Raw genomic sequence first — 56,689 nt, forward strand, 5'->3', positions numbered from 1 at the left:
ACAGCCACCCTGGTCGGCTCGCTCGGCGCAACGGGCTGGGCCACTTACGGCACCGGCACCACCGGCGGCAACAGCGCCACTACGGCCAAGACCTACACCGTCAGCACCCGCGCCCAGCTGATCCAGGCCCTCTATGGCAACAGCGCCACCATCAACGCTGACGGCAGCATCGCCAGCGGCACCCTCGATAGCAGCGCAAAAATCATCTACGTTTCCGGCGAGATCAGCCTGAATACCAACAAGGCCGGCACTGAGCTGACCGCTGACGACTACCTGACCTACGCCAACGCAGCCAGCTCGACTTGCGCAAGCTATGGCTATACAACCACAGCAGCACTTTGGGCAGCATATTACGCAGCCTATACGCCCAGCGTGTGGGGCAATTCGACCACGGTCAGCGGCACCCCGGAAAGCGCCCGCGTGTGCGCAGCCAATATCCAGAAGAAGGTCGTGCGCCTGTCGATCCCGTCCCATACTTCAATCATCGGCCTAGGCTCGAACGCCAAAATCGTACACGGCCAGCTTTTACTGGATGGCGGCTCCAGCACCTCGGTGGTATCCAACATTGTGATCCGCAACATCAGTTTCGAAGACGCCTTCGACTTCTTCCCGCAATGGGATCCGACCGATTCGACCACCGGGCGCTGGAATTCGGCCTATGACAACATTTCGGTCAACTACGCGACCAACGTCTGGATCGACCACAACACATTCTCGGACGGCAGCCGTATCGATCACGACTACCCGTCGGTATGGACCGACTCAGGCTGGACCGGCAGCGACTTCAAGGTTCAGCACCACGACGGCCTGCTGGATATCACCAAAGCGGCCAACTACGTGACTGCCTCATATAACCACTTCCATGATCACGACAAGTCGATGTTGATCGGCAGCACCGAAACGGCTAGCACCACAGCCGAAAACCCTTCGGTACTGAAAGTAACTTTGCATCACAACTATTTCCAGAACCTTAAGCAACGTCAGCCTCTGGTGCGTTACGGCGTAGTTCATCTGTTCAACAATTACTTCACGGGTGACATGAGCAGTTCGGCAAACTACCCATGGTCAGTGGCATGGTCACAAGCGCAAGGAGCAAAGCTTTACGTCGAGAACAACGTCGTTCAGCTGAGTAATGGCACCCCCACCGGCGCAAATGTGTACAAGGGATCGTCCGGTAGCAAGACTGCGGCCTGCGTGACAACGACCAGCACCAGCACCGAATACTGTTCAGCCTATGCTTGGCACGTTGGCAACATCCTCAATGAAAATGCACTCGATGCCGGCGGTGCCGTCACTGGTGTCACCACAACCAACGTTACAGTCAGCAGCACTCCTTGGTATGCCATCAACGCCACTACTGGCGCCCCCACAGCCAAGCCTTCCGACTTCTACACCTACACTCTGGAAGCCACCAGCAACCTGGCCACAACCATCCCGGCAGGCGCAGGCGCCGGCAAGCTCTAAGTCACCTGTTAAACGCTGAATGACACAGCCTCGCGGCCTTGCGAGGCTGTGTCATTTTCCGCAAAAGCAGGCAAAGCACAGCGCTTATCCCCCTATACTTCCGCCTTTCCGGCAAACACACGGCACGCATGACTGCTTCATTTGCTCTGTTGCGGGTTCACGTCCCGCCACAAGGTCTGACGGATGCCCCGCTCGACTGGCTCGGCCTGAATGGCTCGGGCCAGGCTCAGGCGCGTGGCACCACTTTGCTCGCGGACCTGCCCCCGTCAGACCGCCTGGAATTGATCCTGCCCGCCAGCCGGGTGGCGGCGCATCGTATCGAGTTGCCCGCGCTCACCGGCAAGCATGAAGCGGCGCTGATTCGCCAGGCCCTTGAAGATCGCGCCCTCGGCGATCTGGCCGCCAGCGTGATCGTCAGCGGCGCACGTCAGGACAAACTGATGTGCGTGTGGGTCTGTGAGCGTGCCTGGCTGGAGCGTCAGCTGGCGAATTTTGCCAGCCTGCGCCAGGCCGATCTGCTGACCCCTGAACAAGCCCTGCTCGCGCCCGGCCAGCACGCCGAAACCCCATCGGGCTGGATTTTCCAGCGCGCGCCCGGCGAGTACGGCCTACTGCCTTCACAGAACGTGTTGTTGTCCCTGTGCCCCGATTCCCAGGCCATCGACACCTTGCTGACGGCCCCGCCCATCAATCGCGTAAATCTGCTCGTCGGCCTGCCAGGCTTGCGCCGCGCTCAGGCCAGTTTTTCGCTGGCTCAGCTCAAGCCGGCGCTGTGGCTGCTGATCGCGGCAGCGCTGATCTACCTGCTGGCCCAGACTCTGGAATGGCGCCAGCTCGCTGCCCGCGAGGCCAACCTGCGCCAGTCCATCCGCCAGAACTTCGCTGCCGCCAATCCCGGGGTGCCGATCATCGATCCGATCCTGCAGTGGCGCCAGAGCCGTGGCCAGCCCGGCCAGCAAGGAGGGGATGCTCTCGATCAGCTGGCCCGGTTTGCGGCCCTGAGCGGACTGAGCCTGAAGCCTGCCCGCATTGAATCAGAAGAGGGTCGCCTCAAACTCACCCTCACCACGACTGACGCGAACCAGCTCAAGCCAGTCCTGCAAGGCAAGGGCATCAGTTTCGAGAGCCAGACCACCGACAAGGGTCTGGAACAACTGATCATCAAGATCGACAAGGGGCAGCCATGAAAGACCAGCTGATCCTCTGGCGCAATGGAGCCGAGCGCTACTGGCGCGCGCGCAACCGGCGCGAACAACTGATCCTGATTATCGGCGGCATCGTGCTGGTGATCGCTCTGTACCTGCTGAGTCTTTTCAGCGTGCAGGGCCGCATCGAGTCCCTGCGCCGCCGGCTGCCCGAGCTGGCCCTGAACAGCTTCGAGATCGCCGCCGGCAAGAACACTGCGCCGGTGGCTCCCACCAAGCGCGGTGAAGATCTGCGCAGTGAAGTGTTCCGCATCCTCGCCGAGCAGGGTGTGCAGGCTGAGCTGCGCGGCCTGAGCGCAGAACGCGTGGAAATGACGATGAACGCACGCGCAGGCCAGGCCATCATCAACAGCCTGAATGCCATTCGCCTCACCGCCGGTGCCCGTATCACCAGCCTGCAGATCCGCACCCTGGAATCCGGAGAGCAAGCTGAAGCCACGGTGATCCTGGAGCGTCGCCGATGAAAAAGCCCCTAACCTGGATTCTCCTGGCACTGGCGCTGAGCCTGCTCTTGCTGGTGGCCCGCTTCCCGGCCGGCCTCGCCGCGCGTTTTTTACCGACGGACATCGCCTTGGCCGGGCTGGAGGGGAGCCTCTGGCAGGGCCGCGCCACCGCGCTCGGTTACAAGGGCATCGTGGCCCAGCAAAAGCTGGCCTGGCAATTCCAGCCCGCCGCCCTGTTCAAGGGGCAACTGGCTTGGGCGCTACAAAGCGAGCATGCCGGACGCCCCGGCAAGCTGCGCGCCGTGCTCGGTTTTCGTGGCCCCGTGATCGAAGGCCTGGAGCTGAGCCTGCCACTGGAGCCGCTGACTCAGTTCAATCCGACACTCGCCGGCGTGCGCCTGCGCGGCGATCTGTTCGTACAGAGCGAGCGCCTCACGCGCGGCGAACCGATCAACGTGAGCGGCCGCATCGAACGCGTCAGCTCAGCCATGGCAGGTGAAGTCACGTCGCTCGGCAGCTACCAGTTCCGTGTCACGGCGAATGCTGCTGGTGCCGGCGCCATCGAACTGAGCCATTTGAGCGGCACCCTGCACGCGCAGGGTGGTGGCAGTTTTGATCTGGCCAAGAACAAGGCCAAGCTGAACCTGCGCTTCAAGCCGGAAGCCGACCTGCCCGGCCTCTCGCCCGTGCTGGCCACCCTGCCGCGCGACGGCGACAGCTATCTGCTGAGCTATCCGCGCTGAACCATGGCAGCCTTCAGCTACAAGGCTCTCGCAGCCGATCAGAAAACTGTCCAACGTGGCCGCATCGAGGCCGACTCGGCTCGTCATGCACGCAGCCTTCTGCGCGAGCAGGGGCTGGCCGTGCTCGATCTGCAAGAGGCCCGTGAAGCCAGCCGCAGCTTGCGCCTGGGCGGGGCCAGCCTGGCGACCCTGACCCGTCAGCTGGCCGGCCTGCTCGATGCCGGGCTGGCGATCGACGAAGCCCTTGCCGTGCTCGCCGAGCAATCCGAAAACAAGCGTGAACAGACCTTGCTGGGCTTGATCCGCCACGATATCGCCTCGGGTGTTTCGCTCTCCGCTGCGCTGGCCCGGCATGAAAAAGTTTTCCCGCCGTTCTACCGTGCCCTGGTGCGTGCCGGTGAGGAGTCGGGCAAGCTGCCCGGCGTGCTGGCGCGCCTGGCGGACTATCTGGAGCGCCGCGAGGAGCTCAAGTCGCGCCTCGCACTGGCCTTCATCTACCCAGCCATCGTGATCTTCGTGGCCACCGCAGTGATCGTCGGCATGCTGACCTGGGTCGTGCCTCAGATGGTGCAGGTCTTCCAGGGTGCCAAGCAGGTGCTGCCGCTGCCCACCCGCCTGCTGTTGGGCATCAGTCACTTTCTGGGCAGCTGGGGCGGCTGGATCCTGTTGCTGCTGATCGTGGCCGTGGTGGCCTTCCTGCGCGCCATGAAAAAAGACGATTTCCGCCAGCGCGTGCATGCCTGGCGACTGACCCTGCCCTGGTTCGGCAAGCTGGAGCGCAGTGCCGAAACCGTGCGCTTTGCCAGCACCCTGGCGATCCTCGCCGGCAGCGGCGTGCCAGTGCTCAGCGCGATGGCTGCGGCCAGCGGCGTGATGAGCAACCTGCCGCTCAAGCGTGCCGCCGAGCAAGCCGCCCGCCAGGTACGCGAAGGCATGTCGCTGGCACGCGCGCTCGAAGCTGCGAAATCTTTCCCGCCTATCCTGGTGCATCTGGTGGCCAGCGGCGAAGCTACCGGGCGTCTGGACACCATGCTCGAACGCGCCGCAGCCGAGCAATCCTCCGGCCTGTCACGCAAGGTCGAAACCTTTTCCCAGTTGCTGGGCCCTGCCGTGGTGCTGGTGATGGGCGCAGTCGTATTGTTCATCGTGCTGGCAATCCTCTTGCCGGTGTTCGAAATGAATCAGCTGATCAAGTAGGAGACAGGCAACATGCAAGCTCGCAAGCGCAACACCGGCTTCACCCTGATCGAGATCCTCGTGGTGGTTTCGATCCTCGCCATCCTCGGCGCCCTGATCGTGCCGAAGATCATGGATCGACCCAGCGAAGCCAAGGTCGTCGCCGCCAAGCAGGACATCAACTCCATCGTGGCCGCGATGAAGCTCTACAAGCTCGACAACGGCCGCTATCCCACCCAGGGCCAGGGCCTCCAGGCGCTGGTCAGCAAGCCCAGTGGCGATCAGGTACCCACCAACTGGAAAAGCGGCGGCTATCTGGAGCGCCTGCCCAAGGATCCTTGGGGCAATGACTACCTGTACCTGAACCCGGGCCTCAAGGGTGATATCGACGTGATGAGCTACGGTGCCGACGGTCAATCAGGCGGTGAAGGCTTCGACGCCGACATCAGCAACGCCACACCCTGATTCCACGCAGCACCATGCGCCGCCCGGCCACAGGCTTTACCCTGCTCGAGTTGCTGGCCGTAATGGCCCTCGTGCTCATCGTGTTGGGCATTGCTGTGGTGCGTCTGGATGATTCGGGCGAGCGCATCACTCGCGGCCAGGCTGAAGAGCTGAGTATTCGCCTTGAAGCGGCACGCGATGAAGCCGTCTACAGCGCCCGCCCAGTGGCTTTTTCGAGTGATGGCGCAGGCTATCAGTTCTGGCTCGGCGACAGCGGGCGCAAGCAGTGGATGGCCATGCCGGCCACCAGCGATCTGCGCCCGCAAGCCCTGCGCGGTGACGTGCACATCCTGAAGCAGCGGGTCAATGGACGCGAAAGTCCGCTCGGCGAGCGCCTGGTGTTTGCTGCAGACGGCCTCTCCGAACCCTTCAGCCTGACCCTCGAGGGCGGCCAGGCCCGGGTGCAGGTGATTGCCGATGCGCTCGGCCGCATCACAGTGGAAACGGTGCCCGACGATGCGCCCTGAGATCAGCTTGCGCCCCACCGGGGGCTTCACCCTGCTTGAGGTGGTGATTGCCCTGGCCATCATCAGCATTGCGCTGGCCGCCGCCATACGGGCCAGCAGCTTCGGAGCTGAACGTGCCTGGGATCTGCAGCAACGCACGCTGGCCGGCTGGGTTGCCAGCAATGTGACGAATGAAGTCTTCGCCACCCGCAGCTTCCCCGAAATGGGTGCCGAAGAGGGCAAGGCCAGCCAGGGCAGGCATGAATTCATCTGGCGCCGCGAGATCGGCCCCACCCCGAACCTGAGCTTCCGGCGCATGGAAGTGAAGGTTTTTTCGGTTTCGAAGCCCGAGGACGTGATGGCCCGCCAGATCAGCTACGTCGCCCGGGTAGGCAACTGAGCCATGCGCAACCGCGGTTTTACGCTTATCGAAGTCATGGTCGCGCTGGCCGTATTCGCCATCGTGAGCCTGCTCGCCTGGCGCGGGCTGGATCTGATGACCACCTCGAAAGCCCGCTTGGATGCTGAAATGCGCGGCTGGCGCGAGCTGGAAATGGTGTTCGAGCGCCTCAACATGGATCTCACCCAGATCGCGCCACGCAGCTGGACCGACACCGATGGGCGGGTTCGCTCGCCGGTGCAGGGCCAGATGTCGGACTCCGGCGAATCCTGTCAGCTCGATCTGCTGCGCTTCGGCGCCGATCAGGAACCAATCCATGCCCGCTATCGCCTCACCAAGGGTCGCCTGGAGCTGGAGTTCCCCGTCTTCGCCTATTCCGCGGCAGCCTCCCAGCCGGCGGCCAGCGAGCAGAAGCCTAATCTGCTGCTCGAAGGCGTGAGCGCCTGTTCGCTGGAGTTCATCGATCGCAGCAATGCCAGCCACAAGAAATGGCCGACCGAAGACCTCGCCGACATGACCCGTCCACGGGGCCTGCGCCTGCACCTCACCCTTGAAGGGCGCGGCGAGTTTGCCCGTACCTACTACCTGCCATGAACGCCGGCCGCCCTGCTCCACCCGCCCAGCGCGGTGTCGCGCTGATCGTCTCGCTGCTGGTGGTGGCCATCGTCGCCGCAATGGCCTTGCTGTTCACCGCACGCCAGCAACTGTGGATGCGCCAGATCGAGAATCGCAACAATTTCAGCATGGCGCAGGGTGTCGCCATTGCCGCCATCAACATGACGCGTCTGACGCTACGCGACGACGCACGCAACAATCAGGTCGACCACCTGCTCGAGCCATGGACCATCCCGATCCCGCCGGTGGCCGTGGAAGAAGGCCGGGTTGGCGGGCGGATTGCCGAGATGCAGGGCAAGCTCAATCTCAGCAATCTGCTACCCGCCGCCAATACGGCGGTGAAAGAAGACGACCCCAAGCTGCAGCGCGCCGCCAGCGCCCTCAGCGTGAGCACGCGTGATCTGGCCAGCTTGCTGACCCAGTTCGTCGCCCTGCGCAAACGCGAACCCAACAGCACCCCTGAACTCAGCGAATTGCTGCGCCTCGCAGCGCTCTCGGCCGACAAGGCCGAAACGCTCAAAACCCGTCTGGTGATCCTGCCGGAGAAAACGCCGGTAAATGTGAACTTCGCCAGTGCCGAGGCGCTCCAGGCCAGTATCGAAGGCCTGAGCTCGGGAGACGCCTCCAGCCTCGTCGCCCGCCGCACTGGCAACCCCTACCTGAGTATCGAAGACTTCACCAAGGCTCTGCCGGAGAGCCTGCGCAGCAAGCTCGACCGCCAGGCCGTGGACGTTCAGAGCCGCTATTTCATGATTTATATCGATGCCTGGTTCAACGAGATGCACATGGGCTTTGAAGCCCTCGTCCAGCGCAACGGCAAGGACACGCCCAGCATGCTGTGGATGCGACGCAGCAGTCTGAGCCAGTCCTGAAGACTTTGTGACCGAACCCATATCCTTGCAGCCCGGAAAACGCTAAATTTTCGCCGTGAATATCAGACTCCCTTTCCGACTCCATCGGCCCGCCTTGCGCTGGCGCCCCGACGCCCGCTTCCTCCAGCGCGCGCTCATGGCCCTGACCTTCCTGCTCTTGTGCTGGGCGCTCTCCAGCCTGCTGGCGACCCTGCTCGGCTGGCGCAGCAATGAACCCGCCCTGAGTCTCGCCGCGCCTCCCACGGAAGACGGTGCCAGCGGCCGTCGCGCCCTGCTGCGCTGGTTCGAGCAAGCCCAGGAGGCCGCCCCGGTCAGCCCGCTGGCCAGTCTGCAACTGATCGCCGTCATCGCCGGGCACAACGGCGTGGCCCTGATCGGTGGCATCGAGGCCAGTCCGGTCGCCGTGCAAGCCGGCAAAGAAGCCAGGCCGGGCCTGCGCCTGGTCGAAGTACAGGCCGATCGCGCCATCTTCGAGCAAGCCGGCGTGCGCAACGAACTGGCCTTCCCGCCCGGCGCCACCGCCACGGTCGGCAATCTGCTCAGCCCGGCCCCGGCAGCGCCGCCTGCCGTAGTGCCGGTGAAGCCCGCAGCCAAACCCAGCCCGGCCACCAGCGTGTCGCGTGGGCGCCTCGCCTCGATCGCCCAGAGCGGCAATCTCGGCGCCTGGGACAAGGGACTTGCAGCCTTCCCCGATGGCGGCATCCGCATCACCGCCGCGGCCGAACAGCCCCTCGCTCAGATCCTTAATCTGCGCGATGGCGACATCATTCGTCAGATCAACGAGCGCGAGATCGGGCAGCTTGCCGACATCTCCCTCGTCTATCACTACTTCAGCCAGACCCAGGACGTCGATCTGCAGATCCTGCGGGACGGCAAGCCCGTGCATCTCCAGTACAAGATCCAGCCATGAAAATCAAAACCATCGCCGCCGCCACCCTGCTGTGTTTTGCCTTGTCGGCCCATGCGGCAGACGAGCGGGTGACGCTCAACTTCGTGAACTCCGATCTGGAAGCCACGCTCAAGGCCGTCACCGTCATCACCGGCAAGAGCTTCGTGATTGATCCCAAGCTCAAGGGCACGGTGAATATCGTTTCCAACCAGCCGGTGGATCGAAATCTGGTGCTGCCTATCGTGCAGAGCGCGCTGCGCCAGCAGGGCATCACCCTGATCGACAACGGCACGGTAGTGAAGGTGCTCGCCGAGGGGGATGCCAAGCAGCACGGCAGCCAGATCGTCGGCAAGGGCGCGATCCCGACGGGCGACCGCTTTGTGACCCAGGTCTATCCGCTACGTTACGAATCGGCCACCCAGCTCGCCCAGGTGCTGCGCCCGATGCTTGGCAACAACAGCGTAATCGCCGCCTACCAGGCCGGCAACGTGCTGGTGATCAACGACTACGCCGAAAATCTCTCGCGCATCAATCGTTTGCTGGAGCACCTGGATCAACCCTCGGGCACCAACGTATTCCAGATCCCGGTCAAGCACGCTTCGGTGCAGGACGTAGCCCAGAACCTCGCTCGCCTGATGCCGGAAGTGGTGCTGCAAGGCACCGCAGCACCGGTGCCAGTGCCCGATGGGGTCAAGCGCGTGATGCTGATTACCGACACGCGCAGCAGCCAACTCATCGTGCGTAGCGACAGCACAGCCCACACCGAGCAGGTCAAGCGCATCGTGGATATGCTTGACCAGCCTGGCGCCACCGGCAGTGCCATGAACGTGATCTACCTGCGCAATGCTGAAGCCACGCGCCTGGCCACCACCCTGCGCGGCATCCTGACCGGGCAGGACAGCGGCGGCACCAACTCCAGTCTCTCCGGCGGCGGCTCCTCGGGCAGCAGTGGCAGCAGCACAGGCAGCAGCGCCTCGACCACCGCCGCGTCTTCAGGCGTGCAAAGCGGCCAGAGCACCGGCAACACGGCCACCTCGGTCAAGATCGACGGTGTGAACGTGATGATCCAGGCCGACGCGGTCACCAACTCCCTGATCATTACCGCACCGGACAAGATCTACCGCGACATCCGCGCCATCATCGAGAAGCTCGATGTGCGCCGCGCCCAGGTTTACGTCGAAGCCATGATTGCCGAGGTGAATGTTTCCAAGACCGGCGAATTCGGCTTCCAGTGGATGGTCGCCGGCGGCAATAACAACCTGACCGGGGGGCTGATCTCCTCGATCTCGGGGGGTGCCAACAGCATTGCAACCATCGCCAATGGCCTCATTGCCGGCAGTGCCACCGTTCCGGAAGGCGTCAACATCGGCGTGTTCAACGGCGACCCAACCAACGGTACCGCCACCCTGGGCCTGCTGGCCACTGCGATCCAGAAGTCAGGCGACGGCAATGTGCTCTCCACGCCGAACCTGCAGACCCTGGACAACGAAGAAGCGCGCATCGTGGTCGGCCAAAACATCCCGATCATCACCGGCACCCAATCCTCCACCGGCTCCAACCAGAACCCCTTCACCACCGTGGAGCGGCGTGACATCGGTATCAAGCTCAAGATCAAACCGCAGATCTCCGAAGCCGGCGCAATTACCCTGAACGTGGCTCAGGAAGTCTCCAGCATCGATACATCGGTGAATACCAGCGGCACCGGCATTGCCACCAAGGTGCGCACCATCGAGACCAAGGTGCTCGTCGATGATGGCCAGATCGTCGTGCTCGGCGGTCTGATCGATGACCGTCAGTCCACCACGGACAACGGCATCCCGATCCTCATGGACATTCCCTACCTGGGCAATCTGTTCCGCTACCGCACCCGCGAGCGCCAGAAGGTCAACCTGATGGTCTTCCTGCGTCCGGTGATCCTGCGTGACAGCACGGCCAACAACAACCTTGCCAACGAACGCTACGCCTATCTGCGCGCGCGCCAGGCTGAGTACAGCCCGGAAAGCAGCTGGGTACTGCCGAATTTCCCGAACACCCAGTTGCCGGAGCGCGACAGCCTCGTCAAGGGCAAAGGGCTCGATCCGGACCGCACAGTGCCGGCCACAAACATTCCGGCCCCCGCCAGCGAAGCACTCCAGGCAGCCCCCAGCGCTCCCGCCGAGGCGCCGAAAGCACCATGAGCGAGCGCCTGATCAGTTTTGCCCATGCCCGCGAATACGGGCTGTTTGATGGCGACCCGAATGAGGATGGCCAGTTACCGGTGTGCTTCCGCGAAGGCGGCGACTTCGGCATGCTGGCCGAACTGCAGCGTGTCGCAGGACGCCCGCTAGCGCTCGAAGTGCTCCCGGTGGAACGCTTCCAGCAACGCCTGAGTGAAGCGTTCAATCAGGGCGGCACACGGGCCTCGCGCATGGTGGAAGACATCGCCGACTCGGTCGATCTCTCCAGCCTGCTCGAGGAAATGCCCGAAACGCAGGATCTACTGGAGGCCGAGGAGAATGCCCCGGTCATCCGACTGATCAATGCCTTGCTCACCGAGGCCCTGCGCGAAGGCGCCTCCGATATTCACTTCGAGCTCTTCGAGTCCCGCGCCACGGTACGTTTTCGTATCGACGGCGCATTACGCGACGTGATCGAACCGCAGCGCGGCCTGCATGCGGCCATCGTGTCGCGGATCAAGATCATGGGCGGGCTGGACATCGCCGAGAAGCGCCTGCCTCAGGATGGTCGCATCACCCTGCGCCTGGCCGGCCGGCCGGTGGATGTGCGAGTGTCGACACTACCCACCGCCCACGGTGAACGCGTAGTGCTGCGCCTGCTCGACAAATCCGCCAACCGGCTGGATCTGGACAGCTTGGGCATGCCGCCGCAAACGCTCACCCGCCTGCAGGGCCTGCTTGCCCAACCGCACGGCATCCTGCTGGTCACCGGCCCCACCGGCTCGGGCAAAACCACCACCCTGTACGCGGCACTGGCGCAGATGGATGCGCGCGAGCTGAACATCATGACGGTCGAAGATCCGATCGAGTACGAGCTCGACGGCATCGGTCAGACCCAGATCAACTCGCGCATCGAGATGAGCTTCGCGCGTGCGCTGCGGGCCATCCTGCGGCAGGATCCGGACGTGATCCTGATCGGCGAAATCCGCGACCTAGAAACCGCCCAGATCGCCGTGCAGGCCTCGCTCACCGGCCACCTGGTACTGGCCACCCTGCACACCAACGACGCGCCAAGCGCCATGACCCGTCTGGTAGACATGGGCGTCGAACCCTTCCTGCTGGCCTCATCCAGTATCGGGGTGCTCGCGCAACGCCTGGTCCGCCGTCTGTGTCCGGCTTGTCGGGTAGCCTACGAGCCTGATGCCGCCGAGCAAAAGCTTCTCGGCATCGGCCCCGAGCACCTTATCTACCGTGCCTGTGGCTGTGAGGCGTGTGCCCAGACTGGCTACAAGGGTCGCGGCGGCATCTATGAGCTGATGGTTTTCGACGAGAACACGCGCAGCCTGATTCACGATGGTGCCAATGAGCAAACCCTGCGCACCCACTCTGCCTCGCATGGCATGCAGAGCCTGCGTGAAGACGGCTTTGCGAGGGTCCGCGCGGGCTACACCGCGGTGGACGAGATCCTGCGCGTCACCCGCAGTGAGTCTGGCGACTGAAAAGCTGCACGCCCCGCCCCAAAGCCGGCTCATGCCGGCTTTTTTCTTGCCTGCTGCTCAGGGCTCGGAGGCGTGACACCGAACATCAAATCGCCATCCTCCAGACGAAAAAAAGCCACCCGAAGGTGGCTTTCGTTTACCGAATACGGCGCGAATCAGGAGCCGGACAGCTGGATGCCGGCAGCAGCGGCATCGTAGCGGTGACGATTCACGATACGCTTGTCGCGCGGGTGGGTACCCGGCACGGCGGAGATCAACGCCTTGGTGTAGGGGTGATCCGGGTTCGAGCAGATCTTCTCTGCCGGACCATGTTCCACCACTTGCCCCTTGTACATCACGGCCACGCGGTCGCAGAAGTAACGGATCACGCCGATATCGTGCGAGACCAGGATGAACGAGAGGTTCAGCGTGTCTTGCAGATCCAGCAGCAGATCCAGCACTTGCGAGCGCAGGGTCACGTCCAGCGCCGAGGTTGCTTCGTCGGCGATGATCAGACGCGGGCTCAGGGCCAATGCGCGGGCGATACCGATACGCTGACGCTGACCACCCGAGAAGGCGTGCGGGTAACGTTCCATCGCGCCGGCCGGCATGCCGACCATGGCCAGCAGCTCTTCGGTACGCTTGCGCAGCGCTTCACCCGTATGGGTGCCGGCCACCAACAGCGGCTCACCAACGATCTGACCGATCGTCATGCGGGGGTTCAGCGAAGCGAACGGGTCCTGGAACACCATGCGGATTTCACGGTGGACCTGGCGCAGCTCATGCGTACCAGCCTTGGCCAGATCGGCGATGCGACCATCAGCCATGCGGAACAGCACTTCACCGCCCGAGCAGGACAGCACGCGGATCACGCAGTTGCCCAGGGTGGTCTTGCCGGAGCCGGATTCGCCCACGATACCCAGGTTCTCGCCTTCGAACACGTCCAGCGAGACGTTGTCCAGAGCCTTGAACGGGGGGTTCGGCTTGCCCATGAAGTTCGAACGGGCCGGGTAAATCTTCGACACGTTGCGGATTTCCATCAGCTTCTTGTCCGTCACACGCGAACCGCGAGCGGCACGGGCCGACGTTTCCAGCTTGCGCACGGAGTCGATCAGGGCCAGCGTGTAGGGGTGCTTGGCTTCGTAGAAGATCTCTTCAGCGGAACCGAACTCCAGCATCTTGCCGTTCTGCATCACGCCGATTTCGTCAGCGATCTCAGCCACCACGCCCATATCGTGCGTGATGAACAGCACGGCCATGCCGTAGGAGGTCTGCAGTTCCTTGATCAGCGCCAGGATTTCAGCCTGGGTGGTCACATCCAGAGCGGTGGTCGGCTCATCAGCGATCAGGATCTTCGGGTTGCAGGCCAGCGACATGGCGATCATGGCGCGCTGACGCATACCGCCCGAGTACTCGAAGGTGTACTTGTCGATGGCAACCTGCGGGTTAGGAATCTCCACGCGGCGCAGCAGTTCGATGGCACGGGTGCGAGCTTCGGCCATGTCAACGTTCTGGTGCAGCAGGATGGTTTCGCAGATCTGGTTGCCGATGGTGTGGATCGGCGACAGCGAGGTCATCGGCTCCTGGAAGATCATGGAGATTTCATGACCCCGGATGGAGCGGATTTCCTTGCCGCGCTCGTGCAGCTGAGCGAGATCGACCCCCTTCGGATCCTTGCCGTAGTACATCATCGAACCACCCTGGATCTTGCCGGGAGGGTCAACAATCTGAAGGATGGAGCGCGCCGTCACCGACTTGCCCGAACCCGATTCGCCCACGATACACAGCGTCTTGCCGCGCATCATCTTGAAGCTGATGTCATCAACGGCCTTCACAGCCTTCTCGCCCGTACCGAAGTAGGTGCGGAGGTTGCGAACGTCGAGAATGATGTCGCTAGTTTGGTTTGCAGTATTCACGTTATCAACCAATCCTGGAATTAATGCGAGTACGGGTCAGCAGCATCACGCAGACCGTCACCGAAGAAGTTCATGGCCAGCACGGCGAGCACGGTTGCCACGCCAGGCAGGAACAGCCAGGGAGCAGCCGAGATCACGCTGATCTTCTGTGCGTCCTTGAGCAGCACGCCCCAGGAGATTGCCGGCGGTTGCAGACCGAGGCCCAAGAAGGACAGGGTCGTTTCAGCCAGAATCATCGACGGAATGGCCAGCGTCACTGCAGCAATCACGTGGGAAGCCATCGACGGCAGCATGTGACGGAAGATCACACGGCCTTCGGAACAGCCGTCCAGCTTGGCAGCGATCACGAACACTTCACCGCGCATGGCGAGGAACTTGCCGCGCACAACCCGTGCGAGGTGGGTCCAGCCGATCAGCGAGATAATGACCGTCACCGAGATGTAGACCAAGTGCGGAGGCCAGTTTTTAGGCATGGCAGCAGCCATGGCCAGCCAGATCGGAATGGTCGGTAGCGACAGGATGAATTCCACCACGCGCTGAATGAACCAGTCGATCTTGCCACCGTAGTAACCCGAGATACCACCGAGCACGATACCCAGCACGGTCGACAGGATCACACCGATCAGACCCATGGAGAGCGTGAAACGCGCACCGTAGATCACACGCGAGAACATGTCGCGGCCCAGGCGGTCTGAACCGAACAGGAAGACTTTCTCGCCTGCTTCAGCCGGGCCGAAGAGGTGGAGGTTGGTCGGCACCAGACCCAGCATCTTGTACTCGAAACCGGGCACGAAGAAGCGGAGGTAGGTCCGCTCATCCGTGTCGACATAAGTCGGCTTCAGGGTTTCCGGATCGCGGGTCAGCTTGAACTTGGTCACGTAAGGCTTGAAACCATCGAACTTGACCATCTGCGGCGGCTGATAAACCGTACGCGAGCTGGGATCTTCCGGGTCGAAGGGCGACAGGAACTCTGCGAACACCGCCACGACGTACAGGAAGGCCACGAACATCATGCTCCAGTAAGCCACTTTGTGCTTCTTGAAGCGAGCCCACATCAGCTCCCACTGCGAGGCGTATTCGATACCGCCACGCAGGTTGGCCATATTGACCGTTGCGGCCGCCGGTTCCGCCGCGGCGGCAGCGGCCACGGTCGTTGCTTGTTTGTTTTCTGCGCTCATTGTTCCAACCTAATACGCGGATCGAGGATGACGAGAAGGATGTCGGAAATCAGGGTGCCGACCACGGTCAGCGCACATACCACCAGCAGAATCGTGCCGGAGAGATAGATATCCTGAGACATCAGGGATTGGAACAGCATCGGGCCAACGGTTTGAAGGTTCAGCACGATGGAGGTGATCACAGCGCCCGACACCAGGCTCGGCAGGATCCAGCCGATCGAGGACACGAAGGGGTTCAGGGCGATGCGCACCGGGTACTTCAGCAACAGCTTGGTTTCGGACAGGCCCTTGGAACGGGCGGTCACGACGTAGGGCATGTACAGTTGGTCGATCAGGTTGGCGCGCAGAATACGGATCAAACCAGCGGCCGATGCTGCACCCATGATGATCATCGGGATGATCAGATGCTTGCCAAGGTCAGCCACACGAGCCAGGGACCACGGGGCGTTCTGGAATTCGCTGGAGAACAGGCCGGTTACGTCCATACCGTAATACTTCTGGGCAACGAACATCATCACCAGGGCCAGCAGGAAGTTGGGCACTGCCAGGCCGATGAAACCCACGAAGGTGAAAACATAGTCGCCAATCGAGTAACGCTTGACGGCGGAATAGATGCCGATCGGCAGGGACAGGGCCCAGGTGAACAGCATTGCGGAAAGGGACAGGATGAGGGTCAAGCCGATACGCTCGCCAACCAGATCCTTAACAGGGGATTGCCATTCGAAGGAATAGCCGAAATCACCCGTCACAACACCCGTGATCCAGTGGAAATACTGGACGATCATCGGTTGATCAAGACCAAAGCGATGACGCAATTCAGCCATCTGGTCCGGAGAAAGGGTTTCGCCAGAGGAGGCCACCATGGCGGCATAACTGTCGACGAAGTCGCCCGGAGGCGCCTGAATCAGGAGGAATACCGTCAGCGACACCATGAACATGAATGGAATCGCCGAGAGCATGCGTTTGAATATGTAGTTAAGCACGGCTTGACTCTCTAAGAAGACCTCGGGAAAGGGGGGCTCAGGGGCCGGAGCCCCCGAGCTTTTACAACAGGATTACTTGTTGAACGACCAGGTCGCCGGCAGGGTCGGAGCCGGGTTCGGCCAGGTCCAGCCGTCAGGCATGGCTACCGGAACGTTCGACAGCTTGGCGCTGCGAACACCCGCGTTGGGAGCCGGAGCCACGGTACCGATGACTTCGAACTCGTTGGCAGCTTCTTCAAGGATCTGCTTGAAGAGGCCATCTGCTTCAGCCATGGTCTTGGCGCCTTGCCACTTTTCGTACAGGTCCAGGCGCTTCTGCATGCTGGCGGAAGGCTTTTCACCCTGCTTGCCATCAGTCAGATAGTACTTGGTCCATTGCAGGCTCATACGCGACTCTTGCGGATGAATAGCCAGCCACGGGCGCGGGTTGAAGGTCGGATCCAGACCGCCCGAGAACACATCCATCGAGATGTCGTACTGGTTGGTGTTGGCACGATCGTAGAACAGCGAGCGCTCGGACGAGTTGATCACCAGCTCGATGCCCACCTTCGAGAAGTGCTTGCGCAACAGCTCGGCGGTTTCCATCAGGGAGGCGTTCGAGATCATGACGATCATGCCCATCGACACGCGGCCACCGTCAGGATACGTACGGAAACCGTCAGCGCCCTTCTTGAGGCCCAGCTTGTCGAGCAGCTCTTCCGACTTCTTCAGATCCAGATTCAGATACTGAGTAGCCAGCTTCTCGTTGTAGAACTTCGAAGCCTTCTGCGGACCGGACTGCCAGGGGTGAGCCTGACCCAGATACACGATGTCATTGATTTCCTTGCGGTCAATGGCGTGCGACAGGGCAATGCGGAAGTCCTTGTTGCGGATCAGCTTCTGCAGCTTGGCGTTGGTGGTCGAGTGGTTCAGCCACAGACCGCCCTGGTTGGCGTTGATACCCGCGCCGGAAACCAGCTTGTAGCCGCCCTTGGCTGCGTTCTCGGCCAGCACCGGACGGTTCTGGATCGAGGAGATGTGACGCATCTGGAAGTCCAGCTGGCCGTTGATGGCTGCCAGCAGGATGGTTTCCACTTCAGAGATCACTTGGAACTGAACGCGATCGATATAGGGCAGCTGATTGCCCTTGTCATCCACCTGCCAGAAGTAGGGGTTACGCTCCAGCACAACCTTGGTGGCCGAACCCGAGTACGGATCCTTGATGACCCACGGATCCATCACCGGGCGAGCCGGATTGCTCCAGCGCGACGGGATTTCCAGGTCGCCACAGTACTTGCGCAGCAGACCAGCCCAATCCTTCAGGTTTTCTGCCTTGGCCTGGTCGGCCACCTTGGCGTTGTACTTCGGGTGGAACTGGCTGCAGTACTTCTTCTGATACATCGTCGGGTACTGAGCAACCGGAGTTGCCAGCTTCTCGAGGAAGGGCAGATAGGACTTGGCAAACTTGAAGACGACGGTGAAATCGTCGGTCTTGGTCACTTGCACACCCACACCACCCGGCTGGAAGTCGGCCGGCAGTGCGTTCAGGAATTCCTTGTTGGCCAGCACATCGTTCATGGAGAACAGGATGTCGTCGGCGGTGAAGGGCGTACCGTCAGACCACTTGGTGCCCTTGCGCAGCTTGAAGGTATACACGGTAGCGTCAGCATTGACGTCCCAGCTCTCAGCCAGGTTCGGCACAACCTTGTTGAAACCGGTAGATTCCCAGCGCACCAGCGACTGGTTACCGATCAGCTTCACGATATTGTTGTGGTCGTTGTTGGCGCGCATGGCGGTACGCAGAACACCGCCATACTGGCCCGTACGCTCCAGAGGCTTAACAACCTCGGGCTTCTCGGGCAGGCGCTGATCGACAGGCGGCAACGCCTTGTTGTTCGCCAGCATCGGGGCCTGTTGGTAGGCCATTGCCAGCGAAGGTACGGCGACTACGGCGACCGCTGCAACGGCAACCGCGATACGAGAGGGAATAAACCTCATCACGTCCTCCTAGTTGAAATTACCGGTTAGAGAGAGTCTGTGCAGCACCCGGACACACTGCGCGCGCCTAGTATAAGCACAAACCCCAATTAATCCTACCATCAAGACTTTTTATCCACAGGGCAAAAAAAAACCACGACGCTGCTGCTGCCCCGCATCGCATATTCCCGATGCTGCATCGTCATGACCCGCCCTTTCTGGACCCCTGCGACGGATGAACCTTAGCCCCGCAGAACCGCCCTGAACTTGTGCAAAGTCAATTTTGCCACGATTTCTTCAGGGTTTACCCTAGACCACAGCAAATATGTCACAGTGCCGCGCAATGCCGCACTGCAGCAAGCTTTTCGGGCAAGCAACCCTCCGTCAGAGAGCGCGTTTCTCAAGCCCTTTAACCCCGCGCCGATAAGAGAGGGGAAGCCCCCCTGCTTGCGCCATCCCCCCCATGAACATCGCCATCGTTGAAGACACGCCGGTCAATCTAGTGGTGATGCAGAGCCTCATCAAAAGGCTGGGCGACCACGACTGTCTCGTGTTTTCTGACCCAGAGCTTGGCCTTGCCTGGTGTCTTGATAACGCCCCGGATCTGATCATCGTCGACTACATGATGCCGCGCCTGGATGGCCTTGAGTTCGTACGCCGCTGCCGGGCCACACCGGCCTTGCGCGATCGTCCGATCCTGATGGTGACTGCCGCTGCCGAGAAGGAAGTGCGCTATGCCGCACTCGAAGCCGGTGCCACCGACTTTCTCACCAAACCAATCGACCGCAACGAATTCAATCCGCGCGTGCGCAACATGCTGCAATTACGCGCCAGCATGGCCGCCACCAGCCTGCGCGCCGACGAACTATCGATCGCCGTGCGGCGTGCCACCGAGGAAATCCACCTGCGCGAGCGCGAAACCGTCATGCGCCTGGCGCGTGCGGCCGAATTCCGCGACCCGGAAACCGGCTCGCACATCCTGCGCATGGCGCACTACTCGGCGATCATCGGTTACCAACTGGGTATGTCTGAAGAGTTCGTTGACCAACTCCTGTCAGCGGCTCCGATGCACGATGTGGGCAAGCTGGGCACGCCGGACCACATCTTGCTGAAACCCGGAAAACTCAGCCCGAAGGAAATGGAAATCATGCGCCAGCATGCGCTGATCGGTTACGAGATCCTTAAGAACTCCAGCTCCCCCGTACTGCAGATGGCCGCCGAGATTGCCCTGAACCACCATGAGAAGTACGACGGCAGCGGCTATCCACAGGGTAAAGCAGGAGAGGAAATCCCGATCGTCGGGCGGATCGTGGCGGTGGCAGATGTCTTTGACGCCCTCACTTCGGAACGTCCCTATAAGCCGGCATGGGATCTGGAGCACGCCCGCGCCCATCTAGAAGCCGGCCGCGGCAACCATTTCGACCCTCGCTGTGTAGATCTCTTTCTGGCTAGCTGGAACGAAATCATCGAGATTCACAACATTTACCAGGACTGACCCGCATGCCTACCACGCCCCCCCCTCCCCCGATCAATCGCCACTGGGTACTTGAACAGATCGGCGACGACGAAGATCTGCTGCGCGAGATCGCCGCCGTATTCATGCTTGATTCACCGGACCTGCGCCAAAGGCTGGCAGACTGCCTCAGCAGCGGCGACGCCGCAGCGCTCCACGCAACGGCTCACTGCGCCAAGAGCGCAGTCGGCAACTTCGGATCGCCGCTCGCCGTAGCCGCTGCGGTGGCGCTTGAAGAGGCGGCTAAAACCGGCGACACTGCGGCCTTGCCCGCACTGACAACCCAGCTTTGTTCGGCCTTGCTGAGCGTGGAAGAGGCCTTGCAGCGGGAGGTTCTGAACCCATAGTTTCCCCCGATGAAACCAGCCCTTGCCCAGCCGCTGCTGCTCGTTCTGCTCGCCCTCGCTTCCCCCGCGCGCGCCGATGTGTACGGCTTCATCGATGAGCGCGGTGTACACAACTACTCGGACATCCCCTCAGACCCGCGCGCGCGCCTGCTCTGGCGTGATCTCAACGGCCCGAAGGCCATCGGAATCCCCTCCAGCGCAGGCCTGATGAAAAGCCTGCCGGCGGAGCTGGTGCGACATATCGAGGCTGCGGCCAGCGCCCATGCCATTGATGCCGTCCTGCTCAAAGCCGTCGTCGCCGTCGAAAGCCACGCCAATCCGAAAGCCCGCTCCCCCAAAGGCGCGATGGGTCTGACCCAGCTGATGCCGGCCACCGCCGCCCGTTACGGTGTACGTAATGCTTACGACGCGCGCCAGAATCTTGATGGTGGCGCGCGCTACCTGCGCGATCTGCTCAAGCTCTTCAACAACGACGTGAAGCTGGTGCTGGCCGCCTTCAACGCCGGGGAAAACGCCGTCATCCGCTACGGCCACAGCATCCCTCCCTACGCCGAAACAAAACGCTACGTTCCGACCGTGCTGGAACAGATGGCCATCTTCAGGCGCGAAGCCCGCTCCTGAATACCTGCCGTCGCAAAGCAGTACGGCGGCGCAATGACGGCCCGCCCCCAGCAGCCAGGGATTTTCATCTTCACCGGACCATGATCCGGCTCGTGACTGAGCCCGGAGCCAGGTCTGGCCACCTTGTGCGCCGGGCGCTGCGACCGGGCAAACCCTAGTTCAAATCCATCACGTATCTGCCGCTTAATGCCAAGGTGTGCCCTTGACGGCACACCGGCCCCATAACAGATACAGAGAGACCATCATGCCCGTCATCCAGATTGCCCGTCGCATGGCTGGGCTGCTGGCGCTTGTCGCCATCAGCGCCCACGCCCAGGTTGATTCCATCAAGATCATGGCCCCCGCCAATCCCGGAGGCGGCTTCGACACCATTGCCCGCACCCTCGGCGACGCCTTGAAGGCTTCCGGCCAAGCCAAATCGGTGGCGGTTGAAAACAAGGCCGGAGCGGGTGGCGCGATCGGCCTCGCCCAGTTCATCAATACCGAAAAAGGCAGCGGCCACTCCTTGATCGTGGCTGGTGCCGTGACTGCAGCATCAGTGGAAGCCAACAAATCGCCGGTCAATCTCTCGATGGTCACACCGATCGCTCGCCTGATGGGCGAATACAACGTGATCGTGGTGCCGGCGGCCTCACCCTTCAAAAGCATGAAGGATCTGGCTGCAGCCATGAAGGCCAATCCCGGCGCGGTGGCAATCGGCGGCGGCTCGGCCGGCAGCGTCGATCATGTGATGGTGGCGCTGATCGGTGAAAAGCTCGGGGTCAGCGCCGACAGGGTCAATTACGTCGCCTTTGCCGGCGGTGGTGAGGGCAAGGCGGCCATCCTCGGCGGTCAGCTGGCCGCCTATGTCAGTGGCTACGGTGAGCTGGTGGATCTGATCAAGGCCGGCAAGCTGCGCGCCATCGGCCTCTCGGCGGAAACCAAGCAAGCGGACATCGAGGTGCCGACCTTCAAGGAGCAGGGCATCGACGTGGTGATGTACAACTGGCGCGGCGTGTTTGCCCCCGCCGGCATCAGCGAGGCACAGAAAAAAGCGCTGGTCACAATGGTCGAGGCCGCGCTGAAGGACCCGGCCTGGAAGAGCAAGGCCGACAAACTGGAATGGCTGGACCTGTATCAACCGGCTGAGCCCTTCAAGGCTTTCGTCGAATCGGAATCGAAGCGCCTCAAAACCGTCATCGGTGGCCTCAAGCTGAACTGATCTCGACCGCCCAGGGCTGGCCCGCCCCTCCCGGGCGGCAGCCCTGCTCCACCGGAGGTTTTTCCATGACCCACTGGCCCGGCCGCCATCAGGCCTACCTTGCCATTGGCGTGATCGTGCTCGGTCTCGCCATGGCCCTGCAGATCACCCAGATGCCCACTGGCGGCGGCTACGCCAGAGTCGGGCCAAACTTTTTCCCGGGCCTCATCGCGGCGGGGCTGATCATTGCTGGCGGCGCTTTGCTGCTCAAATCCACCCGCTCGTTGGGCCATTCCAGTCCGGCGGATGAAACCGGCGACGAAGGCGTACCGCCCGTACCGGAAGCAGAGTGGCGCGGCTTTGCCCTGGTTTCCGGCACCGTACTCGCCCACCTGGCCTTGATCGGCCTGATTGGCTTCACCCTCTCGGCCTGGCTACTGTGCTACGGCATCTGCCGGGCACTGGACACGCCGCGCCGCACGCTTGATCTGATTCTCTCGCTGGGCTTGGCTCTCGGCCTGTTCCATACCTTCCGCGCCCTGGGCGTCAACCTGCCTGCCTTCATCCCGGGAGTGCTGTAAACATGGAATCCCTGAACGCGCTGTTTTCGGTCGGATTCGCTACCGCCCTGAGTCTGAGTAACCTGCTCTGGGCACTTCTTGGTTGCAGCCTGGGCACCGCCATCGGGGTCTTGCCCGGCATCGGCCCGGCCGCCACGGTGGCCCTGCTGCTGCCGCTAACCGCCGGAGTCGAACCCACCGGGGCGCTGATCATGCTTGCCGGCGTGTACTACGGCGCCATGTTTGGTGGCTCGACCACCTCCATCCTGCTCAACACCCCGGGCGAAGCCGGAAGCATCATCAGTGCATTGGAAGGCAACAAGATGGCCCACGCCGGGCGCGGCGGGGCGGCATTATCCACCGCCGCCATCGGCTCCTTCGTGGCCGGAACCATCGCCACCGTGCTGCTGACCCTGCTCGCGCCGGTCGTGGCCGATCTCGCCCTCAAGCTGGGGCCAGCCGAAAATTTCGCGATCATGGTGCTGGCCTTCGTGGCCGTTTCGGCCGTCGTTGGCGATATGCCGGAAAAAGGCTTTGTGGCGCTGTTCATTGGCCTGGCGCTAGGCATGATCGGCATCGAAGAGCAGTCCGGCCAGGCCCGCTTCACCTTCGGCATCCTCGAACTCACGGACGGCATCGACATCGTGGTGGTGGCCATGGGCCTCTTCGCCGTCGGCGAAACCCTGTACACCGCGACCTACGAGAACCGCATCAAGTCCAAGCTGGAACGCATCACGGGCTCGATCTGGATGAGTGCCGGCGACTGGCGCCGCTCCTGGAAGCCCTGGCTGCGCGGCACCCTGATCGGCTTTCCCTTCGGCACCATCCCGGCCGGCGGCACCGAAATGCCGACTTTCCTGTCCTATTCCACCGAAAAGAAACTCGCCAGCCACCCGGAGGAGTTCGGCAAGGGCGCCATCGAAGGCGTGGCCGGCCCCGAGGCGGCCAACAATGCGGCCGCCACTGGCACCCTGGTGCCTTTGTTAACGCTCGGCATCCCTACCTCGGCCACCGCCGCGATCATGTTGTCTGCCTTCCAGCAGTACAACATCACGCCCGGTCCGCTGCTCTTTGATACCAATCCGGAGCTGGTCTGGGGGCTGATCGCCAGTCTCTACATCGGCAATGTCATGCTGCTGGTGCTCAACCTGCCGCTGGTGGGAATCTGGGTACAGTTGCTGCGCATCCCGCGCCCGCTGCTCTACGGCGGCATCGTGGTGCTGGCCACGCTCGGGGCCTATTCGCTGCGCCAATCCTGGTTCGATCTGCTGCTTCTATATATGGTGGGCGTACTCGGCTTTGCCATGAAACGCTTCGAGATCCCGGTGGTGCCACTGATCGTCGGCCTGATCCTGGGGCCGATGGCCGAGAAACACTTCCGCCGTGCCATGACCATCAGCCAGGGCGATATCACCACCTTCTTCACCCGCCCCGGTTCGCTCACCATCCTGATCATCGCCGGCCTGCTGCTGGTGCTGCCCCCTTTGCTCAAGCAATGGCGCGCCCTGCGCCGAGGCTAAGGCCTGACACCCGGAGCCCCACCCGAACGGCGCTCCGGGTCGTACATTTACAAGCCGAAGCGCCGCCCCCTCGGGGTAAAATCAGCGGATGCCCGAGATCTCCCCCCACGCCCCCGCCTTCGTCCACCTGCGCCTGCACACCGAGTTCTCGATCGAGGACGGCATCACGCGCATCGACGATGTAATTGCGGCGGCGGCCAAAGATGGGCAGCCCGCCCTGGGCATCTCGGATCTGGCCAACCTGTTCGGCATGGTCAAGCACTACAAGGGCTGCCGGGGCAAAGGCATCAAGCCGGTGATCGGGCTGGACGCCTGGATCACCAACGATACCGAACGCGACAAGCCCTTCCGTGTGCTGCTGCTGGTCAAACACCGCGAGGGCTATCGCCAGATGTGCGAAATCCTCTCGCGTGGTTTCAATGAAAACAAGCACCGTGGGCGAGCCGAAATCCGTCGTGACTGGCTCACGGCCGAATCCGCCTCGGGCCTGATCTGCCTTTCCGGTGCTCAGCAAGGTGATATCGCCGCGGCCATCGCCTCCGGCAACCTGAAAGCTGCCGAAGCACTGGCGCTGGACTGGGCGCAACGCTTCCCGGATAGCTTCTATATAGAAGTGCAGCGCGCGGGCCATGCCGGCAACGAAAACTACGTACAGGCCGCCCTGCATCTGGCCGGCGAAACCAGCCTGCCGATCGTTGCCACCCACCCGGTGCAGTTCCTTAAGCGTGAAGACTTCAAGGCCCACGAGGCCCGCGTGTGTATCGCCCAGGGTTACGTCCTCTCTGATACCCGCCGGCCCAAGCCCTTCACCGAAGAGCAATATTTCAAGAGCCAGGCCGAAATGGTCGAACTCTTTCACGACATCCCTGAGGCGCTCGAAAACTCGGTCGAGATCGCCCGCCGCTGTTCGCTGTCAGTGGTGCTGGGCAAGAACTACCTGCCGCAGTTCCCCACCCCGGACGGCATGAGCCTCGACGACTTCCTCGTCTTCGAAGCCAAGCGCGGGCTGGAAGAACGCCTGCTCGAGCTTTACCCGGACGAAGCCACGCGCGACCGGGAACGCCCACGCTATTACGACCGCCTCAAGTTCGAAACCGACACCATCGTGCAGATGGGCTTCCCCGGCTACTTCCTGATCGTGGCGGACTTCATTCAGTGGGGCAAGAACAACGGCGTGCCGATCGGCCCGGGCCGGGGTTCCGGCGCGGGTTCGCTGGTGGCTTACGCCCTGAAGATCACCGATCTGGACCCGACCGCCTACGCCCTGCTCTTCGAGCGCTTCCTGAACCCCGAGCGGGTGTCGATGCCTGACTTCGACATCGACTTCTGTCAGGAAAACCGCTACCGCGTCATCGACTATGTGCGCCAGCGCTACGGTCACGATGCCGTCTCGCAGATCGCCACCTTCGGCACCATGGCCTCGAAGGCCGTGGTACGCGACGTCGGCCGCGTGCTGGACCTGCCCTATGGCCTGTGCGATCGCCTGTCCAAAGCCATCCCGGTGGTACAGAACAAGCCGCTGGGGCTGGAAGAGGCGCGCGAAGCCGAACCGGCAATCAACGAAATGATGAACGACAGCGCGGACGGCGAATCCGTCTCCGAGCTGTGGGAGCTGGCCCTACCGCTCGAAGGCATGACGCGCGGCGTCGGCATGCACGCCGGCGGTGTGCTGATCGCGCCGGGCAAGATCACCGATTTCTGCCCGATCTACCTGGCTGACGGCGACGACGCAGTGACCGTGTCGCAGTTCGACAAGGACGACGTGGAGGCCATTGGCCTAGTGAAGTTCGACTTCCTGGGTCTGCGCAACTTGACGATTATCGAGCTGGCGCTCAAATACGTCGAAAAGCTCACCGGCTCGCGCCCGGACCTGATGAGCCTGGGCTTCTCGGACCCTGCCGCCTACCAGATTCTGAAAGACGCCAACACCACGGCAATCTTCCAGGTGGAATCGGACGGCATGAAGAAGCTTCTGAAGAAGCTCGGCCCCGACCGCTTCGAAGACATCATCGCCGTGCTCGCGCTCTACCGACCGGGCCCACTGGGCTCAGGGATGGTGGACGACTTCATCCTGCGCAAACAGGGCAAGCAGGAGATCGACTACTTCCATCCGGACCTGAAAGCCTGCCTTGAGCCCACCTATGGCGTGATCGTGTATCAGGAGCAGGTGATGCAGATCTCGCAGATCATCGGCGGCTACACGCTGGGCGGCGCAGACATGCTGCGCCGGGCGATGGGCAAGAAGAAAAAAGAGGAGATGGACAAGCACCGCGCCACGATTGCCGAGGGCGCGGCGAAGAAAGGCTACGATCCGGCGCTGGCAGAACACCTCTTCGACCTGATGACCAAGTTCGCGGAGTACGGCTTCAACAAGTCGCACACTGCGGCCTACGCCGTGGTGACCTACCACACGGCCTGGCTCAAGGCTTACCACTGCTCGGCCTTCATGGCCGCCACGATGTCGTCCGACATGGACAACACCGACACGGTCAAGATCTTCTATGAAGACACGATCGCCAACCGGATCGTGGTGCTGCCGCCGGACGTAAACCACTCGCACTACCGCTTCGAGCCCACCGACGCCAAGACCATCCGCTACGGCCTCGGCGCCGTCAAAGGTTGTGGCGAGCCGGCCGTGCGCAGCATCATCGCCGCGCGAGAAGCCGGTGGGCCGTTCAAGGACATCTTTGATTTCTGCGCGCGCATCGACCGCCGCGCAGCCAACCGCCGCGTGATCGAAGCACTCGTGCGTGCTGGCGCACTGGACACCATCGCCCCCCTCACGGAGGAAGGCAAACCGCATCGCGCCAAGCTGCTGGCCAGCGTCGGCGTAGCCATGGAAGCCGCCGACCAGGCCGCCGCCAGTGCGGGCCAGGGCGGGCTTTTCGACATGGGCGACGGCCCCTCCGAAATAGCGCCTGAATACATCGAGGCGCGCGTCTGGAAGGAAAAGCAGCAGTTGATGGAAGAGAAACTCGCCATCGGCTTCTTCCTCTCCGGCCACCCCTTCAACAGCGCAGCCCCCGAAGTGCGCCGTTTCATCCGCACGCCGCTCTCCCGGATAGAACCCAAGCGCGAACCACAGATGCTGGCCGGCGTGGTGACCGGACTACGCATCAAGATGGGCGCGCGCGGCAAGGTGGCTTTCGTCACCATCGACGATGGCAGCACCCCGCTGGACGTGACCGTGTATGCCGAAGTGCTGGATGCCAGCAAGGGCAAGATCAATCAGGACGAGGTACTGATCGTCGAGGGCAAAGTCTCCAACGATGACTTCACCGGCGGCTTCCGCGTGATCGCCGAACGCCTGATCACGCTGGGTGAAGCGCGCGGCCGCTATGCCCGACTGCTGCGCCTGTCCATTAACGGCGAGGTCGCCAAGGCCGGTGGTGGCCCGGCCGCCGTACGCCAGTTGCTGGACCTGCTCGGTGGCTATCGCGGCAGCCGCGATGACGGCGCTTGCCCGATCCGCATCCGCTATCGCAATGGCGCCGCCGAAGGAGAGTTGCCACTGGGTGAAAACTGGCGCGTTCGTCTGGAAGACCCCCTGCTTGAAGGCCTGCGCGAATGGCTCTCGCCCGAGAGCGTGGAAATCATTTACCAGTAGCACTTTCGTACATATTGCTGTGTAGCATCTTGTCGACAGGCTGCAATCCTTTCGTCCGGTTTTACACCCACGGCCCTGCCAACACGCCAGCTGCCCGACTACAATTGAATCGTCCTTTCAACGAACTCCAGCCTTCTCGTGCGCTCGCTTCGCCTGCCCTTTCTCGTCGCCTTGTTGTGCCTCGCAGGCCAAGCGCTGCCGGCCCACGCTCAAGCGACCGGCTTGCGCCTGAAGCACACGCCGGAGAGTCAGCAAGCGGGTGAAAGCGGGCTGCGCCTGAGCTTTTCCAGCTTCAGCGCCGCTGGTGAAGTCACTGCAGCACAGTCCTCTCCCCTGTTTGATGCGGCCAATGTACGCAACAGCCTGCGCGCGGATTACCCCGTGCTGGCCAAGGGCGTGCATACCAGTGTTGGTGTCAGCTGGAATGATCTTTCCGCCAGCACCTCGGGACAAGCCTCCTCGCGCAGCAGCCAGCTGGCAGCCGTCCCCTTTCTCGGCTTGAGCTGGCAAAGCAGCCAAGCTCGCCAGAATCGCTGGTCTCTCTCTGCCGAAGTTGGCACTGCACTGGCCGGCAACTGCAGCGGCATGGCACCCGGTTGTAGCGGAGCACCTACAACCGGACTGAACCCAAGCAGCTCCGGCAGTGGTCTGCGCCTGAATCCCTATGTGAACTTCGGCGCGACCTTCCGCTTCGATCAGTAAGCGGATGAGTGCCGGATTTTTCGATCAGGCCTTTCTGGATGCGCTAAGCGTCCGTGCCCGTGAAAATCCACGCCGGCGCCAGAACCACAATCTTCACCCAAACCTTGAAGCCCCGGCTCAGCGTTTCTTCAACGCCATCGAGCCCGGTAGCTACGTGCGGCCACACCGCCATCTGGCGCCCGGCAAGGAAGAAACCCTGCTCATGGTGCGCGGCAGACTGGGCCTGGTGTTCTTCGATGAATCCGGCGCAATCACCAGCACCTACTTGCTCTCTGCCAACAGTCAGTGCATCGGAGCGCGGATCCCGTTGGGCTGCTGGCACAGTGTCGTCGCGCTCGAAGCCGGCTCAGTGTTCTTCGAGGTCAAGGACGGCCCCTACCTGCCGATCACCGCCGAAGAGCAAGCGCCCTGGGCGCCCTCCGAAGGCTGCCCTGCTGCTGCCGAGTTTGAACAGGCCCTGTACGCACGCTTCTGACGGGCCTGTGCTAGGGTGCAGAAGTCTTCATTCCCCCGCCTCTACCATGGCCCGCCTGCGCATCGCCAGCTACAACTCGCAGAACCTGTTCGCCCCGCCCGCCGCCCTGAACTCGCCGGAAGGCAGCGATGTGCTCAGCGACGGTCTGGAGCTCTCCACCCTGCTGCGCGAGGAAAGCTACGAGGGCGAAACCGGCAAACGCATCCTGCAACTGGTGCAGAAATACTTCCTGCATCGCGGCGACGCCAAGCACCCCTGGTTCATTCTGAACGAGATGCGCGGCCGCCTGCTCGCCATGCATGGCCGCAAGCTGCTGGGCCTGCGCGCCAAGGGTGCGGCGGACTGGGTCGGCTGGCTGCAGTGGCAGCGCATGAGCGCACCGGACGAAGGCATCCGCAACACCGCCCGCGTGATCGGCGCCGTGAATGCCGAGGTGATCGCCCTGTGCGAGGTGGAAAACCGCCCCACCCTGCAGCAGTTCAACCAGAGCGTGCTAAGCGAATTCACCCGTCCCTACCCGGTGCAAATGTGCATCGATGGCAACGATTCACGCGGCATCGACGTCGCCCTGCTCTCGCGCCTGCCACTGCGTTCGATGCGCACCCATGTCTTCGACACCTTCATTTCGCCGCTCACGGGCAAGCCGCATCCAGTATTTGCACGCGACTGCGCCGAGTACGAACTGGGCCTGCCCGATGGGCGCTCGCTGTGGCTCTTGATCAACCACTTCAAGAGCAAGGGGCCGGGCCGCCCCTCGGACCCGGCACCGGAAAACGTCTGGCGGCGCATCCAGGCCGAGCATGTGGCAGGCTATCTGGATCGCTTTGATCTGCAACGCGATTGCGTCGTGGTCGCGGGGGATCTCAACGAAGACCCGGCCGAGGGCAATCTCGCCGCCCTGCTCGGCATGCCGGGCCTGACCGACGTACTGACCACCGACAAAGCGCCTGAGGAAACCTGGACCCATCGCTTCAAGGACGACTGCAGCCGGCTCGACTACCTGCTGGTCTCGCAGCCGCTGCGCGAACGCCTGCTCGCCACCGGCATCGAGCGGCGCGGCATTTTTTCGCCAGAGATCGAGCAAAGCGAGCGCTTCGCAGAAGTGGTGGACCGCGCCACCCAGGCCTCCGATCACGCCGCGATCTGGGCGGATTTCGAGCTGTGAAGCGCATTCTCGCGGCTCTGCTGGCCCTGGGCTGCCTCGCCCCGGCCACCGCCGCTCCGGCGGCCTGGTACTGGTGGGTAAGCCGGGCCACAGGCCAACGCGTCTGCAGCCAGACCTCCCCAGGGGAAGGCTGGCTGCACGAGAAGCGTGCCTACGACAACTCGCGTTGCGAGGCATGAGTCACCTGAGCGACTGGCGTTCACGCCTGCAAACAAGCCGCCCCCGGCTCAGTGCGCCCCGTCCCGGATGATGTGGTCGAAGGCCGACAGCGACGCCTTCGCACCCTCGCCCATGGCGATGATGATCTGCTTGTAAGGCACGGTGGTGCAGTCTCCAGCCGCGAACACGCCGGGCACCGAGGTCTGCCCCTTTGCATCCACTTCGATCTCGCCGCGCGGCGACAGATTCACCACGCCCTTGAGCCAGTCGGTGTTCGGCACCAGCCCGATCTGCACGAAGATGCCTTCCAGTTCGACGTGCTGCACGTCACCGCTGACGCGATCCTTGTAGTTCAGGCCATTCACCTTGTCGGTGCCGGTCACCTGCGTGGTTTGCGCCGAGGTGATGATCGTCACGTTGGGCAGACTGCGCAGCTTGTTCTGCAGCACGGCATCAGCGCGCAGCACGCTGTCGAACTCCAGCAAGGTCACATGTGCCACGATGCCAGCCAGATCGATGGCCGCCTCCACGCCGGAGTTGCCACCGCCGATCACCGCCACGCGCTTACCCTTGAAAAGCGGGCCATCACAGTGCGGGCAGTAGGCCACACCCTTGGTGCGGAACTCGGCCTCGCCCGGCACGTTCATGTTGCGCCAGCGCGCACCGGTGGAGAGGATCACCGTCTTGCTCCTGAGCACCGCGCCGTTCTCCAACGTGATCTCCACGCCGCCCGCCACCGGCTTGAGGGCTTGGGCTCGCTGCAGGTTCATGATGTCGACGCCGTACTCCTTCACATGCTCTTCCAGCGCCATCGCCAGCTTCGGACCTTCGGTGGCCTTCACCGAAATGAAATTCTCGATGCCCAAGGTGTCCATCACCTGACCACCAAAACGCTCGGCCACCACGCCGGTACGGATACCCTTGCGCGCCGCATAGATCGCTGCAGCGGAGCCGGCCGGACCACCGCCCACCACCAGCACATCGAAGGCTGCCTTGGCATTGAGTTTCTCGGCATCACGTGCCGCAGAATTCGTATCCAGCTTGGCAATGATTTCTTCCAGAGTCATGCGGCCCTGACCGAAGAGTTCGCCGTTCAGGTAAATCGCCGGCACACCCATGATCTGACGCGACTCGACTTCAGCCTGAAACAGCGCGCCATCGATCATGGTGCTGCGCACATTGGAGTTCAGCACCGCCATCAAGTTCAGAGCCTGCACCACGTCCGGACAGTTGTGACAGGTGAGGGAAATGAACACCTCGAAGTCGTAATGACCCGGCAGTGCCTTGATCTGCTCGATCACATCAGCCTCGACCTTTGGCGGATGGCCGCCAGCCTGCAGCAAGGCCAGCACCAGTGAGGTGAACTCGTGGCCGAGCGGGATGCCGGCAAAGCGGATCTTCATATCCGAGCCCGCACGACGTACCGCGAAGGAAGGTTTGCGCTGCGATGCATCCGTATCTTCGAGCAACGTAATTTTGTCGGAAAGCGCGCTGATCTCGTCGAGCAGCTCGCGCACCTCAGCCGACTTGGCGCCGTCATCCAGCGCGGCAACAAGTTCGATCGGATGCTGCAAGCGGGTCAGATAACTTTGCAATTGGGTCTTGAGTGTAGCGTCGAGCATGGTGATCTCCTGCGTCAGTTGAATTCATTTGGCATGCACTCATGCCATGCCTCAGCGCATCGGAGACGATGGGCTCAGGGATGGGATGAGGAGGATGGAAAGATGCCGGCCACACCCGCTTCAGCGAGAGAGGAAGCCTTGCGCAAGTGCGGCCGGCGTACTGCTCGATATCGTAGGTGCGACTTCAGTCGCACACCGCACATGGGCGGCCGACTGAAGTCGGCCCTACAAAAGCATTGTTACGCTCAGATCTTGCCGACCAGATCCAGCGACGGAGCCAGGGTGGCTTCGCCTTCCTTCCACTTGGCCGGGCAGACCTCACCCGGATGGCTGGCGACATACTGAGCAGCCTTCACCTTGCGCAGCAGTTCGGACGCATCACGGCCCACACCACCGGCGTTGATCTCGACGATCTGGATCTTGCCTTCCGGATCCAGCACGAAGGTCCCGCGATCGGCCAGGCCGGCTTCTTCGATCATCACGCCGAAGTTGCGGGTGATGGTGCCGGTCGGATCACCAATCATCGGGTACTGGATCTTCTTGATGGTGTCGGAAGTGTCGTGCCAGGCCTTGTGGGTGAAGTGCGTGTCGGTCGACACGGCATACACCTCAACGCCCAGCTTCTGGAATTCGGGGTACAGATCGGCCACGTCGCCCAGTTCGGTCGGGCACACGAAGGTGAAGTCAGCCGGGTAGAAGAACACCACCGACCACTTGCCCTTCAGATCGGCGTCAGACACCTGCACGAACTTGCCGTTGTGATAGGCGGTGGCGTTGAAGGGCTTGACGCTGGAATTGATGTAGGACATGAGGTTTGCTCCTTGAAATTGGGTTTGTCGGAAGCGACAGAAGCCATCTTAAGGAGCCGGGATCAATAGATCTAATTTATTAAACAAAACGTTTCGATAGCCAACGGTTATCGAATTCTTCGGGAAACGACTGCCCTGTGCATCGGCAGCTCAAAGCCATCCGCGGAAGCCCCGATCAGGCCTGGTATTTCGGATCAGATCCACGCAGCAAGCCTATCGCTGCCCGTGCTATCTTCGCTCCCAGTCCCGCCATGGGATTCCGGAGGCCTTATGTCGTCTGCGCAGCGATCTGCGCCCTTGCGCGTACTCTTCGTCGAAGACGACGAAAACGATGCCATGCTGCTCGCCCGCCACCTGCGTCGCGAGGGTTACCAGTTGGAAACCGGCCAGGTCAGCAGCCTCGCCGAGTTGAACGCTGCGCTGCAAGGCGCAAAATGGGACGTCGTCATCTCCGACTTTGCCCTGCCCGGCTTCTCGGCACTCGAAGCGCTCGAAACCGTACTCGCTGCGGACCCCGACACACCCTTCATTGTGGTCTCCGGCATGATGGACGAACTGACGGCCTGCGCCATGATGCGCGCTGGCGCCCAGGACTACCTCAGCAAGGACAAACTTGACCGCCTCGCCCCCGTGATCGACCGCGAACGCCACGAAGCACGCATCCGCCAGGAGCGGCGCATGGCGCTCGAAGCCGTGCAAGCCAACGAAGAGCGCTTCCGCGCATTGGCTGCCAACATCCCGGGCGTGCTGTTCCAGATGATTCTCGGGGAGGACGGTAGACTGCCCTTCCTGTATGTCAGCGAGGCCTGCATGATGCTGCTAGGCATCCCCGCCGACGTGTTGATGTCGCGCCCCGACCCGCTCCTGGATCTCGTTCTGCCGGACGACCGTAATGGTCTCAACACCGCCCTGCGCCTAGCCGGCACGCGCGGCGGCACCCTGAACTGGGAAGGGCGCATCCTGCCACCAGGCGCGGACATCAAATGGATCAACATGCGCTGCTCACCACGCACCCTAGCCGATGGCCGTGTGCTGTGGGAGGGGGCCATGTGGAACATCACCCAGAGCAAGGTCGCCGAATCCGAGCTGCGCGCCTCACGCTCCCAGCTGGCCGAACTCTCCGAGCACCTCCAGCGCGTCAAGGAAGATGAGCGCGACCGCATTGCCCGCGACATCCACGACGTGCTCGGCGGCACCCTGGTCGGCATCAAGATCTCGGCCAAGCTGCTGGCGGGCAAGCTGGGCCAGGCCGAACCGGCTGCCCTGGCCCGCATTCACGATATCGAGGTGATGCTCGACGAAGCCATCACGACCGCCGGGCGTGTGGCCCGCGAACTGCGGCCGGGCATTCTCAAAGAGTTCGGGCTCGCAGCCGCCATCGAAAGCTATGCCGAAGACTACTCACACCGTGCCGGCATCTCCTGTACCGTGCTGTGTGCCGACCACGATATCGAGACCGACGAAAATATCTCCCTGGCCCTCTTCCGCACCTATCAGGAAGCCCTCACCAACGTCAGCAAACATGCGCAGGCAGCCCAGGTCGAAGTGCGCCTGATGCAGGAAGAGAACGACATCGTGCTCGAAATCAGTGACGACGGGCGTGGCCTGACTGAGCAGGACCTGGTCAAACCCAAGTCCTTCGGCCTGCGTGGCATTCGCGAACGCCTGAAAGGGCTGGGCGGAGACATGGAGCTTCTGCAGCGCGAGCCGCGTGGTACAACTGTCATCCTGCGCGCGCCACTGACGGCTGCATATACTGAAGGTGGCAATAACCTTGCCGTAAACAGGGTGGATGGGCTCACCACGAGCTGACAACACGGACAAGAACATGACTGGGAAAATTCACGTACTGATCGCTGACGATCACGCCATCATCCGCCAGGGGCTCAAGCAGATCCTCTCCGACACCGAGGATCTCGAAGTCAGCGGCGAAGCCGATGGCGGCATCAAGGCCCTGCAACTGATCCGCGAGAACACTTACGACGTCGTGCTGATGGACGTCTCCATGCCGGACCGCAACGGCATCGACTCGCTCAAGCTGATCAAGAAGGAGTTCCCCAAGCTGCCGGTGCTGATGCTCAGCATGCACCCGGAAGAGCAATACGCGATCCGCGCCCTGCGCGCGGGAGCAGCCGGCTACTTGTCCAAACAGGGCGCGCCCGAACAACTTGTCACCGCAATCCGCCAGGTCGCCTCCGGCAAGAAATTCGTCAGCGCAGCCGTGGCTGAAGAGCTGGCCAACTCGATCGGCGAAGACCTCGACAAGCCGCCGCACGAAAAACTCTCCGACCGCGAATACCAGACCCTGTGCATGATCGCTTCGGGCAAGACCCTCACCCAAATTGCCGAGCAGCTGAACCTCAGCGTCAAGACCGTAAGCGTCTACCGCGCTCGCCTGCTAGAGAAAATGAAACTGCGCAACAACGCCGAATTGACCCACTATGGGCTCAAACACGGGCTGGTGGAATAAGGGCGGCCTGCGGGCGAAACGCTACACAGCATGGCTGAATTCAACTCCCCTTCCGAAATCGCGCGCGAAACCCTACGCCGGCTGGCCATGCGCCGCAGCCTGCCGACTCCGGAGAATTTTCGCGAGATTTACCACGAGATCGCGGGCACCCAGGCTGAAGACCCTTTCCCCGAGCGCCAGTTGCGCCAAATTGCAGCTGCGCTGCCGCGCGCCACGCCGGAACAGCTCAAACTCGCACGCCAGTTCGAAGCCGCTTTTGCCGAACACAACTGGGCCAGTTTTCGCAGCCACCTGATCAATCTTTTTACAGAACAGGAAAGCGAACCGCTTGCCTGGGGAAGCCTGATCCGTGAGCTGCTGGCACAGATCGAGCGCCGCCAGATGGGCCTCAACAGCGTCACCAAGCAGGAAGCCTTCAACCGCATCATGGAAAGCTGCTCGGCCGACCCCGACCTGCTCTACTCCCGCCTGCAAGGCTTGGTCAAAGGCTGGAGCCAGTTACCCGCCAGCAGCAATGCCAGTGCGGAAACACCCGACGACGAGGCAGAAAACGCGCGCCAGCGCGCCACCAGCACACCGGCACGACTCGATGCTGCGCCGGAAGCCTGGCGCAAACTACTGGCCGACACCCTGGATAGCGCCATCGGCCTGCTGCTGATCGACACCCCCGAGCTCGCCAAGGAAGCCAGTGCCCTGGGCAAACTGCTGCGCGAGCCGGTCGCGGGTGAGGAAGAAGCCTTCGGCGAGCGCCTGAAGAACTTCGCCTACAAGGTGCAATGGGTTGCGCAGGACCAGAGCTATATCCGTCAGGCCCTGCTAAACCTGCTCCAGCTGATCATCGAGAACATCAGCGAACTGGTCATTGAAGACAAATACCTGCAGGGCCAGATGACGGTGCTGCTGGAACTCTTCCGCGGCCCACTGGACAAGAGCACCCTTGAAGAGCTCGGCGAGCGCCTGCGCGACGTGATCTACAAGCAAGGCACCCTCAAACGCAGCCTCAACGAAGCGCAGAACCAGCTGCGCGAAATGCTCGCCCACTTCGTGCTGCGCCTGGGTGAGCTGGCGGACGCCACCGGCAACTACCACAGCAAGGTCAGTGCTTTTGCCGAGCGGGTGGCCCATGCCGGCAGCCTGCAGGAACTCACCGGGCTGATCGATGACATCGTGCAGGAAACCCGTTTGGTCGAAACCAGTGCCCGGAACTCGCAGGACGAGCTGCAGCATCTGCGCATCGCCGTCGACCAGGCTAATCGCGAAATTTCCCGCCTTGAAGGTGAGCTTGAGACCGCCAGCGAGTTGGTCCGCCACGACCCGCTGACCGGCGCGCTGAATCGCAAGGGGCTGGACGAAATGGTGGCACGCGAGCTGGCGCGCATGAAGCGGCGCAGCAGCAAACTCTCGATCGCCCTGCTTGATGTAGATGACTTCAAGAAACTCAACGACAGCTTCGGTCATCTGACCGGCGACGAAGTCCTCAAACATATCTCCCAGGTCATCCGCGAAACCATTCGCCCGCAGGACTCGGCCGGCCGCTACGGAGGTGAGGAATTCCTCATCCTGCTGCCGGACACCGCGCTGGATGACGGCATCTCGGCGCTACGCCGGGTGCAACGCGAACTCACCAAGCGCATTTTCCTGCACGACAACCAGAAACTGCTGATCACCTTCAGTGCTGGAGTGGCGGAAGTTCAAGCCGGCGAAAGTATCGAAACAGTGATCGAGCGCGCCGACCAGGCCATGTACCGCGCCAAGAAAGCGGGCAAAAACCGCGTCGAAGCCGGCTGATCAGTTCTCACTGAGTACGCGCAACAGCGCAGATTCATCCGCGCCCTCGATGCGCAACACCTTCTGCCGCGAAGTTTCGCCACTGAGCAGAGTCACCGCCCGTTTCGGCAAACCCAGCGCTTCAGCAAAGAACGCCTGCAAGCAGGCGTTCGCCTTGCCCTCAACCGGTGGCGCGGCAAGGCGCACTTTCAGCGCCTCACCGTGCAGGCCGGCAAACGCGGTGCGCTTGGCACCCGGCTGCACATGCAGACTCAGGGTGAAGGCCCCGTCCGGCTGACGCCTTACGGCGACCGGCAAGTCAGCCATCTCAGGGCAGCCAGAACATCAGGATCTGCAGGACCAGCAGCAACACCAGCGGCGACAGGTCGACATTGGCGATCGGCGGAATCACGCGCCGGAACGGCGCCAGGAAGGGCCGCGTGAACATGTGCAAAGGCCCGGCCAGCGGCGAATGCGGATTCACCCAGGACAGCACGGCGCTCAGGATCACCACCCAGAACAACATCTGCAAGGCTGCCTTGATAAGCCCCAGAAAGCCGAACACCAATGCCGATAGCAGCAAGCTCACGGGCTCGACCCTGCCCGCCATCAGCCCCAATATCAGCACCACCGCGACCTGGATCAACCAGGCAGGCAACAGCGAACACAGATCCAGCTTACCCACGCTGGGCACCCATTTCTGAAACGGCAGCACCGCCCAGTTGGTCGTCGCCAGCACGAACTGGCCCAGCTGACTGACAAAGGAAATGCGCTGGAAGCGCATCACCGTGCGCACCAACAGCAGCGCGGTGAAGAAGCCCGCAACGGTCTGCAGGATCAAGGCAAAAGTTCCATAGAACATGTTCGGCTCCTTTTCAGTTCGTATCTGCGCCGAGAATCTCGCCCAGCTCGTGGCCGCGTGCTGCAGCGGCCGTCAGCGCACGCTCCACCATGGGCAGGAAACCGTCTGCCGCGAAGCTTTTCAGCGCAGCTTCGGTCGTGCCGCCCTTGGAGGTCACGCGCTCGCGCAGCACCGCCGGCGCTTCTGGGCTGGCAGCAGCCAGCGCCGAGGCGCCCACCAGAGTCTGGATGGCCAGCTGGCGTGCCGTCTCAGCACTCAGGCCAAGCTTTTCGCCAGCGGCCTCAAGGGCCTCAATAAAATGGAAGACATAGGCCGGGCCGCTGCCAGACAGGGCGGTCACCGCATCGATCAGTGCCTCTTCTTCAACCCATACACTGCTGCCAACGGCCGCCATGATGCGGTCCACCGCCGCGCGTTGTGCCGCGCTCACGCTGGCATCGGCAAACAGGCCGGTCATGCCCTGCCCGATCAGCGCCGGGGTATTCGGCATGGCACGCACCAACAGGGAATGGCCACCCAGCCAGCGGCCGATATCAGCCAGCCGCAAACCGGCAGCGATACTCACCACCAGCTGATTTGCCAGCTTACCGGCTACCGGAGCCAGCGCCTCGCGCATCTGCTGCGGTTTCACCGCCAACACCAGCACCTCGCAGGCCTGCGCCGCGTCATCCAGTGCCGCGACGGCACGCACGCCAAAGTCCTGCTGCAGGCGCTCGCGTGCGGCTTCGTACAGCTCGACGACCTGAATGTCGGTGGCGCTGAAGCCCTGCTTGAGCAAACCGCCAATGAGGGCAGAGGCCATATTGCCGCCACCAAGGAAAGTGATTTTCATGCTTGGTTTCCGTGTTTCGTTATTGATTTTTCTGACGTGTGCCAAAGATCGCCGAGCCGACCCGCACCAGCGTCGAGCCCTCGGCAATCGCCAGTTCCAGATCATCCGACATGCCCATCGACAAGGTCTCCAGCGGCAAGTCCAACTGCTCGCGCAGGCCATCGCGCAACCCAACCAGCTGACGGAAGCGGCTGCGCAACAAGGCCTCATCCTCACTGGGCTCCGGAATGGCCATCAAGCCGACCAACTCGATCCCGGGAAGCTGCGCCACGGCGGCCGCCAGCGCCGGCAATTCACCCGGCGTCACGCCGCTCTTGCTGGCTTCACCGCTCACATTCACCTGCAGACATAGCTTGAGCGGCGACAAAGCCTCCGGGCGCTGCTCGGACAAGCGCTGGGCAATCTTGAGCCGGTCGACCGAATGCACCCAGGCAAAACTCTCCGCCACCAGCCGCGTCTTGTTGCTCTGCAGAGGGCCGATGAAGTGCCACTCGATCGGCAGATCCCGCAGCTCGGCCATCTTGTCGACCGCCTCCTGCACATAGTTCTCGCCAAACGCCCGCTGGCCAGCAGCAAAAGCTGCCCTCACGGACGCCGCTGGCCAGGTCTTTGAGACGGCGAGCAAACCGGTCGAACCGGCCAAACGCCCGTATTTCCGCCCGGCGGCGTCGATACGGGCACAAACAGCTTTCAGGTTTTCGGCAATGCCGGGCATATAATCCATTCAACTTCGTGTGCCAATGCGCCGAAAAGTATAGCAGTCGTGCCGAACTCCCCCTTTTGAATCCCGGGAAGCGAATTCACCATGGAAATTACCGAACTGCTGGCCTTCTCTGTCAAGAACAAGGCCTCCGACTTGCACCTCTCAGCTGGCCTGCCGCCGATGATCCGGGTGAACGGCGACGTGCGCCGGATCAATCTGCCGCCGCTGGAGCACAAGGATGTGCACGCCATGGTGTATGACATCATGAACGACAGCCAGCGCAAGCAGTACGAGGAATTCCTCGAGTGCGACTTCTCCTTCGCTGTGCCCAACCTGGCGCGTTTCCGCGTCAACGCCTTCATCCAGGAACGGGGTGCCGGCGCGGTGTTCCGGACCATTCCGTCCAAGGTGCTGACGCTGGAAGATCTGAACTGTCCCAAGGTTTTCAAGGAAATTTCGGATCAGCCACGCGGCATCGTGCTAGTGACCGGCCCGACCGGCTCGGGCAAGTCCACCACGCTGGCAGCGATGGTCGATTACGTGAACGAAAACCAGTATGCGCACATCCTCACCATCGAGGATCCGATCGAATTCGTGCACCAGAGCAAGCGCTGCCTGATCAACCAGCGTGAGGTGCACCGCGACACCCACTCCTTCTCCAACGCCCTGCGCTCCGCCCTGCGGGAAGATCCGGACGTGATCCTGGTGGGCGAGTTGCGTGACCTGGAAACCATCCGCCTCGCGATGACTGCCGCTGAAACCGGCCACCTGGTGTTCGGCACCCTGCACACTTCCTCGGCTGCCAAGACCGTTGACCGCGTGGTCGACGTATTCCCGGCCGAAGAGAAGGAAATGATCCGCGCCATGCTGTCCGAATCGCTGCGCGCGGTGATCTCGCAAACCCTGCTCAAGACCAAGGACGGTCAGGGCCGCGTGGCCGCCCATGAAATCATGATCGGCACCCCGGCAATCCGTAACCTGATCCGCGAAAACAAGGTTGCACAGATGTACTCCTCGATCCAGACCGGCCAGCAATACGGCATGCAGACGCTCGACCAGAACCTGCAGGATCTCGTTCGCCGCAACATCGTCTCGCCTGCCGAGGCCCGCGTGCGTGCGTCCAACAAGGATCTGTTCCCGGGCAACTGAGCCCTCAACGCATTGAAGCAAGGCCGGGGCACCCGGCAGTTACGGAGACAGCATGGAACGCGATCAGGCGCTCAGGTTCGTACAGGACCTGCTCAAACTGATGGTCAACAAGAAGGGCTCGGACCTTTTCATCACCGCCGGTTTTCCGCCCGCGATCAAAATCGACGGCAAGATCGTGCCGCAGTCGAACCAGATCCTCTCGCCCCAGCACACCCAGGAAATCGCCCGCGCGGTCATGAACGACAAGCAAGCCGCCGAGTTCGAATCCACCAAGGAGTGCAACTTCGCGATCTCGCCCTCCGGCATCGGCCGCTTCCGTATGAACGCCTTCGTGCAGCAAGGCCGTATCGGCCTGATCGCACGGACCATCGCGGCGCGCATCCCGACGCTGGAAGAGCTGGGCCTGCCGCCGATCATCCGCGAGATCGCCATGTCCAAGCGCGGTCTGGTGATCTTCGTCGGTGGCACCGGCACCGGCAAAACCACCTCGCTGGCCGCCCTGGTCGATTACCGCAACGAGCACACCTACGGCCACATCATCACGCTCGAAGACCCGATCGAATATGTGCACGCTCACAAGAACTGCGTGGTGACACAGCGCGAAGTGGGGCTGGATACCGAATCCTGGGAGAACGGCCTCAAGAACACCCTGCGCCAGGCGCCGGACGTGATCCTGATGGGCGAAATCCGCGACCGCGAGACCATGGACTACGGCATCGCCTTCGCCGAAACCGGCCACCTGTGTCTGGCCACGCTGCACGCCAATAGCGCCAACCAGGCCATCGACCGGATCATCAACTTCTTCCCGGAAGAGCGCCGCTCACAGCTGCTCATGGATCTGTCGCTGAACCTGCGCGGCATCGTTTCGCAACGCCTCTTGCCACGCAAGGAAAGCAAGGGCCGCGTGCCCGCCATCGAGGTGATGCTGAACTCACCGCTGATTTCGGACCTGATCTTCAAGGGCGAAGTGACCGAGCTGAAAGATGTGATGAAGCGCTCGCGCGAAATCGGCATGCAAACCTTCGATCAGGCGCTCTTCGATCTTTACGAAGCCGGGCTCATTACCTTCGAGGATGCCTTGCGCAACGCCGACTCGGTGAACGATCTGCGCCTGCAGATCAAGCTCAACAGCAAGCACGCAGACAAGGATCTGCTCGCGGGCGTGCAGAATCTCGACATCATCTGAGCGCAATCTGCTTGCACATGACAAGGCCGCCCGGAAAACTCCGTTGCGGCCTTTTCCTTATCTGACGACGGCGCACGCATGCTGATATCCGCCCTGCTCCCCGGAATCCAGTTCCTGATCATGGGCATGGCATTTGCGCTGGGGCTCTCGATCCATCCAGAAGATTTTGCCAGCTTCTGGCGTCAGCGAAGTCAGGCGCTGAGGGCAGGCTTCGCAATGTTCGTGTGTGTACCGCTGGTGGCCGTGCTGCTGACCCGCCTGCTCCCCCTCTCTCCAGCAGCTGCCACAACCCTGATCGTGCTGGCAGCCTCGTCCGGCGTCCCGCTACTGCCACGCAAGCTTCACTGGCTGGAGCATTCGCCTTTCACCTTCGGCCTGCTGCTGAACTCGGTGTTGTGCGCCAGCTTCATGTTGCCGCTCTGGATTCATTTCGCAGCCCACCCGGAACATGAACCGCCAGCCCTGCAGGTATTCTCGGTAATGGCCCGGGCCTACCTGCTGCCGATGCTGTGCGGCATTCTGCTACACCGTCTGCGTCCAGCCTTTGCCGAGCGCCTCTCGCAAGGCATGATCAGGATCGGCAGCCTGCTGTTGCTGGCTTTGGTGGTGGGCGTACTCGGCACCCAGTGGCACCTATTCGCGGATCTGAACGGCACGAACATGCTGGCCCTGACGCTGCTCTTCACAGCTTCGATCGCTATTGGCCATCTGCTCGGCGGCCCGGCGCCGAAGGATCGTGCGGCCCTGGCCATTAGCTGCTCGCAGCGCTTTGCCGGGGTTGCAGTGCTGCTCAGCACCAGCCCCCCGGGCGGCGAGCTGCTGTTCGGGGTGCTGGTCTATGCGCTGCTGGCTCAGCTCCTCGAACAGCCCTACGTCATGTGGCAGAAACGGCACATGGCAAGCCCGGCAGGCCTGATCAGCTCCGGTTCTGTCCCGCCACCACCTTGAACTCGAACACCCGGCAATCCAGATCACCGTTCATGAGTGGTGTTCGCTTGGTGGCCTTGAGGCCCATGCGTTTGGCCATTTCCAGATCTGCGGTCAGGAAGTAGCAGTTCCAGCCAGCGAAGCCACGCTTGAGCGCGTCGCCCAGCTGCGGATACCAGTCGTAAAGCTCTTCGCCACTGGAGAGGCGCACGCCGTAAGGCGGATTGCTGACCAGCACACCGGCGTCGTCCGGCGCTTCCAGATCCAGCACGTCACACACCAGCAGTTCGACCTTGCCGGTAAGCCCGGCGGCTTCGAGATTGGCTTCGGCATTGGCGAGCTGGCGCGGATCGATATCGGCGCCAAAGATCGGCAGGCTTTCATCATGACGCTGGCGCTGCTGGGCGGCTTTGCGCAGCCCCTGCCAAAGTTCGCTATCGAAATGGCGAAACTTCTCGAAGGCAAAATGGCGACCCAGGCCCGGGGCGATATCGAGGGCCATCTGCGCCGCTTCAATCAGGAAGGTGCCACTGCCGCACATTGGATCAAGCAGGGTCTGACCCGGTTGCCAGCCGCTGAGCTTGAGAATGCCGGCCGCCAGGTTCTCCTTCAGCGGCGCCTCGACCTTGGCACGCTTGAAGCCACGTTTGTAGAGCGGCTCACCGGAAGTGTCGAGGTAGAGCGTACAGGTCTGCTCGTCCAGAAAGGCATGAATGCGCATGTCCGGGCTATGCGTATCCACATCCGGCCGCCCGCCCTTGATCGCGCGGAAGTGATCGCAGATGCCATCCTTGATGCGCAGGGTGACGAAGTTCAGGCTCTTGAGGGGAGACTTGATCGAGGTGACATTGATGCGGATCGTATTGATCGTGTCGAAGTGGCGCGCCCAGGCCACGCTGCTGGCCAGGCGGTAGATTTCCTCCTCGCTGCGGTAGCGCGTGAAGCCCACCTTCCATAGCAGGCGCGTGGCCAGACGACTCTCCAGATTCACGCGATAGGCATAGGCCCAGTCGCCCTCGCTGGCCACCCCGCCATGGGTGGGCTCCACACGCGTGGCGCCACAGGCGCGCAATTCTTCGGCAAGCAGGGGTTCAAGGCCGCGCGGGCAAGGGGCGAAAAAGGTTTCAGTCATGGAAACAGCTCAGAAAGGACGAACGATCACAAGGATCAGGATCGCCAACAGGAAGAAGACCGGCACTTCGTTGAACCAACGGTACCAGACATGGCTGCGCGTATTGCGCTGCTCGCGGAACTCACGCAGCAGCTTGCTGCAGAAACCGTCATAACCGGTCAGGGCCAGCACCAGCAGCAACTTCACATGCAGCCAGGGCTGGCTCCACCAGGAAGCAGGCCCGGCGAGCGTGAAAGTGATCGCCACACCGAAAATCCAGGTACCCAGCATCAAGGGCAGCATGAAGCGCTTGAGGCGCTGCGCCATCCCCAGCAGGCGCGCGTACTCGCTGCTGTTCTCAAGCGGCACGGCGGCCAGATTCACATAAATGCGCGGCAGATAAAAAAGGCCGGCAAACCAGCTGATGACGAAGAAAACGTGCAGGGCCTTGAGCCACGGATACCACATGTCATTGTCCTTGAGATTGAAGTTCGGCACAGGCAGCCGCGAGGCCATCACGCACATCGGCGAAGCGCGGCGACCAGCGCAGCTCGCAGCGGATGCGGGTGTTATCGAGACGCCGCGACTCGCTCATGAAGCTCAGCGTCACGGGGGAGAGACGTTGCGCGCACTCGGCTCGGCTCAGACGCGGCGGGCGCGACAGACCGAAAATATCGGCCATTGTGTCGTAATAATCCCCCATTGCCAGCTGCGAATCGTCGCACACATTGAAGATGCGCAGGTGCGGACCACGGAACAGGGCCAGCCCGGCAGCGCGTGCCAGATCGGCGGCGTGGATGTGATTGGTAAATACATCCTCACTCGCCTGCAGCACCGGGTCTCCCCGCTGCAGGCGCGCCAGCGACAGACGCTCGGCCGCATAGATGCCGGGCGCGCGCAGGACGCGCAAGGCACAGCCGCTAGCGATGGAATGGGCCCGCAAACACCGCTCGGCGGCCACCCGACGACGCGCGCGTGCGGTGGCCGGACGCAAGGGGCGCGATTCATCGACCCACGCGCCTGCGCAATCCCCATACACACCACTGGTGCTCACATACACGATGCACCGCGGCCCCTGCCCGCGTTGCTGCAAGGCGGCCAGCAGACGACGCATGCGCGGGTCATCCTGGCCGCCCTCCGGCGGTGGCGCGCAATGCAGCAGGACATCGGCCAGCCCGCCAAGGCGGCGCAGGCTTGCAGCAGCATCCAGATCGCCCGGCACAGGGATAGCCCCGGCAGCGCGCCACTGCGCAGCTGCTTCGGCCCGCCGCACCAGGGCATACACGCGAAAGCGCTGACGCAGCCAGGGCATGGCCCGCAAGGCCACGTCGCCACTGCCGATGATGAGAAGACGATCCATGCCCGGATTATCCCAGATCACCCGGCGGCTCACGCCTTCATTTCTGCACGGCTTGGGCGATAATTCAGGGATCCGATTTTACTCAGTCTCCAACGCCCCCATGTCCTTCAAGGTCACGCTCCAGCCCAGTGGTCGCAGCTTCGCGGCCGATGCCGACACCAGCCTCCTGCAAGCCGCCCTCGATGCCGAACTGATGGTGCCCTATGGCTGCCGTGACGGCGCCTGCGGCGCCTGCAAGACCAAGGTACTGACCGGTAGCGTGGATCACGGCCGCAGCCCGCTCACCACCCTGCCCGAAGCCGAACGCGCCCAGGGCCTGAGCCTGATGTGTTGCGCCCACGCCCAAAGCGACCTGGTGCTCGAATGCCGCGACGTACGCTCGGCGCACGACATCCCGGTGCGCAAGATGCCCTGCCGCGTCCAGAGCCTGGAAAAACTCGCCAGCGATGTGATCCGCCTGACCCTGCGCCTGCCGCCGAGCGACACCTTCCACTTCCTGCCCGGTCAGTACATCGACTTCCTGCTCGCTGATGGCCAGCGTCGCAGCTTCTCGGTGGCCAATGCGCAGAACGAGGACAACACCCTCGAACTGCATGTGCGCCTGATCACAGGCGGGCAATTCACCGGCCACGTCTTCACGGCCATGAAGGAGCGCGACATCCTGCGCATTGAGGGCCCGCTGGGCAGCTTCTTCCTGCGCGAGGCGCCGGAAGAAGGCGGCCACAAACCGCTGGTATTCCTGGCCGGCGGTACCGGTTTCGCGCCGATCAAGGCCATCGTCGAACACATGCTGAACCACGGCAATGGCCGCCCGGCCACGCTCTACTGGGGCGCCCGCGACCCCGGCGGCCTTTACCTGCATGAACTGGCCCAAAGCTGGGAACGCCAACTGGCCAATTTCCGCTACGTGCCGGTCATTTCCGACGCAACAGAGGGCTGGAGCGGGCGCACCGGCCTCGTGCATCAGGCTGTGATGGCAGACCTGCCGGATCTCTCAGGACATCAGGTTTATGCCTGCGGCGCACCGGCCATGATCGAAGCCGCCAAAAAGGATTTCAGTGAACGCTGTGCGCTGCCGTTAACCGACTTCTACGCAGACGCCTTCACCTTCGCCGCCGGCCCGCAAACATGATGTAACCCCGCACTGGCGCAGGGCGGCTAGACCAGAGCACATAGCAGGGAGCCCGCATCATGAGCACCGGAGTACTGATTACCCGCGAGCCCATCGTCAATCAGCAACGCGCCATCACCGCCAACCGCATCATCGTGCATGCGGCCAACATCACACAGGCCGTGCAGGCCCTTGAAGCCCTGCGCCCGCACTGGCCCGCAGTCCACCCGGTTTTCATCAGCTTCGGCCGTCTGGTGCCCTCATCCGACCTGCTCGGCTGGGCTCCACCGGACAACACCCTGATCGAGATCCCGGCTCCGGCCCTGCAATACACCCAGATCCAGGAGCTTGTCGGCCGCTTTGCCGAGGCCAGCACACCACTGGCCTTGTCCTGGTATCAGCCGGGCACGGCATGGCCGGAAGGTATCGATTGCCGCTTTGTATTGGCTGACATCAACAAAGTCCCCAACCCGCACAATGCGCCCGGTTTGCCGCTGGCCTGGGGACTGGCCGACGTGCCGGCCTTCGAGCGTGCCGTCACCGCTGGTTACACCGGTGCGGCGGGCTGGTTCTTCCTGAAGGGCGTCACCCCGTCCAAGCAACTCGCCCCTTCGCATGCGCAGATCGTGCATCTGCTGAATCTGGTGCGTAATGACTCCGACATCAGCGAGATCGAAACCGCCCTCAAGCGCGATGTCTCCCTGCCCTACAAGCTGCTGCGATACATCAACTCGGCCGGCTTCGGGCTGATGGTGGAGGTGCAGTCCTTCCGCCATGCAGTCACCATTCTTGGTCGTGACAGGCTCAACAAGTGGCTATCTCTGCTGCTGGTCTCGGCCAGCAATGACCCCGCCGCACCGGCCGTGATGCAGGCGGCGATCGCGCGCGGACGGATGATGGAAATCCTCGGCGAGCAGTTCTTCGACAAGAACCAGCTCGACAACCTTTTCATCACCGGCGCCTTCTCGCTGCTGGATGTCTTGCTCGGCTCCGAGATCGGCGTAGTGCTGGAGCAGATGACCCTGCCCGAGCCGATCCACGAAGCCCTGTTGCAGGGCGAAGGCCTGTACGCACCCTTGCTCAAGCTGGCCATTGCATCCGAGGGCTTCATGCCGGATCAGCTACGAGCCCAGACCGAATCACTGGGCCTCACCGTGCAGCAGGTATCCGCCGCCTTGCTGCAGGCCGTGGCCTTTGCCGACACCCTCAGTTTCGGCTGAACACGGGTCCAGAAAACACAAAGGGCGCCGTCGGCGCCCTTTGCTTGCCTGCCTGAAAACCTCAGGCGTAACCATCCGGATTGCCGCTTTGCCAGCGCCAGGAGTCCGCGCACATCTCTTCAATCCCGCGCTTGGCTTTCCAGCCCAGCAGTTCGGCCGCCATGGCCGGATCCGCATAGCACTGGGCGATATCCCCTGCCCGGCGCGCCACAATCTCGTAGGGCACTGGCTTACCGGAAGCTTTCTCGAAGGCCTTGACCACGTCCAGCACCGAGTAGCCCTGCCCTGTGCCGAGGTTCACCGTCAGCACACCCTGCTTCTGCGCCAGGTACTCCAGCGCCTGCACATGCCCCACAGCCAGATCGACGACGTGGATGTAGTCGCGCACGCCCGTGCCATCCGGCGTGGCATAGTCGCCGCCGAACACCGCGAGCTTTGCCCGCTTGCCCACCGCCACTTGAGACACAAACGGCATCAGGTTGTTCGGGATGCCATTGGGATCCTCACCGATGCGCCCCGAAGGATGTGCACCGACCGGATTGAAGTAGCGCAGCAAGGCTACCCGCCACTCAGGATCGGCGGCGGCCAGATCGCTCAGCACATACTCCATCATCCACTTAGTGCGGCCATAGGGATTGGTCGGGCCGGTCGGGAAGTCCTCGCGGATCGGCACCGTCGCCGGATCGCCATACACCGTCGCCGATGAGCTGAAGACCAGCGTCTTCACACCAAACTCAGCCATCACTTCGGCCAGCGCCACCGTGCCCGCAATGTTGTTGTCGTAATACATCAGCGGCTTGGCCACCGACTCACCTACAGCCTTCAGCGCCGCGAAATGAATCACAGCGTCGATCGGCTGCGAGCGGAACACCCGGCGCATCACGGCCTGATCACGCACATCCGCCTGATGAAACGCCAGCAACTTGCGCCCCGCAATCTCTTCGACACGGCGGATCGCCTCCACCTTGCTGTTGGAGAGGTTGTCGATCACGATCACCTCATGCCCGCTGGCCAGCAGCTCCACGCAGGTATGAGTGCCGATATAACCGGCGCCGCCGGTGACGAGTACGGTTGCCATGCTTTCAGTCCTCAGGCGTAGCTTTCACATTGCACGAACTTCAACCCCAGCTGGTCCTTGCCAGAGAGCTGCGGCACGATGTCACCCAAGCGCCAGTCTACGCCCACGATCGGGTCGTTCCAGGCGAGGCAGCGCTCATGCTCGGGCGCGTAGTAATCAGTAGTCTTGTAGAGAAAGTCTGCCGATTCAGACAGCACTACGAAGCCGTGGGCAAAGCCCGCCGGCACCCAGAACTGGCGCTTGTTTTCAGCGGAGAGCTCGACCCCCTGCCATTTACCGAAAGTGGGCGAGGAACGACGCATGTCGACCGCCACATCCCACACCCGGCCACTCACCACACGCACCAGCTTGCCCTGCGGTTGCTGCAGCTGATAGTGCAGGCCACGCAGCACCCCGCGTGCGGAGCGGGAGTGATTGTCCTGCACGAAATCCAGCTTCAGGCCCGTAGCCTCAGCAAAGGTTTTCGCATTGAAGCTTTCCATGAAGAAACCGCGCTCATCGCCGAAAACCTTCGGTTCGAGAATCAGCAGGCCTTCCATTTCGCCCTTGATCACATTCATTGCAACGCCCTCAAAAATACCATTCTTCTGTCATGCGCGGCACTTGGTCGCGCAGACTACCAATGTGTTCCTCCCACCAAGCCCGGGTATTGAACCACGGGAAGGCTGAAGGGAAAGCCGGGTCTTCCCAGCGTCGCGCCAACCAGGCCGCGTGATGAATCATGCGCAGTGTACGCAGCGCTTCGATCAGACTCACTTCACGCGGATTGAAATCCGCAAAATCCTCGTAGCCCACGAGCAGATCGCAGAGCTGGCGCGTCATCTCGCCACGCTCGCCACTGAGCAGCATCCACAGATCCTGCACAGCCGGCCCGGTGCAAGCATCATCGAAATCCACAAAGTGCGGCCCGGCATCGGTCCACAGCACATTACCCGGATGGCAATCACCGTGCAGACGCAAGGTCTTCACATCCCCTGCGCGCTCGAAGCTACGCCGCACCTGATCCAGCGCGGTGCTCGTTGCACTGCGGTACGCCTCGCGCAGATCTGCCGGCAGATGCGGGCAATCGAGCACGTAAGCAGCAGGCTGCTCACCCCAGCTCATGGCATCCAGCGTCAGGCGATGCTCAAAGCTGCGGGTCGCGCCCACGGCATGGATTCGCCCAATGAAACGCCCCAGCCACTCCAGCACGGCCGGATCGTCCAGTTCCGGGCTGCGGCCACCACGTCGCTCAAACACGGCCACGCGAAAACCTTCGTGCCGGGCCAGAGTATCGCCATCCGGCAGCACGATCGGCGGCACGGCGGGAACCTCCTGCTCAGCCAGCTGGAGCGTGAAGGCATGCTCTTCGCGAATGGCCGCGTCCGTCCAGCGTTCGGGCCGGTAGAACTTGGCCACCACGAAACCACTGTCCTCAACCCCGGCCTGATACACCCGGTTCTCATAGCTGTTCAACGCCAGAAGCCGGCCGTCCGTACGCAGACCAGTGGCATCGATGGCATCCAGCACCAGGTCGGGCGCCAGGCGGGAGAACGGGTGAGCGGCAGCCTCAGTCATCAGGCGCGCGCGTCGCCCCAGCGCAGGATGGTGCGGTCGTCCCCGGCATACACGGTATGGCCGGTGCGATCCACGCAGTAACGCGACGAGACGATCATCTCGGCGAAGGTCATGCCGGCACCAATGCGGGTGTATTCGAAGAGCACGCTGCGCACTACGGTCGAGGCCTTGCGAATATGGCAGCCATGGCCGATCCAGGTCGGGCCAATGATGGTGGCGCCTTCCTCGATCTTCACGCTGGAGCCGATATAGACCGGGCCCTCAATGTGCACCTTGTCCCAGTCGATATGGGTATTCAGGCCCACGAATACGCCCGGGCGCACCTCCTTGCCCGGCATGTCCATCTGCGCCACTTCGCCACGCAGTACGCGCTGCAGCACGGTCCAGTAATCGGTTACGCGACCGATATCGATCCAGTTGAAGAAGCGGTTCTGGGCGAAGAAGGGCAGGCCTTTCTCGACCAACGAGGGGAAGAGTTCAGAGCCGATGTCATACACCGTGTTTGACGGTACCAGATCGAGCGCAGCCGGCTCGAAGATGTAGATACCGGTGGAAGCCAGCGTGCTCTTGGCCTCCTCGGGGCTGGGCTTCTCTTGGAAGGAAATGATCTTGCCTTCCTCGTCGGCCACCACGATGCCGTAGTTCTTCACTTCGGAGAGCGGCACATCCAGCGTCACCACCGAAGCAATCGCGCCCTTGGTCTTGTGCTCGTGAAGCGCGGCACCGATATCCAGATCGATGATCGCATCACCGCACAGCACCAGAGTGGTTTCGTCGAAGAAACCAGAATTGTCCTGGATGTGCTTCATGCCGCCGGCCGAGCCGATCGGCTTGGGCAGGATGTCACCGTGCTCGTAGGCGCCCTCGTAGGAGTAGCCGATTTCCACGCCCCAGCGGTGGCCATCGCCGAAATACTCCTCGATCTTGCGGTGCATGAAGGCCACGTTGATCATGATCTCCTTCACGCCGTAGCGCGCGAGGTGCTCGATGATGTACTCAAGCACCGGCTTGCCGAGGATCGGCACCATAGGCTTGGGAATATCCTTGGTCAGCGGACGAACACGGGTGCCCTGCCCCGCTGCGAGAATCATTGCCTTTGCCATCACACGCTCCTTGTGTTCAAGATTTTTCAGTAAATCGTTTCGTTCAGAATCTGCAGCAAGTACTGCCCGTAGCCACTCTTGCCCAGGCGCTTGGCCTGCTCTTCGAGCTGGGCATTGTTGATCCAGCCGTTGCGCCAGCAGATCTCTTCCGGGCAGCACACCTTGAGCCCCTGACGCTTCTCCAGGGTCTGGATGAACTGGCCAGCATCAAGCAGGCTGTCGTGTGTACCGGTATCCAGCCAAGCATCGCCCCGGCCCAGCATCTGCACATCGAGCTGGTTCTTCTCGAGGTAGATCCGGTTCAGATCGGTGATTTCCAGTTCGCCACGCGCGGAGGGCTTGAGGTTCCGGGCGAATTCGACGACTTGCTGGTCATAGAAGTACAGCCCGGTGACGGCATAGCGGCTCTTCGGGGCTTTGGGCTTCTCTTCGAGGCTGATCGCGTGCCCTTCCGCATCAAATTCGACCACGCCGTAACGCTCGGGGTCGGATACCGGGTAGGCAAAGACACTGGCGCCACTCGGGCTCGCATCGGCGGCCTTGAGCCGGGCCGCGAGATCATGGCCGTAGAAGATGTTGTCACCGAGCACGAGGGCCGAGGGGTGGTCGCCCACGAAGTCGGCGCCGATGATGAAGGCCTGGGCGAGACCATCCGGGCTCGGCTGCACGGCGTATTCAAAATTCACGCCCCAGGCTTTGCCGTCGCCGAGCAGTTGCTCGAAGCGCGGGGTGTCCTGCGGGGTGGAGATGATCAGGATATCGCGAATGCCCGCCAGCAGGAGCACGCTGAGCGGGTAGTAGATCATGGGTTTGTCGTACACCGGCACGAGCTGCTTGGAGACCGCGAGGGTGAGCGGGTGCAGGCGAGTGCCGGAGCCACCGGCGAGGATGATGCCTTTACGGGGCTTGTGAGTGAGTGCTGCGGTCATCGCGGAAGTCTTTCGCAAAGAATATCGGTGCGCAGGCGCATGGCAAACGTCGGGCAATCGCGGCTCGGGCTCGGGCTCGGGCTTACGCCCAGCAAGAAATCATGGTGCTCACGCCCTTGCAGGCCCTTGAGAAATTCGAGACGGCCAGCGCGGCCCCGATCCTCCCGGCTCACCAACAGCCCCTCACTTCGCGTACGCCACCCCAGCACGAAGTCACTGCCAATGCAGCCTGCTCCGCGGGGGGCAAGAATGCTCACGACGTGATCTCCGAGCCTTGTAAAACTCCGCCAGCCATCAAAAATGGCCGTATTAAACCACGACAACAACACACCGAAAGACATGCCCCTGCGGCAACCGTACGACGCCAGCCACCACTCATCGACAACGCACAAGGGAATGAATCAGCGTGTCTCACTTCAACACATCCGGATGACCGTAATTTTTCGCCAGCTTCTCCAGCACCTGGCGCTCCCAAGGCTGGCTGGTGCGATAGAGCGCCTGCAACCATTGCTGCAGGCTGGGTGGCATATCCGGCCACATGGCCAGCACCAGATCCGCCGAGAGTTTCTTGACGCCCAGTTCATACGGCCCGTACTTCAAGGCCTGCTCCAATGACGCAGCAGCCCCGGCATGATCACCGAGGGCGTAAAAACTCAGCGCCAGGTTGGACCAGGCCGCACCGTTCTGCGGGCGCAAACGCAGAGAGGTCTGCTGGTAGCCCATCGCCTCGCCGAAATAGCCCTTCCGGAGGCTGGGCTCATTCCAGCCGCGCTGGCCACGCAAGGTGTTCAGAATGCCCAGGTAATCAAAGGTGAGCGGGTTGTCCGGCATGATCTCCGCCGCAGCCAGCAGATCATCGCGCGCCTGCACCCACTCTGGCACCGTCCACTTCGCGCTACCTGCAACCCAGGTATCAATCCGGTAACGCGCTTGAATCGCGCTGAAATCACCCCGCATCAGGCGCTGGCCTTGCCACATGCCCCAACCGGCCGCCAGCAGGATCAAACAAATCAGAAGCCAATTGCCCAGTTTGCTGCGCTCAAGCGGCATGACCAAGCTCCCCGCCCAGCTCGATGCCGCACAAGCGCGCCGGGCCATGAATGCTCAATTCATCCGCCAAGGCAGCCCCGAAACGGCGCTCCAGCACGGCGCGGGCTTCCCGCATGCGGGGCGGGCGGCCCTGCAGATTGTGCGCATCGCTGGCAATCGCACTCGCCCAGCCCTCGTGCAGCATGAAATCTGCCGCCGCAAGCACGCGCGGGCCAAACTGCCCCACCAGCGAAGCAGCCGTCAGTTGCAGATAGCAGCCGGCATCCACAAACTGGCCGACGCGATCAGGCTTCTCCATGATCGCCTTGTTGCGCTCAGGGTGCACCAGCACCGGGCGGATGCCCATGCCAACCAGATGCCGCACCAGATTCACCGAGCCCAGTGGAATCTGCGCATCCGGCAGCTCCAGCAGCATGGTGTGATAGCCCTCGCAGTGACCGAGGAAAGGGATGTGGCCTTGCTGAACCAGCTCCAGCACTTCGTGCGACAGACGCACCTCGCCCCCGAAGGAGAGGCCCAGCTCGATACCGCGCAAACGCAGCAAATCACGGAACAGCGAAAATTCGCGCTCGATGCCTGCTTTCAGATTGTCGAACCGGCCAGGGAACACATGCGGTGTCGCCACCACATGGCGAATCCCGTCGGCCACGATGGCACGTGCCAGCGCCAGCGCTTCGTCCGGTGTCGCTGGGCCATCATCAATACCCGGCAGCAAATGGCAATGAATGTCGATCATCTGGAAACAGCCACCCGATTGGCGATGCACATCATTTGTTCGTGGCGCAGGAAACACGGATGCGTCATTGCCACCACTTTCTAAAAGACACTGGATTCCCGACAGCGCGGGAATGACAGAACTCAAGGCAGCTCTTGCGCGAGGCATTTCAGTCCGCCAGAAACCGCAATGCCCGCTTACGCGGGCATCTTGTCAAACCGCCCGCAGCGAAATCAGGCTGCGCTTTTTGTCTTCTGCGAGTAGCCGTAGCCCTCGTAACCATCCTTGCCGTAGCCCGAGTACTCGCCGTAGTACGTCTGGGCCTTCTTGAAGTCCAGGTGGTTCAGCACCACGCCAAGCAAATTCCCGCCAGAGCGCTGCAGGCGCACAAGGCCCTTGCGCACCAGCGGATACGGCGTTTCCATCGCCCGCACCACGTACACCACACTGGTCGCCAGCGGTGCAATCACCAGCGCATCGCTCACCAGCTCCACCGGCGGCGAATCAATGATGATCACTTCGTAGTGCTTGGCCAGCACTTCCAAGGTTTCGCGGAAGCGCTGCGAGAGCAAGAGCTCGGCCGGATTCGGCGGCACTTCGCCCACCGGCATCACCGCCAGCGAAGAACCCTTGATGCTGTGGATGCACTCCTCCAGCCTTGCCGTTCCTGCGACCAAAGCCGAGAGGCCACGCGCAGCCGGCGGCAGCGCCAGGCGGCGCGCCACCTGCGGGCGACGCATATCCGCATCGATCAGAAGCGTGCGCTTGGTCTGGGCATGGGCCAAAGCCAGATTGGAGGCCACGGTGGTCTTGCCTTCACCCGGCACACTCGAAGTCACCACCAGCACCCGGCAAGCCGCATCCAGGTTGGAAAGCAGCACGCCGGTCCGCGCGGTGCGCACCGCCTCCGCCAGATGAGACTCCGGCTTATCGATGAACATCGTCATGGCATTCTTGCCAGCCTGCGCACCCAGCTCGGGCAGTGCAGAGAGTACCGGCAACTGGAAGCGGCGCTCCGCATCCTCGATGCCCTTCACGGTGTTGTCGAGCTTGTCCAGCAGCAGGGAGACCAGCACGCCGGCGAACAGGCCCAGCACCAGCGCAATCGCAATCACCTGCCCCTTCTTGGGCTTCACCGGCAGCATCGGCGCCACCGCAGCATCCACCACGCGCGCCACCGCACTTTGCAGATCACCGCTTTCGTGGGTTTCCTTGGCGCGGTTCATGAACATTTCATAGAGCTGCTTGTTGGTCTGCACCTCACGCTCAAGCACACCCAGCTGGAACTCCTGGCGGTTCACGTTCTGCACCGAACCACGCGCCGAATTGAGCGCGCCTTCCAGCGCACGCTCAGTAGCCTTGGCCGACTCGTACTCACGCGTCAAGCTGGCCGCCACCGATTGCATCTGGCGCATCAGGTTGTCTTTGGCCGCCTTCTGCTCGGAAGTCGCCTGCACCATCTTCGGGTGCTCGGCGCCATAACGCTGCTGCAATTCAGCCACTTTCTGGCTGGCGGCGGCCTCGGCCTTGCGGGCCTCACCCACGGCCTGGTTACGCACTACCGCCGGCACCGAGGAATAGTCACCGTCCTTCACCAAGCGCATCTGTTCATAAGCGCTCTCGGCTTCGGCACGCCGCGCCTTGGCCTCGACCAGACGCTGGGTTACTTCACCGATCTGCTGACCAATCATGGTCTGGGCCGAGCCCGAAAGGCTCACGATCCCGGCCTTCTCACGATAAGCCTGAAGGGCCTGCTCCGAGCTCACCAGCTTGTCGCGCAGCGATTGAGTGCGCTCCTGCAGCCAGTTGTTGGCCTGCTGGGTCATCTTGAACTTGGCTTCACGGTCAGCGCTGATATAGGAATCCGCCACCGTATTGGCCACTAGCGCAGCCAGCTTCTTGTCTTCGGCCGTGAAGCTCACCTTCACCAGCTGACTCAGGCGAACCGGCTCCACCGACAACTGTTTGGAAAACGAGTCGACTACGGCATCCACCAGCTTGTCCTCAGTCCAGGTGGCTTCCGTCTTCTGGATACCCAGCGCGCTCTTGATCTTGCCGATCACGCTGTCGTCAGGCTTGCGAACATCGAATTCCGGGTATTCCCACAGGCGCAGGCCGCGGACCACGCGGGTTGCCACCTCGCGGGACTTCAGGATCTCCACCTGAGTCTGGTAGTGCTCCTTCTCCTGCGAAGCACCGCCATAGACATCCTCGATCGAGAGCACCTTGCGCTTGCCCTGCTCAATCAGCACGGTCGTCGTCGCGCGGTACTCAGGCGTGATCGAAAAAGCTATAGCCCCCGCCAGCACGGCCACCACCAGGCCCAGCGCAAGGATCGCCCACTTGCGTTTGGTGATGCTGCGCCAGTACTCCAGCAGCTCAAGCTTGCTCTCTTCAGACAAGCCACCACCCAGCGCAGTAAAGCCCTGCTCGGATTCGGAAACGGATTGGGTATGTTGATTCATGTTCGGGAACGACCAAAAGACAAGGGCGGTTGCGGTGCAAGCCAGCCGGAAATCAGAAGAAGCTCTCTTCCACCGTAACGATATCGCCCGGATAGACCGCGGTATTCAGATCCACCTTGAGCTGGCGCTGTTGCGGATCATCCCCGCGAATCAGAAAAAGCTTGCTCAGCGAAGCACGCTCCTTGAAGCCGCCCGCCAGGGAAGCCGCCTTGCGCACCGTGAGGCCCGGCTGGAAGGGATAGCCACCGGGCTTGTCCACCATGCCGTTGATGAAGAACGGGCGATATTCATCCACCGAAACCGACACCTTCGGATTCACCAGGATGCGGCCCTTGAGGCCTTCCACCACCTTCTGTTCGACTTCGCCCAGCGTATTGCCACGCACCGCCA

General features: G+C 62.2%; 54 protein-coding genes (2 of these 54 only partly in view). 32 read left to right on the plus strand and 22 right to left on the minus strand.

Annotated elements, in window-relative coordinates:
- The 13 genes from Q3Y64_RS06765 to gspE form a co-directional block, all read left to right on the plus strand.
- On the plus strand, positions 1-1,464 hold the 3' portion of the coding sequence (locus tag Q3Y64_RS06765; protein ID WP_303560560.1) for a polysaccharide lyase family 1 protein. It extends 177 nt beyond the left edge of the window; only the last 1,464 of its 1,641 coding nucleotides appear in the window; its start codon lies beyond the left edge, outside the window; it ends in the stop codon at positions 1,462-1,464.
- A gap of 128 nt (positions 1,465-1,592) precedes the next feature.
- Positions 1,593-2,651 (plus strand): type II secretion system protein GspL, encoded by a 1,059-nt coding sequence (gspL, locus tag Q3Y64_RS06770; RefSeq protein WP_303560561.1) that lies wholly within the window; start codon positions 1,593-1,595, stop codon positions 2,649-2,651.
- On the plus strand, positions 2,648-3,133 hold the full coding sequence (gene gspM / locus Q3Y64_RS06775) for a type II secretion system protein GspM (protein ID WP_101941495.1): 486 nt from the start codon (positions 2,648-2,650) through the stop codon (positions 3,131-3,133). The genes gspL and gspM overlap by 4 nt, the downstream gene beginning before the upstream one ends.
- A complete protein-coding gene (gene gspN, locus Q3Y64_RS06780) occupies positions 3,130-3,855 on the plus strand; it encodes a type II secretion system protein N (RefSeq protein ID WP_303560562.1) in 726 nt (241 codons plus the stop codon). Before gspM ends, gspN begins: the two co-directional genes overlap by 4 nt.
- A gap of 3 nt (positions 3,856-3,858) precedes the next feature.
- The gene (gspF, locus tag Q3Y64_RS06785; RefSeq protein WP_303560563.1) at positions 3,859-5,052 is read left to right on the plus strand and encodes a type II secretion system inner membrane protein GspF; all 1,194 of its coding nucleotides are present in this window, start codon (positions 3,859-3,861) and stop codon (positions 5,050-5,052) included.
- Positions 5,053-5,064: 12 nt separating this feature from the next.
- Positions 5,065-5,496 (plus strand): type II secretion system major pseudopilin GspG, encoded by a 432-nt coding sequence (gene gspG, locus Q3Y64_RS06790; protein ID WP_101941498.1) that lies wholly within the window; start codon positions 5,065-5,067, stop codon positions 5,494-5,496.
- A 14-nt stretch (positions 5,497-5,510) separates the two neighbouring features.
- Positions 5,511-6,002, plus strand: coding sequence for a GspH/FimT family pseudopilin (locus tag Q3Y64_RS06795; RefSeq protein ID WP_101941499.1), 492 nt, complete (start codon positions 5,511-5,513; stop codon positions 6,000-6,002).
- Complete coding sequence (gene gspI, locus Q3Y64_RS06800; protein ID WP_158239162.1) at positions 5,992-6,381, plus strand: type II secretion system minor pseudopilin GspI; 390 nt, start codon at positions 5,992-5,994, stop codon at positions 6,379-6,381. Before Q3Y64_RS06795 ends, gspI begins: the two co-directional genes overlap by 11 nt.
- Positions 6,382-6,384: 3 nt before the next feature.
- Positions 6,385-6,975 carry a type II secretion system minor pseudopilin GspJ gene (gene gspJ, locus Q3Y64_RS06805; protein ID WP_101941501.1) on the plus strand — a complete coding sequence of 197 codons (591 nt, stop codon included), beginning with the start codon at positions 6,385-6,387 and terminating at the stop codon, positions 6,973-6,975.
- Positions 6,972-7,868, plus strand: a complete 897-nt coding sequence (gspK, locus tag Q3Y64_RS06810; RefSeq protein WP_303560564.1) for a type II secretion system minor pseudopilin GspK — start codon at positions 6,972-6,974, stop codon at positions 7,866-7,868. Before gspJ ends, gspK begins: the two co-directional genes overlap by 4 nt.
- A gap of 136 nt (positions 7,869-8,004) precedes the next feature.
- On the plus strand, positions 8,005-8,778 hold the full coding sequence (locus Q3Y64_RS06815) for a hypothetical protein (protein ID WP_303560565.1): 774 nt from the start codon (positions 8,005-8,007) through the stop codon (positions 8,776-8,778).
- Positions 8,775-10,934, plus strand: coding sequence for a type II secretion system secretin GspD (gene gspD / locus Q3Y64_RS06820; protein ID WP_303560566.1), 2,160 nt, complete (start codon positions 8,775-8,777; stop codon positions 10,932-10,934). Before Q3Y64_RS06815 ends, gspD begins: the two co-directional genes overlap by 4 nt.
- Positions 10,931-12,412 (plus strand): type II secretion system ATPase GspE, encoded by a 1,482-nt coding sequence (gspE, locus tag Q3Y64_RS06825; protein WP_101941505.1) that lies wholly within the window; start codon positions 10,931-10,933, stop codon positions 12,410-12,412. The genes gspD and gspE overlap by 4 nt, the downstream gene beginning before the upstream one ends.
- Positions 12,413-12,567: 155 nt before the next feature.
- On the opposite strand, the gene Q3Y64_RS06830 is transcribed toward gspE, so the two are convergent.
- From Q3Y64_RS06830 to Q3Y64_RS06845, 4 genes are all read right to left on the minus strand, one after another.
- Complete coding sequence (locus Q3Y64_RS06830) at positions 12,568-14,307, minus strand: ABC transporter ATP-binding protein (RefSeq protein WP_254048199.1); 1,740 nt, start codon at positions 14,305-14,307, stop codon at positions 12,568-12,570.
- A 20-nt stretch (positions 14,308-14,327) separates the two neighbouring features.
- Positions 14,328-15,485 carry an ABC transporter permease gene (locus tag Q3Y64_RS06835; protein ID WP_216821664.1) on the minus strand — a complete coding sequence of 386 codons (1,158 nt, stop codon included), beginning with the start codon at positions 15,483-15,485 and terminating at the stop codon, positions 14,328-14,330.
- Positions 15,482-16,468 (minus strand): ABC transporter permease, encoded by a 987-nt coding sequence (locus Q3Y64_RS06840; RefSeq protein ID WP_101941507.1) that lies wholly within the window; start codon positions 16,466-16,468, stop codon positions 15,482-15,484. The genes Q3Y64_RS06835 and Q3Y64_RS06840 overlap by 4 nt, the downstream gene beginning before the upstream one ends.
- Positions 16,469-16,540: 72 nt before the next feature.
- On the minus strand, positions 16,541-18,445 hold the full coding sequence (locus Q3Y64_RS06845; protein ID WP_101941508.1) for an ABC transporter substrate-binding protein: 1,905 nt from the start codon (positions 18,443-18,445) through the stop codon (positions 16,541-16,543).
- A 442-nt stretch (positions 18,446-18,887) separates the two neighbouring features.
- Between Q3Y64_RS06845 and Q3Y64_RS06850 the strand changes: the two genes are divergently transcribed.
- The 11 genes from Q3Y64_RS06850 to Q3Y64_RS06900 all read left to right on the plus strand — a co-directional run bounded on the left by Q3Y64_RS06850 (position 18,888) and on the right by Q3Y64_RS06900 (position 30,293).
- Positions 18,888-19,919: an HD-GYP domain-containing protein gene (locus tag Q3Y64_RS06850; RefSeq protein ID WP_303560567.1), complete on the plus strand. Its 1,032-nt coding sequence runs from the start codon at positions 18,888-18,890 to the stop codon at positions 19,917-19,919.
- A 5-nt stretch (positions 19,920-19,924) separates the two neighbouring features.
- Complete coding sequence (locus Q3Y64_RS06855) at positions 19,925-20,284, plus strand: Hpt domain-containing protein (RefSeq protein ID WP_101941510.1); 360 nt, start codon at positions 19,925-19,927, stop codon at positions 20,282-20,284.
- 9 nt (positions 20,285-20,293) lie between these two features.
- Positions 20,294-20,905, plus strand: coding sequence for a lytic transglycosylase domain-containing protein (locus Q3Y64_RS06860; protein WP_303560568.1), 612 nt, complete (start codon positions 20,294-20,296; stop codon positions 20,903-20,905).
- Between the two features lie 244 nt (positions 20,906-21,149).
- Positions 21,150-22,106, plus strand: a complete 957-nt coding sequence (locus Q3Y64_RS06865; protein ID WP_101941512.1) for a tripartite tricarboxylate transporter substrate binding protein — start codon at positions 21,150-21,152, stop codon at positions 22,104-22,106.
- A 65-nt stretch (positions 22,107-22,171) separates the two neighbouring features.
- Positions 22,172-22,666 (plus strand): tripartite tricarboxylate transporter TctB family protein, encoded by a 495-nt coding sequence (locus Q3Y64_RS06870; RefSeq protein WP_101941513.1) that lies wholly within the window; start codon positions 22,172-22,174, stop codon positions 22,664-22,666.
- 2 nt (positions 22,667-22,668) lie between these two features.
- Complete coding sequence (locus tag Q3Y64_RS06875; RefSeq protein ID WP_101941514.1) at positions 22,669-24,165, plus strand: tripartite tricarboxylate transporter permease; 1,497 nt, start codon at positions 22,669-22,671, stop codon at positions 24,163-24,165.
- A gap of 88 nt (positions 24,166-24,253) precedes the next feature.
- Entirely contained in the window at positions 24,254-27,772 is a 3,519-nt protein-coding gene (gene dnaE / locus Q3Y64_RS06880; RefSeq protein WP_303560569.1) for a DNA polymerase III subunit alpha, read from the plus strand.
- Positions 27,773-27,910: 138 nt separating this feature from the next.
- Positions 27,911-28,474 (plus strand): hypothetical protein, encoded by a 564-nt coding sequence (locus Q3Y64_RS06885; RefSeq protein ID WP_101941516.1) that lies wholly within the window; start codon positions 27,911-27,913, stop codon positions 28,472-28,474.
- Positions 28,475-28,478: 4 nt separating this feature from the next.
- Complete coding sequence (locus Q3Y64_RS06890; protein WP_303560570.1) at positions 28,479-28,949, plus strand: WbuC family cupin fold metalloprotein; 471 nt, start codon at positions 28,479-28,481, stop codon at positions 28,947-28,949.
- 46 nt (positions 28,950-28,995) lie between these two features.
- A complete protein-coding gene (locus Q3Y64_RS06895; protein ID WP_303560571.1) occupies positions 28,996-30,114 on the plus strand; it encodes an endonuclease/exonuclease/phosphatase family protein in 1,119 nt (372 codons plus the stop codon).
- The gene (locus Q3Y64_RS06900; protein WP_303560572.1) at positions 30,111-30,293 is read left to right on the plus strand and encodes a hypothetical protein; all 183 of its coding nucleotides are present in this window, start codon (positions 30,111-30,113) and stop codon (positions 30,291-30,293) included. Before Q3Y64_RS06895 ends, Q3Y64_RS06900 begins: the two co-directional genes overlap by 4 nt.
- 48 nt (positions 30,294-30,341) lie before the next feature.
- Here the strand turns inward: Q3Y64_RS06900 and ahpF are convergent, their stop codons facing one another.
- Positions 30,342-31,895 carry an alkyl hydroperoxide reductase subunit F gene (gene ahpF, locus Q3Y64_RS06905; protein ID WP_303560573.1) on the minus strand — a complete coding sequence of 518 codons (1,554 nt, stop codon included), beginning with the start codon at positions 31,893-31,895 and terminating at the stop codon, positions 30,342-30,344.
- A 245-nt stretch (positions 31,896-32,140) separates the two neighbouring features.
- Positions 32,141-32,704, minus strand: coding sequence for an alkyl hydroperoxide reductase subunit C (ahpC, locus tag Q3Y64_RS06910; protein ID WP_101941521.1), 564 nt, complete (start codon positions 32,702-32,704; stop codon positions 32,141-32,143).
- 270 nt (positions 32,705-32,974) lie between these two features.
- Here ahpC and Q3Y64_RS06915 point away from each other — a divergent pair, with 270 nt between their 5' ends.
- The 3 genes from Q3Y64_RS06915 to Q3Y64_RS06925 are packed head-to-tail and all read left to right on the plus strand — an operon-like array spanning position 32,975 to position 36,962.
- A complete protein-coding gene (locus Q3Y64_RS06915) occupies positions 32,975-34,516 on the plus strand; it encodes a response regulator (protein WP_101941522.1) in 1,542 nt (513 codons plus the stop codon).
- A 16-nt stretch (positions 34,517-34,532) separates the two neighbouring features.
- A complete protein-coding gene (locus Q3Y64_RS06920) occupies positions 34,533-35,174 on the plus strand; it encodes a response regulator transcription factor (RefSeq protein ID WP_101941691.1) in 642 nt (213 codons plus the stop codon).
- 30 nt (positions 35,175-35,204) lie between these two features.
- The gene (locus Q3Y64_RS06925) at positions 35,205-36,962 is read left to right on the plus strand and encodes a diguanylate cyclase (RefSeq protein WP_303560574.1); all 1,758 of its coding nucleotides are present in this window, start codon (positions 35,205-35,207) and stop codon (positions 36,960-36,962) included.
- Here the strand turns inward: Q3Y64_RS06925 and Q3Y64_RS06930 are convergent, their stop codons facing one another.
- From Q3Y64_RS06930 to Q3Y64_RS06945, 4 genes are read right to left on the minus strand one after another with little or no spacing between them, the layout of a single operon-like run.
- On the minus strand, positions 36,963-37,268 hold the full coding sequence (locus tag Q3Y64_RS06930) for a DUF167 domain-containing protein (protein ID WP_303560575.1): 306 nt from the start codon (positions 37,266-37,268) through the stop codon (positions 36,963-36,965).
- 1 nt (position 37,269) lies between these two features.
- The gene (locus tag Q3Y64_RS06935) at positions 37,270-37,803 is read right to left on the minus strand and encodes a YggT family protein (protein ID WP_303560576.1); all 534 of its coding nucleotides are present in this window, start codon (positions 37,801-37,803) and stop codon (positions 37,270-37,272) included.
- A 13-nt stretch (positions 37,804-37,816) separates the two neighbouring features.
- Positions 37,817-38,635 (minus strand): pyrroline-5-carboxylate reductase, encoded by an 819-nt coding sequence (proC, locus tag Q3Y64_RS06940; protein ID WP_303560577.1) that lies wholly within the window; start codon positions 38,633-38,635, stop codon positions 37,817-37,819.
- A gap of 19 nt (positions 38,636-38,654) precedes the next feature.
- Positions 38,655-39,350 (minus strand): YggS family pyridoxal phosphate-dependent enzyme, encoded by a 696-nt coding sequence (locus Q3Y64_RS06945; protein WP_303560613.1) that lies wholly within the window; start codon positions 39,348-39,350, stop codon positions 38,655-38,657.
- Between the two features lie 90 nt (positions 39,351-39,440).
- Between Q3Y64_RS06945 and Q3Y64_RS06950 the strand changes: the two genes are divergently transcribed.
- From Q3Y64_RS06950 to Q3Y64_RS06960, 3 genes are all read left to right on the plus strand, one after another.
- Positions 39,441-40,487, plus strand: coding sequence for a type IV pilus twitching motility protein PilT (locus Q3Y64_RS06950; protein ID WP_101941528.1), 1,047 nt, complete (start codon positions 39,441-39,443; stop codon positions 40,485-40,487).
- A 52-nt stretch (positions 40,488-40,539) separates the two neighbouring features.
- Positions 40,540-41,673 (plus strand): PilT/PilU family type 4a pilus ATPase, encoded by a 1,134-nt coding sequence (locus tag Q3Y64_RS06955; RefSeq protein WP_101941529.1) that lies wholly within the window; start codon positions 40,540-40,542, stop codon positions 41,671-41,673.
- 78 nt (positions 41,674-41,751) lie between these two features.
- A complete protein-coding gene (locus tag Q3Y64_RS06960) occupies positions 41,752-42,621 on the plus strand; it encodes a bile acid:sodium symporter family protein (protein ID WP_303560578.1) in 870 nt (289 codons plus the stop codon).
- Here Q3Y64_RS06960 and Q3Y64_RS06965 read toward each other — a convergent pair.
- From Q3Y64_RS06965 to Q3Y64_RS06975, 3 genes are read right to left on the minus strand one after another with little or no spacing between them, the layout of a single operon-like run.
- Positions 42,590-43,732, minus strand: coding sequence for a class I SAM-dependent RNA methyltransferase (locus tag Q3Y64_RS06965; RefSeq protein ID WP_303560579.1), 1,143 nt, complete (start codon positions 43,730-43,732; stop codon positions 42,590-42,592). The genes Q3Y64_RS06960 and Q3Y64_RS06965 overlap by 32 nt on opposite strands.
- A 9-nt stretch (positions 43,733-43,741) precedes the next feature.
- Positions 43,742-44,179 carry a CopD family protein gene (locus Q3Y64_RS06970; protein WP_101941532.1) on the minus strand — a complete coding sequence of 146 codons (438 nt, stop codon included), beginning with the start codon at positions 44,177-44,179 and terminating at the stop codon, positions 43,742-43,744.
- A gap of 1 nt (position 44,180) precedes the next feature.
- A complete protein-coding gene (locus Q3Y64_RS06975; protein ID WP_303560580.1) occupies positions 44,181-45,071 on the minus strand; it encodes an NAD-dependent epimerase/dehydratase family protein in 891 nt (296 codons plus the stop codon).
- 100 nt (positions 45,072-45,171) lie between these two features.
- On the opposite strand from Q3Y64_RS06975, the gene Q3Y64_RS06980 reads away from it, so the two are divergent.
- Both Q3Y64_RS06980 and Q3Y64_RS06985 read left to right on the plus strand, forming a co-directional pair.
- The gene (locus Q3Y64_RS06980; protein ID WP_303560581.1) at positions 45,172-46,203 is read left to right on the plus strand and encodes a CDP-6-deoxy-delta-3,4-glucoseen reductase; all 1,032 of its coding nucleotides are present in this window, start codon (positions 45,172-45,174) and stop codon (positions 46,201-46,203) included.
- 59 nt (positions 46,204-46,262) lie between these two features.
- Positions 46,263-47,402, plus strand: a complete 1,140-nt coding sequence (locus Q3Y64_RS06985; RefSeq protein WP_303560582.1) for an EAL and HDOD domain-containing protein — start codon at positions 46,263-46,265, stop codon at positions 47,400-47,402.
- Between the two features lie 61 nt (positions 47,403-47,463).
- Here the strand turns inward: Q3Y64_RS06985 and galE are convergent, their stop codons facing one another.
- The 9 genes from galE to Q3Y64_RS07030 form a co-directional block, all read right to left on the minus strand.
- Positions 47,464-48,480, minus strand: coding sequence for a UDP-glucose 4-epimerase GalE (gene galE, locus Q3Y64_RS06990; RefSeq protein WP_101941535.1), 1,017 nt, complete (start codon positions 48,478-48,480; stop codon positions 47,464-47,466).
- A gap of 11 nt (positions 48,481-48,491) precedes the next feature.
- Positions 48,492-49,040: a dTDP-4-dehydrorhamnose 3,5-epimerase gene (rfbC, locus tag Q3Y64_RS06995; RefSeq protein ID WP_101941536.1), complete on the minus strand. Its 549-nt coding sequence runs from the start codon at positions 49,038-49,040 to the stop codon at positions 48,492-48,494.
- A gap of 10 nt (positions 49,041-49,050) precedes the next feature.
- A complete protein-coding gene (locus Q3Y64_RS07000) occupies positions 49,051-50,037 on the minus strand; it encodes a serine/threonine protein kinase (protein ID WP_303560583.1) in 987 nt (328 codons plus the stop codon).
- Entirely contained in the window at positions 50,037-51,140 is a 1,104-nt protein-coding gene (locus Q3Y64_RS07005) for a sugar phosphate nucleotidyltransferase (RefSeq protein WP_101941538.1), read from the minus strand. The genes Q3Y64_RS07000 and Q3Y64_RS07005 overlap by 1 nt, the downstream gene beginning before the upstream one ends.
- Before the next feature lie 26 nt (positions 51,141-51,166).
- Positions 51,167-52,069 carry a glucose-1-phosphate thymidylyltransferase RfbA gene (gene rfbA / locus Q3Y64_RS07010; RefSeq protein ID WP_303560584.1) on the minus strand — a complete coding sequence of 301 codons (903 nt, stop codon included), beginning with the start codon at positions 52,067-52,069 and terminating at the stop codon, positions 51,167-51,169.
- Between the two features lie 411 nt (positions 52,070-52,480).
- Positions 52,481-53,119: a hypothetical protein gene (locus Q3Y64_RS07015; protein ID WP_303560585.1), complete on the minus strand. Its 639-nt coding sequence runs from the start codon at positions 53,117-53,119 to the stop codon at positions 52,481-52,483.
- Positions 53,109-53,855, minus strand: a complete 747-nt coding sequence (locus Q3Y64_RS07020; RefSeq protein WP_303560586.1) for a tyrosine-protein phosphatase — start codon at positions 53,853-53,855, stop codon at positions 53,109-53,111. Before Q3Y64_RS07020 ends, Q3Y64_RS07015 begins: the two co-directional genes overlap by 11 nt.
- A 212-nt stretch (positions 53,856-54,067) precedes the next feature.
- Positions 54,068-56,299 carry a polysaccharide biosynthesis tyrosine autokinase gene (locus tag Q3Y64_RS07025; protein WP_303560587.1) on the minus strand — a complete coding sequence of 744 codons (2,232 nt, stop codon included), beginning with the start codon at positions 56,297-56,299 and terminating at the stop codon, positions 54,068-54,070.
- Between the two features lie 52 nt (positions 56,300-56,351).
- Positions 56,352-56,689, minus strand: the 3' portion of a protein-coding gene (locus Q3Y64_RS07030; protein WP_217423246.1) for a polysaccharide biosynthesis/export family protein. The gene runs 226 nt beyond the window's last position; 338 of the gene's 564 nt are visible here — the last part of the coding sequence; its start codon lies beyond the right edge, outside the window; its stop codon occupies positions 56,352-56,354.

The sequence above is a fragment of the Uliginosibacterium sp. 31-12 genome (assembly GCF_030548425.1).
Lineage (GTDB): Bacteria > Pseudomonadota > Gammaproteobacteria > Burkholderiales > Rhodocyclaceae > Uliginosibacterium > Uliginosibacterium aquaticum.

What these genes read in the sequence shown, in the direction of transcription:
- Q3Y64_RS07015 (WP_303560585.1), bottom strand. Translation starts at nt 53,119, where the DNA reads ATGCCGCTTGAGCGCAGCAAACTGGGCAATTGGCTTCTGATTTGTTTG.
- Q3Y64_RS07000 (WP_303560583.1), bottom strand. Translation starts at nt 50,037, where the DNA reads ATGACTGAGGCTGCCGCTCACCCGTTCTCCCGCCTGGCGCCCGACCTG.
- gspE (WP_101941505.1), top strand. Translation starts at nt 10,931, where the DNA reads ATGAGCGAGCGCCTGATCAGTTTTGCCCATGCCCGCGAATACGGGCTG.
- Q3Y64_RS06855 (WP_101941510.1), top strand. Translation starts at nt 19,925, where the DNA reads ATGCCTACCACGCCCCCCCCTCCCCCGATCAATCGCCACTGGGTACTT.
- Q3Y64_RS06930 (WP_303560575.1), bottom strand. Translation starts at nt 37,268, where the DNA reads ATGGCTGACTTGCCGGTCGCCGTAAGGCGTCAGCCGGACGGGGCCTTC.
- galE (WP_101941535.1), bottom strand. Translation starts at nt 48,480, where the DNA reads ATGGCAACCGTACTCGTCACCGGCGGCGCCGGTTATATCGGCACTCAT.
- Q3Y64_RS06845 (WP_101941508.1), bottom strand. Translation starts at nt 18,445, where the DNA reads ATGAGGTTTATTCCCTCTCGTATCGCGGTTGCCGTTGCAGCGGTCGCC.
- Q3Y64_RS06815 (WP_303560565.1), top strand. Translation starts at nt 8,005, where the DNA reads ATGGCCCTGACCTTCCTGCTCTTGTGCTGGGCGCTCTCCAGCCTGCTG.
- Q3Y64_RS06895 (WP_303560571.1), top strand. Translation starts at nt 28,996, where the DNA reads ATGGCCCGCCTGCGCATCGCCAGCTACAACTCGCAGAACCTGTTCGCC.
- Q3Y64_RS07020 (WP_303560586.1), bottom strand. Translation starts at nt 53,855, where the DNA reads ATGATCGACATTCATTGCCATTTGCTGCCGGGTATTGATGATGGCCCA.
- ahpC (WP_101941521.1), bottom strand. Translation starts at nt 32,704, where the DNA reads ATGTCCTACATCAATTCCAGCGTCAAGCCCTTCAACGCCACCGCCTAT.
- Q3Y64_RS06835 (WP_216821664.1), bottom strand. Translation starts at nt 15,485, where the DNA reads ATGAGCGCAGAAAACAAACAAGCAACGACCGTGGCCGCTGCCGCCGCG.
- Q3Y64_RS06965 (WP_303560579.1), bottom strand. Translation starts at nt 43,732, where the DNA reads ATGACTGAAACCTTTTTCGCCCCTTGCCCGCGCGGCCTTGAACCCCTG.
- Q3Y64_RS06975 (WP_303560580.1), bottom strand. Translation starts at nt 45,071, where the DNA reads ATGGATCGTCTTCTCATCATCGGCAGTGGCGACGTGGCCTTGCGGGCC.
- Q3Y64_RS06960 (WP_303560578.1), top strand. Translation starts at nt 41,752, where the DNA reads ATGCTGATATCCGCCCTGCTCCCCGGAATCCAGTTCCTGATCATGGGC.
- Q3Y64_RS06945 (WP_303560613.1), bottom strand. Translation starts at nt 39,350, where the DNA reads ATGCCCGGCATTGCCGAAAACCTGAAAGCTGTTTGTGCCCGTATCGAC.
- Q3Y64_RS06915 (WP_101941522.1), top strand. Translation starts at nt 32,975, where the DNA reads ATGTCGTCTGCGCAGCGATCTGCGCCCTTGCGCGTACTCTTCGTCGAA.
- gspK (WP_303560564.1), top strand. Translation starts at nt 6,972, where the DNA reads ATGAACGCCGGCCGCCCTGCTCCACCCGCCCAGCGCGGTGTCGCGCTG.
- proC (WP_303560577.1), bottom strand. Translation starts at nt 38,635, where the DNA reads ATGAAAATCACTTTCCTTGGTGGCGGCAATATGGCCTCTGCCCTCATT.
- rfbC (WP_101941536.1), bottom strand. Translation starts at nt 49,040, where the DNA reads ATGAATGTGATCAAGGGCGAAATGGAAGGCCTGCTGATTCTCGAACCG.
- Q3Y64_RS06890 (WP_303560570.1), top strand. Translation starts at nt 28,479, where the DNA reads ATGAGTGCCGGATTTTTCGATCAGGCCTTTCTGGATGCGCTAAGCGTC.
- Q3Y64_RS06950 (WP_101941528.1), top strand. Translation starts at nt 39,441, where the DNA reads ATGGAAATTACCGAACTGCTGGCCTTCTCTGTCAAGAACAAGGCCTCC.
- gspI (WP_158239162.1), top strand. Translation starts at nt 5,992, where the DNA reads ATGCGCCCTGAGATCAGCTTGCGCCCCACCGGGGGCTTCACCCTGCTT.
- ahpF (WP_303560573.1), bottom strand. Translation starts at nt 31,895, where the DNA reads ATGCTCGACGCTACACTCAAGACCCAATTGCAAAGTTATCTGACCCGC.
- gspN (WP_303560562.1), top strand. Translation starts at nt 3,130, where the DNA reads ATGAAAAAGCCCCTAACCTGGATTCTCCTGGCACTGGCGCTGAGCCTG.
- gspG (WP_101941498.1), top strand. Translation starts at nt 5,065, where the DNA reads ATGCAAGCTCGCAAGCGCAACACCGGCTTCACCCTGATCGAGATCCTC.
- Q3Y64_RS06795 (WP_101941499.1), top strand. Translation starts at nt 5,511, where the DNA reads ATGCGCCGCCCGGCCACAGGCTTTACCCTGCTCGAGTTGCTGGCCGTA.
- rfbA (WP_303560584.1), bottom strand. Translation starts at nt 52,069, where the DNA reads ATGACCGCAGCACTCACTCACAAGCCCCGTAAAGGCATCATCCTCGCC.
- Q3Y64_RS06870 (WP_101941513.1), top strand. Translation starts at nt 22,172, where the DNA reads ATGACCCACTGGCCCGGCCGCCATCAGGCCTACCTTGCCATTGGCGTG.
- gspM (WP_101941495.1), top strand. Translation starts at nt 2,648, where the DNA reads ATGAAAGACCAGCTGATCCTCTGGCGCAATGGAGCCGAGCGCTACTGG.
- gspL (WP_303560561.1), top strand. Translation starts at nt 1,593, where the DNA reads ATGACTGCTTCATTTGCTCTGTTGCGGGTTCACGTCCCGCCACAAGGT.
- Q3Y64_RS06980 (WP_303560581.1), top strand. Translation starts at nt 45,172, where the DNA reads ATGTCCTTCAAGGTCACGCTCCAGCCCAGTGGTCGCAGCTTCGCGGCC.
- Q3Y64_RS06865 (WP_101941512.1), top strand. Translation starts at nt 21,150, where the DNA reads ATGCCCGTCATCCAGATTGCCCGTCGCATGGCTGGGCTGCTGGCGCTT.
- dnaE (WP_303560569.1), top strand. Translation starts at nt 24,254, where the DNA reads ATGCCCGAGATCTCCCCCCACGCCCCCGCCTTCGTCCACCTGCGCCTG.
- Q3Y64_RS06970 (WP_101941532.1), bottom strand. Translation starts at nt 44,179, where the DNA reads ATGTGGTATCCGTGGCTCAAGGCCCTGCACGTTTTCTTCGTCATCAGC.
- gspJ (WP_101941501.1), top strand. Translation starts at nt 6,385, where the DNA reads ATGCGCAACCGCGGTTTTACGCTTATCGAAGTCATGGTCGCGCTGGCC.
- Q3Y64_RS06875 (WP_101941514.1), top strand. Translation starts at nt 22,669, where the DNA reads ATGGAATCCCTGAACGCGCTGTTTTCGGTCGGATTCGCTACCGCCCTG.
- gspF (WP_303560563.1), top strand. Translation starts at nt 3,859, where the DNA reads ATGGCAGCCTTCAGCTACAAGGCTCTCGCAGCCGATCAGAAAACTGTC.
- Q3Y64_RS07025 (WP_303560587.1), bottom strand. Translation starts at nt 56,299, where the DNA reads ATGAATCAACATACCCAATCCGTTTCCGAATCCGAGCAGGGCTTTACT.
- Q3Y64_RS06935 (WP_303560576.1), bottom strand. Translation starts at nt 37,803, where the DNA reads ATGTTCTATGGAACTTTTGCCTTGATCCTGCAGACCGTTGCGGGCTTC.
- Q3Y64_RS06925 (WP_303560574.1), top strand. Translation starts at nt 35,205, where the DNA reads ATGGCTGAATTCAACTCCCCTTCCGAAATCGCGCGCGAAACCCTACGC.
- Q3Y64_RS06955 (WP_101941529.1), top strand. Translation starts at nt 40,540, where the DNA reads ATGGAACGCGATCAGGCGCTCAGGTTCGTACAGGACCTGCTCAAACTG.
- Q3Y64_RS07005 (WP_101941538.1), bottom strand. Translation starts at nt 51,140, where the DNA reads ATGGCAAAGGCAATGATTCTCGCAGCGGGGCAGGGCACCCGTGTTCGT.
- Q3Y64_RS06985 (WP_303560582.1), top strand. Translation starts at nt 46,263, where the DNA reads ATGAGCACCGGAGTACTGATTACCCGCGAGCCCATCGTCAATCAGCAA.
- Q3Y64_RS06860 (WP_303560568.1), top strand. Translation starts at nt 20,294, where the DNA reads ATGAAACCAGCCCTTGCCCAGCCGCTGCTGCTCGTTCTGCTCGCCCTC.
- Q3Y64_RS06920 (WP_101941691.1), top strand. Translation starts at nt 34,533, where the DNA reads ATGACTGGGAAAATTCACGTACTGATCGCTGACGATCACGCCATCATC.
- gspD (WP_303560566.1), top strand. Translation starts at nt 8,775, where the DNA reads ATGAAAATCAAAACCATCGCCGCCGCCACCCTGCTGTGTTTTGCCTTG.
- Q3Y64_RS06850 (WP_303560567.1), top strand. Translation starts at nt 18,888, where the DNA reads ATGAACATCGCCATCGTTGAAGACACGCCGGTCAATCTAGTGGTGATG.